This is a genomic window from Alistipes communis, assembly GCF_006542665.1.
GTDB lineage: Bacteria > Bacteroidota > Bacteroidia > Bacteroidales > Rikenellaceae > Alistipes > Alistipes communis.
On the sequence record NZ_AP019735.1, the window covers coordinates 114,652 to 172,322 of the forward strand.

The 57,671-nt window shown below is 51.9% G+C and carries 36 protein-coding genes, 3 rRNA genes and 2 pseudogenes (2 of these 41 only partly in view); 19 read left to right on the forward strand and 22 right to left on the reverse strand.

Annotation, left to right across the window (positions count from 1 at the left end; all coding sequences use genetic code 11):
* The 7 genes and pseudogenes from FMF02_RS00545 to mobC all read right to left on the reverse strand — a co-directional run.
* Positions 1–1,054, reverse strand: the 5' portion of a protein-coding gene (locus FMF02_RS00545; RefSeq protein WP_141411842.1) for a S41 family peptidase. Its footprint begins 371 nt before the window's first position; only the first 1,054 of its 1,425 coding nucleotides appear in the window; its start codon is at positions 1,052–1,054; its stop codon lies beyond the left edge, outside the window.
* Positions 1,055–1,113: 59 nt separating this feature from the next.
* The gene (locus FMF02_RS00550; RefSeq protein ID WP_141411843.1) at positions 1,114–1,299 is read right to left on the reverse strand and encodes a hypothetical protein; all 186 of its coding nucleotides are present in this window, start codon (positions 1,297–1,299) and stop codon (positions 1,114–1,116) included.
* A 139-nt stretch (positions 1,300–1,438) separates the two neighbouring features.
* Complete coding sequence (locus FMF02_RS00555) at positions 1,439–1,813, reverse strand: DUF3244 domain-containing protein (RefSeq protein ID WP_141411844.1); 375 nt, start codon at positions 1,811–1,813, stop codon at positions 1,439–1,441.
* A gap of 258 nt (positions 1,814–2,071) precedes the next feature.
* On the reverse strand, positions 2,072–3,784 hold the full coding sequence (locus FMF02_RS00560) for a tetratricopeptide repeat protein (protein ID WP_162502248.1): 1,713 nt from the start codon (positions 3,782–3,784) through the stop codon (positions 2,072–2,074).
* Positions 3,785–3,957: 173 nt separating this feature from the next.
* Positions 3,958–4,293 (reverse strand): phage integrase SAM-like domain-containing protein, encoded by a 336-nt coding sequence (locus tag FMF02_RS13595; protein WP_162502249.1) that lies wholly within the window; start codon positions 4,291–4,293, stop codon positions 3,958–3,960.
* A 2-nt stretch (positions 4,294–4,295) separates the two neighbouring features.
* Positions 4,296–4,950: pseudogene (locus tag FMF02_RS00565) on the reverse strand (phage integrase SAM-like domain-containing protein); the annotation flags it as partial.
* A gap of 314 nt (positions 4,951–5,264) precedes the next feature.
* Positions 5,265–7,280, reverse strand: coding sequence for a conjugal transfer protein MobC (gene mobC / locus FMF02_RS00570; RefSeq protein WP_141411846.1), 2,016 nt, complete (start codon positions 7,278–7,280; stop codon positions 5,265–5,267).
* A gap of 177 nt (positions 7,281–7,457) precedes the next feature.
* Between mobC and FMF02_RS00575 the strand changes: the two genes are divergently transcribed.
* From FMF02_RS00575 to FMF02_RS00585, 3 genes are all read left to right on the forward strand, one after another.
* Positions 7,458–7,685 (forward strand): hypothetical protein, encoded by a 228-nt coding sequence (locus FMF02_RS00575; RefSeq protein ID WP_141411847.1) that lies wholly within the window; start codon positions 7,458–7,460, stop codon positions 7,683–7,685.
* 29 nt (positions 7,686–7,714) lie between these two features.
* The gene (locus FMF02_RS00580; protein WP_141411848.1) at positions 7,715–7,996 is read left to right on the forward strand and encodes an HU family DNA-binding protein; all 282 of its coding nucleotides are present in this window, start codon (positions 7,715–7,717) and stop codon (positions 7,994–7,996) included.
* Between the two features lie 121 nt (positions 7,997–8,117).
* Positions 8,118–8,690 (forward strand): RNA polymerase sigma-70 factor, encoded by a 573-nt coding sequence (locus FMF02_RS00585; RefSeq protein WP_141411849.1) that lies wholly within the window; start codon positions 8,118–8,120, stop codon positions 8,688–8,690.
* A gap of 101 nt (positions 8,691–8,791) precedes the next feature.
* On the opposite strand, the gene FMF02_RS00590 is transcribed toward FMF02_RS00585, so the two are convergent.
* Positions 8,792–9,871, reverse strand: a complete 1,080-nt coding sequence (locus FMF02_RS00590) for a UvrD-helicase domain-containing protein (RefSeq protein ID WP_141411850.1) — start codon at positions 9,869–9,871, stop codon at positions 8,792–8,794.
* Complete coding sequence (locus FMF02_RS00595) at positions 9,868–11,496, reverse strand: ATP-dependent nuclease (RefSeq protein ID WP_141411851.1); 1,629 nt, start codon at positions 11,494–11,496, stop codon at positions 9,868–9,870. Before FMF02_RS00595 ends, FMF02_RS00590 begins: the two co-directional genes overlap by 4 nt.
* Positions 11,497–11,740: 244 nt before the next feature.
* Between FMF02_RS00595 and FMF02_RS00600 the strand changes: the two genes are divergently transcribed.
* The 7 genes from FMF02_RS00600 (at position 11,741) to FMF02_RS00630 (ending at position 22,664) form a co-directional block, all read left to right on the forward strand.
* A complete protein-coding gene (locus FMF02_RS00600; RefSeq protein WP_141411852.1) occupies positions 11,741–12,694 on the forward strand; it encodes a FecR family protein in 954 nt (317 codons plus the stop codon).
* A gap of 174 nt (positions 12,695–12,868) precedes the next feature.
* Positions 12,869–16,195, forward strand: coding sequence for a SusC/RagA family TonB-linked outer membrane protein (locus FMF02_RS00605; RefSeq protein WP_141411853.1), 3,327 nt, complete (start codon positions 12,869–12,871; stop codon positions 16,193–16,195).
* Positions 16,196–16,200: 5 nt separating this feature from the next.
* Positions 16,201–17,799 carry a SusD/RagB family nutrient-binding outer membrane lipoprotein gene (locus FMF02_RS00610; protein WP_141411854.1) on the forward strand — a complete coding sequence of 533 codons (1,599 nt, stop codon included), beginning with the start codon at positions 16,201–16,203 and terminating at the stop codon, positions 17,797–17,799.
* A gap of 7 nt (positions 17,800–17,806) precedes the next feature.
* Positions 17,807–18,685, forward strand: coding sequence for a glycoside hydrolase family 18 (locus FMF02_RS00615; protein WP_141411855.1), 879 nt, complete (start codon positions 17,807–17,809; stop codon positions 18,683–18,685).
* Between the two features lie 2 nt (positions 18,686–18,687).
* Entirely contained in the window at positions 18,688–19,968 is a 1,281-nt protein-coding gene (locus FMF02_RS00620; RefSeq protein ID WP_141411856.1) for a DUF1735 and LamG domain-containing protein, read from the forward strand.
* A 3-nt stretch (positions 19,969–19,971) separates the two neighbouring features.
* Positions 19,972–21,465 carry a BT_3987 domain-containing protein gene (locus FMF02_RS00625; RefSeq protein ID WP_141411857.1) on the forward strand — a complete coding sequence of 498 codons (1,494 nt, stop codon included), beginning with the start codon at positions 19,972–19,974 and terminating at the stop codon, positions 21,463–21,465.
* A gap of 269 nt (positions 21,466–21,734) precedes the next feature.
* Positions 21,735–22,664 (forward strand): glycoside hydrolase family 18 protein, encoded by a 930-nt coding sequence (locus tag FMF02_RS00630; RefSeq protein WP_244611596.1) that lies wholly within the window; start codon positions 21,735–21,737, stop codon positions 22,662–22,664.
* Positions 22,665–22,734: 70 nt separating this feature from the next.
* Here FMF02_RS00630 and FMF02_RS00635 read toward each other — a convergent pair whose 3' ends face one another.
* Entirely contained in the window at positions 22,735–23,865 is a 1,131-nt protein-coding gene (locus FMF02_RS00635) for an AAA family ATPase (protein ID WP_141411858.1), read from the reverse strand.
* Positions 23,866–24,206: 341 nt separating this feature from the next.
* Here FMF02_RS00635 and FMF02_RS00640 point away from each other — a divergent pair, with 341 nt between their 5' ends.
* Positions 24,207–24,674, forward strand: a complete 468-nt coding sequence (locus tag FMF02_RS00640) for a hypothetical protein (RefSeq protein ID WP_141411859.1) — start codon at positions 24,207–24,209, stop codon at positions 24,672–24,674.
* Between the two features lie 55 nt (positions 24,675–24,729).
* Here FMF02_RS00640 and FMF02_RS13975 read toward each other — a convergent pair whose 3' ends face one another.
* Complete coding sequence (locus tag FMF02_RS13975; RefSeq protein WP_141411860.1) at positions 24,730–26,472, reverse strand: S8 family peptidase; 1,743 nt, start codon at positions 26,470–26,472, stop codon at positions 24,730–24,732.
* A gap of 551 nt (positions 26,473–27,023) precedes the next feature.
* On the opposite strand from FMF02_RS13975, the gene FMF02_RS00650 reads away from it, so the two are divergent.
* The 3 genes from FMF02_RS00650 to FMF02_RS00660 all read left to right on the forward strand — a co-directional run bounded on the left by FMF02_RS00650 (position 27,024) and on the right by FMF02_RS00660 (position 29,098).
* Positions 27,024–27,197 (forward strand): BF3379 family histone-like protein, encoded by a 174-nt coding sequence (locus FMF02_RS00650; protein WP_141411861.1) that lies wholly within the window; start codon positions 27,024–27,026, stop codon positions 27,195–27,197.
* 73 nt (positions 27,198–27,270) lie between these two features.
* Positions 27,271–28,023 (forward strand): YczE/YyaS/YitT family protein, encoded by a 753-nt coding sequence (locus FMF02_RS00655; RefSeq protein WP_141411862.1) that lies wholly within the window; start codon positions 27,271–27,273, stop codon positions 28,021–28,023.
* 208 nt (positions 28,024–28,231) lie between these two features.
* Positions 28,232–29,098 carry a BRO-N domain-containing protein gene (locus FMF02_RS00660; RefSeq protein ID WP_141411863.1) on the forward strand — a complete coding sequence of 289 codons (867 nt, stop codon included), beginning with the start codon at positions 28,232–28,234 and terminating at the stop codon, positions 29,096–29,098.
* Positions 29,099–29,171: 73 nt separating this feature from the next.
* On the opposite strand, the gene FMF02_RS00665 is transcribed toward FMF02_RS00660, so the two are convergent.
* From FMF02_RS00665 to FMF02_RS00690, 5 genes are all read right to left on the reverse strand, one after another.
* A complete protein-coding gene (locus FMF02_RS00665; RefSeq protein ID WP_244611597.1) occupies positions 29,172–36,200 on the reverse strand; it encodes a helicase-like domain-containing protein in 7,029 nt (2,342 codons plus the stop codon).
* The gene (locus FMF02_RS00675) at positions 36,187–36,636 is read right to left on the reverse strand and encodes a DUF1896 family protein (RefSeq protein WP_141411864.1); all 450 of its coding nucleotides are present in this window, start codon (positions 36,634–36,636) and stop codon (positions 36,187–36,189) included. The genes FMF02_RS00665 and FMF02_RS00675 overlap by 14 nt, the downstream gene beginning before the upstream one ends.
* Before the next feature lie 143 nt (positions 36,637–36,779).
* Entirely contained in the window at positions 36,780–38,888 is a 2,109-nt protein-coding gene (locus FMF02_RS00680; RefSeq protein ID WP_141411865.1) for a type IA DNA topoisomerase, read from the reverse strand.
* Positions 38,889–38,917: 29 nt separating this feature from the next.
* Positions 38,918–39,136, reverse strand: coding sequence for a hypothetical protein (locus FMF02_RS00685; protein WP_141411866.1), 219 nt, complete (start codon positions 39,134–39,136; stop codon positions 38,918–38,920).
* A gap of 1 nt (position 39,137) precedes the next feature.
* Positions 39,138–40,589, reverse strand: a complete 1,452-nt coding sequence (locus FMF02_RS00690) for a DUF4099 domain-containing protein (RefSeq protein WP_141411867.1) — start codon at positions 40,587–40,589, stop codon at positions 39,138–39,140.
* Between the two features lie 787 nt (positions 40,590–41,376).
* On the opposite strand from FMF02_RS00690, the gene FMF02_RS00695 reads away from it, so the two are divergent.
* Genes FMF02_RS00695 through FMF02_RS00715 form a run of 5 tightly spaced genes read left to right on the forward strand, consistent with a single transcriptional unit; the run spans position 41,377 to position 48,621 of the window.
* Positions 41,377–41,979 carry a hypothetical protein gene (locus tag FMF02_RS00695; protein WP_141411868.1) on the forward strand — a complete coding sequence of 201 codons (603 nt, stop codon included), beginning with the start codon at positions 41,377–41,379 and terminating at the stop codon, positions 41,977–41,979.
* A 3-nt stretch (positions 41,980–41,982) separates the two neighbouring features.
* Positions 41,983–42,879 (forward strand): DUF5683 domain-containing protein, encoded by an 897-nt coding sequence (locus FMF02_RS00700; RefSeq protein ID WP_141411869.1) that lies wholly within the window; start codon positions 41,983–41,985, stop codon positions 42,877–42,879.
* A gap of 17 nt (positions 42,880–42,896) precedes the next feature.
* Positions 42,897–46,613: a BACON domain-containing protein gene (locus FMF02_RS00705; RefSeq protein ID WP_141411870.1), complete on the forward strand. Its 3,717-nt coding sequence runs from the start codon at positions 42,897–42,899 to the stop codon at positions 46,611–46,613.
* 6 nt (positions 46,614–46,619) lie between these two features.
* Positions 46,620–47,153, forward strand: coding sequence for a hypothetical protein (locus FMF02_RS00710; RefSeq protein ID WP_141411871.1), 534 nt, complete (start codon positions 46,620–46,622; stop codon positions 47,151–47,153).
* Positions 47,146–48,621: a hypothetical protein gene (locus tag FMF02_RS00715; RefSeq protein ID WP_141411872.1), complete on the forward strand. Its 1,476-nt coding sequence runs from the start codon at positions 47,146–47,148 to the stop codon at positions 48,619–48,621. Before FMF02_RS00710 ends, FMF02_RS00715 begins: the two co-directional genes overlap by 8 nt.
* Before the next feature lie 67 nt (positions 48,622–48,688).
* Here the strand turns inward: FMF02_RS00715 and FMF02_RS00720 are convergent.
* The 6 genes and pseudogenes from FMF02_RS00720 to FMF02_RS00745 all read right to left on the reverse strand — a co-directional run.
* Positions 48,689–48,888: pseudogene (locus tag FMF02_RS00720) on the reverse strand (Arm DNA-binding domain-containing protein); the annotation flags it as partial.
* A gap of 689 nt (positions 48,889–49,577) precedes the next feature.
* On the reverse strand, positions 49,578–50,741 hold the full coding sequence (locus FMF02_RS00725) for an FISUMP domain-containing protein (RefSeq protein ID WP_141411873.1): 1,164 nt from the start codon (positions 50,739–50,741) through the stop codon (positions 49,578–49,580).
* 134 nt (positions 50,742–50,875) lie between these two features.
* Positions 50,876–52,303 carry an FISUMP domain-containing protein gene (locus tag FMF02_RS00730; protein ID WP_162502251.1) on the reverse strand — a complete coding sequence of 476 codons (1,428 nt, stop codon included), beginning with the start codon at positions 52,301–52,303 and terminating at the stop codon, positions 50,876–50,878.
* Positions 52,304–53,417: 1,114 nt separating this feature from the next.
* Positions 53,418–53,531: ribosomal RNA gene (rrf, locus tag FMF02_RS00735) — 5S ribosomal RNA — on the reverse strand.
* 103 nt (positions 53,532–53,634) lie between these two features.
* Positions 53,635–56,508: ribosomal RNA gene (locus FMF02_RS00740) — 23S ribosomal RNA — on the reverse strand.
* A 188-nt stretch (positions 56,509–56,696) separates the two neighbouring features.
* Positions 56,697–57,671, reverse strand: a 16S ribosomal RNA gene (locus FMF02_RS00745) (it continues 567 nt past the right edge of the window).
* Together the 16S, 23S and 5S rRNA genes form the textbook arrangement of a ribosomal RNA operon.

Below are 57,671 nucleotides of genomic sequence, written 5' to 3' on the forward strand. Positions count from 1 at the left end.
TTATGTGTTGACTTGGAACCTCGATGACCGAACCGAGCATATCCGAGGTCAGAAAATCGTAATCATTTAAGGTCCATGGAGAGACTTTTAATCGTTCGTTCTTCAAATACGGAATGGTCGACCGATTGATGAATATGGATAGCAGCCTGTCGAATGAATGTCCGTTACCGCCCGGATTGCCTCTTAAATCCAATATGAACGAAGTACATCCCTCTCGCCGAGCCTGAAGTACGGCCGTTCGCAGCTTGCGAATCAGAAGATTGTTATTAGGATAAAACTCTCCGATCGAAAAATATCCTGTTTTGGCATCTTTGAAGATTCGACTTTGAAATTCACGTTGTCGGTTCAATTTGAGATACACGTCTTTCCACGGGAAGCCGGATGTATTGATTTCCAAAATATTGCCTTTGCGAGCCAAACGAATCTTGTAATCAAATGCAGTAATAATCGCATAATGATAATTGGATAAAAGGGTGAACGGGTAGATATGTCTGTCGTCATAGCAATATTGAAGATATTGTGAGGCTGGGACATCATTGATGCGCAGGATTCGATCGCCTTGTTGAAAGAGAGGGTCGATTGAACGATCTACGATAAGCGTATCATTGACGTTGAGCGATAAAAAACCGAATACGGAAATATCATCGGCTTTTTTTACATCCGAGAAATGAACGGGTTGCGGTTCGACCCGAAAATGAGGATCGATATTTTGCAGCCATTGCAGATAGGGGCGAAGTACCCAAATTAAGTCTGCACTGCATAATGAGTCCTTAGATAAACTTTTATTTCGGAGTGTTACCTGATCCAATATATATTCCGGTATGGAATCATTGAAAGGATGGGGCAGGCCCGACAATGAGAGAAACTTGGGTACCTCTGTTGCCGGCGTTGCAATATCCGTTATGTCGATTTTGCCGCTGATTTTTATTTCTCGATTTTCCCGGATTTGTGCGAGGCTGTCTGCATTTTGATAGGCTACGTCTCCATATACAACGGCGTAATTAAACGTGATAATTGATAAAATCAATGCGAAAACAAATATATTCCTTTTCATAATGGAGAAGTTGTTTCGATAGAGGAGAGGAAATTCTCCCTCTCCTCTATCTCGTCTAATTAACGCATCGGGAAAGAAGTCGGAATATTTTCTTGGCGTAATTCTTCCTGTGTTTTCCAGCCGATTCGAATGGCCCGCCCCCGCTTCATGCAGGAAATACAAAATTGCCCACCTTTGGTTTGAGCCATTTCAGTGTACGATAAACGTTCGAACTTCGAACCGTTGATTACCTCAAAACGTTTCATAACATTGTAAAAATTAGTATTAGTGTCTACTCTTTTTAAGGATTTTCGACAACCTCCCTCAGGACTGCGCAATCCGAATTTCAATAATTAAATGCCCTTTATGTCAGCCCACATTCAATCGATTATTATAATGGGCGTTCTATAAGTAATACTCTCCGTAAGCTTCTATCTGGTCTCCGATAATATTGATGGTATAATTATCCTTATCAACGGGGACATTCATGATTACTACCGGCTCGAATGTCGTATCGCAAGGATGCGAACAGACGATTTGTCCATATGAATTTTTCACCGTAATTGTAACCTTGCCGACGGTTTCATAGAAATCAATAAATAATAGGTTGCCGTTCAATTCGGCAGCCACGATATTCCAGCTTTGTTCTGACCGAGGGCGAGGCCTATCTCCTCCTAAAATAACAATTTTGATTTTTACTTCCCGGCTAATTTCATTGGCCGCAACGAGTTCTCCACACGCAAGAAAACTCAGAAACATAAGAAGAATAATCCTTTTCATTTTTCTATGTTTATTATTAGTAATTGTGTATGTCAAATTTAAAAATTTGAAATGGGAAAAATATTAAAAAACCATACATTTCGATATTATACTATGTTCTGCAATTATTTGATTATCAATTATATGTATAATAAAAATCATATACTAATATTATATGCCGGAGTGTTGAGTTCAAGTATTTGATTTTCAGTGTAATAAAATAAAAATCCCCCACAGACGGTTCTGCGTGGGGGGGGTATTCTATTGAAATACAAATAGTTATACAAGATCAGTCGTTTTACCCAGGTATTTTTTCAGTTCTACGATGTATTTTTCGAGGTTCGACGAATCGTTCGTTATTCCCAATTTACTGCGAATTTTGCTTCGCAGCGTATAGATGCTGTAAGTATTCGTATGATTATATAAAATCCGAATACTTTCCGGAGAAAATCCCAAACAAATAAACCCGCAATAGCAAAGTTCGCGTTGTGAAAGTGCCGGATATGACTTTTGTAAATAGTCAATTATTCCATGACAGGATAAGTTCGCGATAGCAATCACATCATTCGCCAATTCTTGATTTTTTCCGGAAGCGACCTTGAGGTGTTCCTTGAATTGTCTGTAAAAATTATCTGGATTCGTTTCACAAATAGATGCCAATTCCAGTAATTTTTGCAGGCTTTTGATTCTATTCTCCAAGATGACAAATAAGGTTTGAGAATGCTCATTGGGAATCGTCAGATTCCTTTTGATTTCATTATACTCATGGGTCAGTTCCGCATAATGCGTTTTACTTTCCCTTATATAATGTTCATATTCGCTGAGTTCCTGATTTTTTCGATATATGGCCCGTTTGTAAGACGCAATTACAACCGCTGCAAGAATTATGATTATTGCAATAACCAAAATCAAAGATACCATCGCATACCGGCTCGTCTTTTTCAATGCGGCATAGGACTTTTGAAAATATTCGGTTCTATATTTCCGTTCGAGATTTTGCACCAGGTTATTGCGCCATTCCATATTGAGAGAATCGGAATAATTGGAGTACAAACGTTCGTAAAATAACGCTTTTTTATAATTGCCATCCGATTCTTCAACCTGAGACAGAATACTCAAAACGCCCACATTCAATGATGTTATATGAGGTTGGAGCGAATAGTATCGATTGCACAATATACGGGCGGAGTCGATCTGTCCCTCCTGCCAATAAATATATCCGATAAGAGGATAATGCTCCACCGGAATTTCTCCATCAGCATATCTGTTATATATATCGAATATATCTTGTTTATAAGTTTGTAAGGATGTTATATCGTCGTTCCTATCTATTTTTATTCCTCCGATGGAAGCTATAATATCCAAGATTGCGGGGCGGTCTCCCAAATCTACCGCGATCGTTTGCGCTTCGGATAAACACTCGATCGCTTGTTGTGGATTATCGGCCAAATTCAGCGATACACCTTTTCGCCATAATACGTATAAAAGGTAAGTTTTATTCTTGATAGTTTCGAAGAAAGGAATTGCAGAAGAATAAGCCGCAATGGCTCCATCAAAGCTATATTGACTATAGTATTGATCTCCAAGATACGAAAATATTAAACCGTTCAAGAGACTGTTTTTTGTTTTCTTGGCATATTCCTCGGCCATAACGAGAGCTTTGATGGCTGCCTCTGTATTTGAAGCGTTACCTTGAACTATCGCGTGATAGTAATATGTTTTAGCCCGATCTTCATAACTGCCATGATTCGCGTAATAGTCAATAGCAATACAGATTAAAGAATCATTGTTTACATCGATATAATTTTTGTCGAGCGCCTGTGACGACAAAAGAGCATGACGGGCTCTTATGCGCCGGGAATCGAGTGCTTGTCGGTCGATGGATTCAAGTATATGCCAAGCACTATCAGGATGCTCCGACATCAATTCTTCCGCATGCTTCAACCGTAATTCAACAATAGTGTTTTTCTGGCAGCTGATGAATATCAGCATGGTAAAAACAGATAGAATTATAGTTCGTCTCATAATGAGAAGGATTGTTTTATCAGGAGCAAAGATATAATTTACGGTTTATTCCTCCAATACCGTATTGCTATGTCATATGATACTTCGCTTGCTAATTTGCTTATCTTCGAGTCTAAAACTTTCCATCTTCGACGGCCCGTTTACGGCACTCTTTGCGAACGCTTCCTGCATAAGCGTTCGATAGAAAGTGCTGAAATTGCCGCCGACGTTCTGTACCACCTTCGGCTGCGGTCTGTCGAGAACCCCATCGGCAGCAATGATACGGCCTCGTCGCCCGGCCACCGCAAAGATTCCGCACATTGCGGAGAAGTACAGCGGTAGAGTGTTAAAGGGTTGCGGGGCATCCAGCCGTTGTTGAAGGCAGTATTGACCAGATATTTCAGGCAGTTGAATCCGGACGAGGCGTTGGAGAATATGCCGAGGTCATGATGCAGATAGGCGTGGAATTTTTCGATGAACGACTGCTCCAGTTCCATGGAAGATAACGACGTTCGGCGTATGTCGGTTTGACATGGAATCCCGCGAAAGAGGCGACGGAAATCCAGCCGTTCTTATACACCGTTATAGGTCATCAGACGCAGTTTTTTGACCCCGGCATGGATCGTTCCGGAGGCAGGACCTTTTACCGTGGAGAGGTAAACGACGAACTCTTCGATAAAGTCGCGTTCCGGCTCTTTGAAAGGAATGGCCTTGACATGATATTCATATTCGAGGAAAGCAGCAAGACGCCTGCGACGCAGACAGTAATCCTCGTAGGTGGAATAAGCACGATCTTTATCGACACGTTTGAAGAAGCCCGCAAGGTATTCGTCGAAGGTCTGCAGCAGCAGGCAGCAGTCATCGCCCATACCGAGGAAGGCGTTGCGGATCTTTTCGACCGTGACATACGAATTCCGATCGCAGAGGCTTGGTCTTGATATTTTTCAGTTTTTCGTTGATGTGCTGGGCTTCGAGGCTTTTGCCTGCCGCTTTGGTTAGCCTTGGCATCCCGGAGTGAGGCGCGAACGGAGAGTTTGCAGCTAAACCGCGACATCGTGCCGTTGATCGTAATACCGAACCATAATGGGGACTTGACCGTATTTTTCCGATAGCCTTTTCACGTAGAAAAAGACTTGGAAAGTGCTGCGTTGCATGATAACTCGAACATTGAAGGTCTGTCAAACGTTAAGCCAAGTTATTTGCTATGCGGAATTTCGATGTAAAATGTTGAAAAATAATATTTAAAAAAAAAAAACAAAGCATTTCGGACAAATAACGGATAAGTAGCCGAACTTACCGTTAAACCTGCCCGATTTTGCTGCTTCTATTACTCCAAGCATATGCAAACAGAGAACTAATATACTGTAAATAAAACACTTGCCCTTTTTCTGCACTCTCGTTATCTTACTAAACCCTGACCGAAATAGGGATGTATCAAAAATCTGCGTTTTGACACAATTCCGTCTCTTTATGCTCCTTGCTCCGGCGGCAGCAGCTTGCACAGCACGGGGTCTTTGCGTAGGCGGTCGAGTTCCTTGTCGACGATCTCCGCGGCTTCGGCCTTGATACGGTCGTAGTTCTCCTTGATCGTTTCCTGCATGCGCTCCACGCCGTTCTCGTCCCTGAAGTCGGTGATTATGGGTATCTTCACATAGCGGGCCGTCTCGGCCTTGACCTTTGCGCTGTCCACGACGATTTCGGCGTGGAATATCTTCTGCTCGATAGGCTGCTCGAAGCTGTCGGCCACAGCCCCGACGAACATCCCCTGCGTGAGCGTCGAGATCTTCGAGGCCGGGATCAGGCTGTCCATCTGCGTCGATATGGAGGTCGATTTGTCGTTGCGGTTGATCGTCATGGACTGTCGCTTTTGCAGCACCTTGCCGAACCGCTCCGAGAGCATCTTGGCCGTTTCGCCCACTACCTGTCCGGAGAAGATGTTGCCGACGGTGTTTATCACCACGGCGGCCTCCTTGTCGCCGTAGTCGCGTTTGAGCTGGCTGAAGTCTTGGAATCCGAGCAACACGGCTACCTTGTTGCTCCGGGCCGTGGCGATCAGGTTGTCGAGGCCCTTGAAGTAGATCGTCGGCAGCTCGTCGATGATGACCGACGATTTGAGCTGCCCCTTCTTGTTGATGAGCTTTACGATACGGCTGTTGTACAGACCGAGGGCTGCGCCGTAGATGTTCTGCCGGTCGGGGTTGTTGCCCACCGCCAGCACCTTCGGATCGTCCGGATTGTTGATGTCGAGCGTGAAGTCGTCGCCCGACATGACCCAGTAGAGCTGCGGGGAGATCATGCGCGAGAGCGGAATTTTGGCCGAGGCGATCTGGCCCTGCAACTGGTCTTGCGCCCCGCCGAGCCACGCATCCATGAACGGACTTAAATAATTTTCCAACTCCGGATAACTCGTCAGAATCGGGAAGATATCCTCGTAGCGTTTGTTCAGAAACTCGATGGCGTGCGGAAAAGTGCAGTACTTTCCCCCGTCGTAGATACGCAGGAACCAGATCACGGCGGCGAAAAGGATAATGGGCGACTCGACGAAGAAATCGCCCTGCTTCTGCACCCATGTCTTGTTCAGGTTCAGCATGATGGTATAGGCGCTCTCGTAGGCGTCCGAGATGTCGTTCATAAAGGCGGGATTGATCGGGTTGCAGCGGTGCGAGCGGCGCGGGTCGTCGAAATTGATGACGTAAAAGGTCGGTACCTTCTTGTAGCCTTCTTGGTGCATCAGCAGGTGGTTGTAGGCGATCTCCGCGAGGTCGGGAAACTTGAAATCGTAAACGTACATCGTGTACCCCTTTTCGATCTGCTGCTTGATGAATTGATTGACAACAGCGTAGCTCTTGCCCGACCCCGGAACGCCGACGCAGATACAGGCTCTCTGCGGCACTACGACGTTGGCGAAGCCATTGTGCCACCGCTTGTTATAATAGAACCGCGTCGGTAGGTTCACCGAGTATTCGTTCTCAACGAGGCGCGTTTCCTGCATGAACGATTCGTTCTCGTTGTTGAAAGGGTCGTCCATCATGTTGTTCTTCAACAGCCGGCTCATCCACACGCCGCCCATCAGCAGGCAGATATATCCGGCCGATAGCGTCAGGATGTAGAACCCCGTGACGGCGGACAGCGGCAGCGGCAGGTCGAGCAGCCACCAGTTGAAAAAGAAGAGCACGAAGCCGGCCGCGAGTGCCGCGAGGATCCGGCGCCATGTGATCTCCTCCTCCTTGACCCCTTTGGTGCCGAGGCACGAGAGGCCGAGAAAGAGCACGGCGAAAAGTTTGGTGTAGAGTATGCTGCCGAACAGTCCCGCCGTGCGGTCGAAGTTGAGCAGAATCCTGTCTATCACGCCTATATTGACGTTCCACGCCAGAATCTGACCGTAGCAGTACCAGTAGATGTGGATTACCACGAATAAAATGCTCAGGGCCCGCATGAAGTCCATGACCTTGGACAGCCCCCTTAGATCGTCCTCCTGTGACATATTCGCATCGTTATTAAATGGTTCTGCTGCAAATTTAAGACGACGCGGACTGCGGACGGCGGTGCGGTGCCGCTGTGGCAGCCGTTGGCGTCGGCATGGCAGCCGTTGGCACGGGGAACGGACATGGCGTTGCGAACTGGCGGGAAAAAGATTATCTTTGCACTACTGATTGGAATTATGGCGAAGTTGACGATCGAAACAAGACAATGCGACCGGATATTGCGGTGGGCGGTCGAGGCAGACCCTTCGGCTTTCTATGTCGGGGCGGATGGCCGTGCCGTAACGGGAGGCCGTCTGACAGCCGAGGCGGCGGAGGGCGTGGTAACGATCCGCAGCAACCGGTTATCGGAAAAGGAACTGCGCAGAATCTTCGCGGCGTTCCTGCCCGAAGCGCAACCGGAATGAATCATAATGAACCTATAAACGATAAGGATATGACAAAGGCGGACATTGTAAGCCGGATCGCGGAGCAGACTGGCGTTGAGAAAGGAATCGTAACGAGTGTAGTGGAAGGATTCATGGAGCAGCTCCGGGACTCCTTGATCGGCGGTGAGAATGTTTACCTACGCGGATTCGGCACGTTCTTGCTGAAACACCGGGCGGCCAAAACGGCGCGTAACATCTCCAAAAATACGACGATGATCGTCCCTGCCCATACGATCCCGGCTTTCAAGCCCTCGAAAGCTTTTCAAAAGTCTATTGCTATCAAAAGTTAGTTAAGAATAAAGGGGCTGCCTAAACTTGTTAGACAGCCTCTTTTTTGTAAGTGCCGAGATCGTTTTGCAGGATTGGGGATAAAATTGTATATTTGGCAAAACAGCCTTAACGATCTTAACGATGTCAGCCTCGAAGCTCCCGATCTCGCAGCGCGATTTCGAACATCTGTATATGACTTACAAGCCACGGTTCCTGCGTATCGCCCAATCCTACGTTCGGGACGCTATGACCGCAGAAGACTTGGTTGCGGAAAGTTTTATTCAATTCTTGGAAAGCCGTGCGACGGTGGACACGGAACATATTCCGGCCTACCTGCTTTCGTCGGTCAAAAACCGATGTTTGAACTATCTGCGGGATTGCAAGCGGCACCATGAGGCGCACGACAAACTGCGCACATCGGCTGTCCGGACATTGGAGCAACACCTCGATATTCTGGAAACGACGCTTCCGGAAACGATGCGCTATGCGGAAGTCAGCGAGATCATCGAACGCACGCTCCGGGGGATGCCCGAGCGCACGCGGCGCGTTTTTCTCGCGCACCGTATAGAGAATATGAGCTACAAAGAGATCGAACGGCTGTACGGCCTTTCGGAACGTCAGATCAACTACCGGCTCCAGACAGCCAAAGAGCAACTTCGCGTAGCACTGAAAGACTATGCCCCTCTGCTGGCATTGTGGACGGTGCTTCATTAAGCCGTCCGCGACAAAATAATAAGATTGCTAACAAGTTTTTACCCCTCTACTAATTACATATTCAAGAAAGAGGTTCAAATAGTAGAGGTGCAATACAATTATCATTTATATTTTGTTATTCCACATATATTTACATTGTCGTTATAATCATATAAAATGGCGACACTATATCGTGCCCGCGTTATAGCGACATATAACTTGCACTTACTTGTCGGTTTCAATTCTATTCCTCTGATAATCCAATCTAAAATAGGCTTTGTTGGATATATGAGAACTCTATCGAATGACAAACCTTTGGATACCCCGAAATTCAATGTCGGGTATGCAGGATGGGTATCGGTACTTTTACTCTGTCGTAACTGAATAGGACTGTATTTCTGTAAATATTCTTCCACATCTGTTTGCCGAAGAAAATATACCCCTTTATGCTCTATTTCAGATGTATTATCAGACGTTGTTGCAATCATATCAGGATATAGTTTATTTGAAAAATCACAGATTTCAGATACACACCGATGGTTTACATTCAAAGATTGTGAATCAATATCGAGGTTAAATTTCATTTTGCGACTTTTGAAATAATCCAATATATTAGACCGTCTGAATTGTTTGTGTTTAGCAGAACTATTTGTTGAGAAAGTTCCTTGACGAGGATCTCCTACTAATAGAATTTCCAGTGGAGAAAGAAATAACTTATCTAAAAATTCCAAATCATATCCGGCAAGATCTTGCACCTCATCAATGAAAATATGAGTATATATTTTGGATAATCGGGATATTACCGCTCCATTGGAGCGTTCGTCGCAGCGGCAGGCGAACTTGGCGATTTTGTCGGAATATATTTTTTTATCCCCAGTAAGATAATGACGTTCGACATTCGTTTCTCGACTACGCAAAGCGGATTGGCTGTTTACTAAAGATAACCCGACGATATTCTTGTCATATAAATATCCTTGATAGGGCCTGACCCCATGTTGTAACAGAAATGAGAACCATGTTTGAATGACGACATTGGATGGTATGCATCCGTTTCTTTCAAAAAAACGGGTTCGTATTTCCTTCTCATTTTCGTCTGTAAATGTAGTGATAAGTATAGTGGCATTCCGCAATAGGAGTGCCGTTTCTATAAGATGCGTCGTTTTGCCGGAACCCGCAGCTGCTATAATGACTTTGTTGTTCACAGAATAGCTCTATTTATGTATTCAGGAAATACCAACTCTTCGGTTGTATTGAAAATAGCCAAAGCACAATCCGTCTTATGTGCTTTCATGTATTTGTGCAAATCATCAATATTTTCATATGCAGTGCCCATTATGATATTCATTTTATCCAATGAGTTCGCCTTTACAATTTTAGGCTCCATCGTATTGTAGTTGAATGGCTTATCGCCAATACGCAAATCCCCGGCATCTATCGTGTCATCGAAACAGATGCAAATATTGGGTAAATCCTTGTATTCCTTGTATTTCTCATTCAAAGCATCAATGTTCCCGTCATTGTCTGTAACTACCGTCACCTGAATCGTAAGGTATTTGGCAATTTCCAAGAATCGTAAAAACGACAGATTGCCGACAGCTATTACGTCCACGCCATCTTCTATTGGTAGTTTTCCGTATTTCTTCAAGTAGGCTTTTTGCACGACCAATTCGTCGGAATCTCCTTCTACCAATATTGCCTTTTGGCAGAGCAAAAGTCGCAGTGTATCGTACCCCGATAATTTCTCGAAATAATCAATCGTGCTTGGCGACAAATCATGCAGCCGCAATGTCTTTCGATCATGCAACAGAATCAAAGATTTCAGACCTAATTTGTTCGCAACGAAGCTGCTGTGTGTCGAAATGATAATCTGTTTCTCTTTGCAATGCTCCTTTATGGCAGCTATCAATTCGTTCAGTTTGGAATAAGACAGATGATTTTCCGGTTCTTCCATTAAAATTATACTCGCCTCTTTCGCTTTTTTATGGGCTAAAGCCAATTTGGTTTTGACGATGCATTGCTCGCCTTTACCGATATAATTAAACGGGATTTTATCCAGATAGGTCATCAGACAATTTTCCCATGCGTTTTTCGAGGACAAATCGACGGATAATTCCACGTCTTTATTCGAGATTCTGCTGGCCCCTTTTAATCGAGTGTTGATATTTCCGATAGATTCTTCCCCCATGAACACCTCCTGCATTTTTCTGTACGCCTGAGTAATATCCACGATCTCTTTCGGTTCCAGACACTCTTTGACGATACGGGATATATAAACGTCCGACCCATTCTGATAGCGAGTATTGGACGAGTCTATCAGAGCCGACTTCAACGGAATATTGCGACTTGTTATCAAGCCGTCCCGTGCAAATGACGTCCAAACGACATCGTAATATTCAATGGGTAACGTTTTGACATCCTGTTTGATGAGTTCTTCGTAAACATCCCTATAACGTTCGTCAAAGGTTATCTTGTATGACAGTCCGCAGTCATCCGCTTTGAGGCTATTTTCATTCCCGCAAAACATGGGACAGTCATCGCCCCCGATATACAACTCTATAAGAATATGCGGCAGAGATGCAGGGCGACCATTTTTAAGATTGTCCAGATACTCATTAACAATATCATTGTTAAACAGATATTGTGATAGCTCATTTTTAAGATACCGGCCATTCAGCATTCCGGTTAAAGCCAAATGTATTGCTTCGATAAGCGTCGATTTTCCGGCCTCATTGTTGCCAACAAGAATATTTATACCGCTGTTCAACGATATATCGAAACAGCCTTTATAACTTTTATAGTTTTCAATGTGTACGGATTTTATGTACATAATACGATAATTATGAAATCCATTAAAATTATATTTGATACAATTAAGATAATTGAAATATTCAATTTCTGCAAATAGAAGTGAGTTTAATATAATTTTCTATAATCAACGGGGCGACAAAACTTATTAAACAGCCTTATTTCATTTATTTTCAGAACAGCACATTTCCTAAAAATATTTATTTTCAAAAATAATTGTCTATCCGTCTTTGTGGGGTGTTATTATAATAGACAACCCCAAGAGAATGGATAAAGAATTATTATACCGGTATATCCAATGCCGCAGCACGCAAGAGGAAGAGGCCCGGATTTTAGCGTGGCTGGAATCCGATCCCGCAAACCGGAAGACGCTCTCGGCGATGTACGGGCAATTAGAAACGCTGACGCTTCTGGACGCCCGCCTCGACGACCTTTATTCCGCGAGCCGTATGCGTGTGCGCCGCCGTCGCCGTCTGCTGCGCTGGAGTGCCGCGGCGGCGGCCGCCGTCGTGCTGTGTGCGGGAGCCGTTCATTTCACGGCCTCGCATTACCTCACGACGTTCGGGCGTCAGGAAACGGTGTTGGCGGCTCAGGACGCTCCGGTGCGTTATACGCTCGGGGACGGCACGACGGTGTGGCTCAATGCGGGCGCTACGCTGGAGTGCCCCGCCGTGTTCACGGGCCGCGAGCGTACGGTCGGCATCACGGGCGAAGCCATGTTCGACGTCCGACACGACGAGGATCACCCGTTCGTGGTTCGCACTGCGGCCTGCGATGTCCGGGTGCTGGGCACGAAGTTCAACGTTCGGGCGGATGCCGCGGGCTCGACATTCGAAGCGGCGCTGCTGCGGGGCCGTATCGAGGTCGTGAACCGTACGACGCGCGAACGGCTCGTGCTCGCAGCGAACGAATCGGCGTCGCTCGAAAACGGGGCTTTGGTGCGCGGTCGCATCGCGGATGCGGACGACTACCTGTGGACGGACGGCTACATCAACCTCAAGGGACACTCGTTCGCGGAACTCCTCTCGACGTTCCGCCGCGCTTTCAACGTGAGAATCGACTCCGAAGCTCTTCCGATGCCCGCAGGCCGTTACAAGTGGGGCAAGATCCGCATCGCGGACGGCATCGACAATGCGCTGGAAGTCCTGCAAAACTCCTATCCTTTCGACTATACGTTCGATTCCGAAAAGCGGCTCGTCGTCATACGGCCGCACAAATAACTATTCGTAAACCTTATAAACAGCCTCTGCCTATGACTTAACCCCCGAACTACCCGAACCGACCATCCGCTGAACTTCCCAAATAAAGGAGGCCCGCCGCAATGTTAGGAGCATTGTGCGGGCCGAAGGTTCAAGCGTAAACACCAGTCTACTTAAACCTTAATCGACAAATGTATGAATAAAAAGCGTATTGCGCAAATCCGTGCGTATCTTACGTTTTCGCTCGCGGCGCTTCTGCTGTGCATCCCCCTTTCGGGCAAGGCTCAGACAGCGCGTCTGGACTTGCACCTGAAACAAGCGCCTTTGAAGCAGGCTATGAGCGAAATAGAACGACAAACCTCTTATCGCTTCGTTCCCAATATCGAGATCGACATCGAATATCCGGTTTCGGTGTATGCCGAAAACGAACCGCTGAAAACCGTCCTCGACCGTCTGTTCGCGGCCACCCCCTACACCTATTCGTTTTTGAATTCCACGACGACGATCCTCCTGTCGAAGCGTCCGCAGGAACAGCCGGCCGCAGTGTCGGGCCTCGTCGTCGATGCGGGCGGGCGTCCCGTCGTCGGCGCCTCGGTGCTCGTCGCGGGCACGACGATCGGCACCTCGACGGACTCCGAGGGCCGTTTCAGCCTCAGCGTACCGTCGCCCTCGACGTCCCGTCTTACGATCAACTTTCTGGGCTATGCTTCTCAGAACCTCGAAATCGGCACCCGCACGGAGTTCCGCGTGGTACTCAAAGAGGCTGCCGAGGAGATAGATTCCGTAGTGGTAACGGCCCTCGGCATCAAACGTTCGGAGAAGGCGCTGGCCTACACCGTGGCACAGGTCGCGGCCGAAGATATCACGATGGTCAAGGATGCCAACTTCATCAACTCCCTGTCCGGCAAGGTCGCGGGAGCGGTCATCAATCAATCCTCGTCGGGCGTGGGCGGTGCCGCGAAGATCACCATGCGCGGCATGAAATCCATCATGCAGTCCTCGAATGCGCTGTATGTGGTGGACGGCATCCCGATGTTCAACAACTCGTCCAAAGGAGGTATGGAGTTCGACTCGCGCGGCGCTACGGAATCCATCGCGGATCTGAACCCCGACGATATCGCTTCGATGTCCGTTATGACGGGCGCCGCGGCTTCGGCCCTCTACGGTTCGGATGCCGCGAACGGTGCAGTGCTCATCACCACGAAGAAAGGCGAAGCGGGCAAACTGAAAGTAACGCTTTCGAGCAACACGGAGTTTCTCTCGCCGCTGCGGATGCCTGAATTCCAGACACGGTACGGCACGGGCCGCAAGGGCAAGTCCACGGGTTCGACGATCCATAGCTGGGGCGAACGCCTCCCGGATGCCGGGCGTTACAACTACTCTCCGGATGATGACTTCTTCGAGACGGGACACGTCTACACCAACTCCTTCACGTTGCAGGGCGGCTCGGACAAGAACCAGACCTATTTCTCGGCCGCGGCGGTCAATTCCGACGGTCTCACGCCGAATAACGAATACAACCGTTACAATTTCACATTCCGCAATACGTCGCATTTTCTGGGCGACCGTCTGACGCTGGACGTGGCGGCCAACTACATCATCCAGCAAGACCGCAACATGACCAATCAGGGAGTCTATTCGAACCCGCTGGTTTCGGCTTATCTGTTTCCGCGGGGAGACGATTTCAACGCGGCGCGTGCTTTCGAGCGCTGGAATCCCGCACGCAACATCTACGAGCAGTATTGGCCGCAGGGCGAGGGCGGCGACCTGCGTATGCAGAACCCTTACTGGATCGCGTACCGTAACCCGCGTGAGAATACGCGCAAGCGCTACATGCTTACGGCGGGTGCCACCTACAAGATCACCGACTGGATGGACGTTTCGGGACGCATCAAGGTAGACAATACCGATTTGTTCTACACGCAGAAACTCTATGCTACGTCGAACGCCACATTGTTGGAGGGCAGCAAGTACGGCCACTACACGCAGCAGGACGAGCAGACGCGCCAGACCTACGGGGACGTGATGCTCAACATCACGAAAACCTTTGCCGAAAGCCTCTCGCTCGCGGCCCACGCGGGTGCGTCGATCAACGACACGCGGCTGCAAGGTCTGATTCTCTCGGGGCCTTTGGCCAAGCCGTCGAACGTCTTTCATCCGGAGGCCATCGAATCCACGAAGCGCAAGGTGCAGCGCACGGGCTGGCACGAGCAGACGCAATCCCTGTTCGCCTCGGTCGAGGTAGGCTGGAAATCGCAGCTTTACCTGACCCTCACGGGCCGCAACGATTGGGCGTCGCAGTTGGCCGGCTCGCCCCAAAAATCGTTTTTCTACCCCTCGGTGGGTCTGTCGTGGCTTCCGAGCGAAACGTTCGATTTTCCGGAGCTGTTTCCCTATCTGAAGCTGCGCGGTTCGTGGGCATCGGTGGGCGTTCCGTTCCCGCGCGAGCTGACCTATCCGACGCATCCCTACGACCATACGACTTCGGGGTGGGACGACAAGACCAACCGCCCGATCGGCGACCTTTACCCCGAGCGGACGAAATCATGGGAACTGGGCTTCGACGCGCGCTTTCTCAACGGCTTCACGCTGACGGCTTCGTGGTACAGGGCCGATACCTATAACCAGACGTTCAACCCCAATATTTCGGCCTCGTCCGGCTGGTCTGACATGTACGTGCAGACGGGCCACGTCCGCAATACGGGTGTCGAGGCCATGCTGGGCTATACGCATACGTGGCGGGGTTTCACGTGGGATTCGGCCGTAACGTTCTCGTGGAACAAGAACAAGATCGTCGAACTGATGCGCAACTGGCGCGATCCCGAGACGGGCAAGGTCTACTCCAAAGACCGTCTGGAAATCAAAGGGCTCGGACGCGCGAAATACATCCTCAAGGAGGGCGGTTCGATGGGCGACCTCTACACCACGTCCGACCTTCGGCGCAACGCCGACGGGGACATCGAGATCGACGACGCGGGCAATGTCGCCATCGAGGACAACCTGCCGGACATGAAGCTGGGGTCGGTATTCCCCAAATACAACCTCTCGTGGCGCAATACGTTCGACTATAAGGGCGTGAAGCTCTCGGCGCTCGTAACGGCCCGCATCGGGGGTATCGTCTACTCCGCGACGCAGGCCAACATGGATCTGTTCGGCGTGTCGGAAGCCTCGGCCGCGGCACGCGACCGGGGCGGCGTGCTGCTCAACGGCCGCTCGATGGTCGATGCCGAAACGTGGTACACCGCCATCGGCGCGCAGTCGGGACTTCCGCAGTACTATACTTATTCTGCGACCAACGTGCGTCTGCAAGAACTTTCGGTCGGGTACACCATTCCGCGGCGCTGGCTCAAGGTGTGCGACATTACCGTGTCGCTCGTCGGCCGCAACCTGTGGATGATGTACTGCAAGGCGCCGTTCGACCCCGAAGCCGTCGCTTCGACCGAGAACTTCTATCAGGGCATCGACTACTTCATGACGCCCTCGCTGCGGAATATCGGCTTTAACGTAAACATCAAATTCTGACCGCTATGAAAAAGACCATTCTATACTTTCTGACGCTCCTTGCGGCCGGAATGCTCGCGGGCTGTCTGGATAATTTCGATGAGTACAACCGCAATCCGAACGAAACGACGGACGATCAGTTGAACAACGACAACTATCTGGTGGGCTCCAAAATCACGGGCATGCAGAACAATGTGGTTCCCACGGAGGAGCATCTGTATCAGTTCTCGGAGATTCTCGTCGGCGACGCGCATGCGCATTACGACGGCTCGACGCCCGAGTGGACGAACCGCTTCGAAACGGGCAACCCGCCGACGAACTGGGTGAAGGCCGTTTTCGTCGATCCCATCACCAACCTCTATACCTACTATCGGGGCATCGTTTCCCGCTCGGACAACGAAGTGATCCTCGCACTGGCGGACGTGCTGCGCGTGGCGTCGATGCATCGCCTGACGGATCAGTTCGGGCCCATTCCCTACACGAAGATCGCCGAAAACGGCGGCGAGGAGCTGACGACGGCCTACGACGACCAGCAGACGGTCTACACGGCGATGTTCGGCGAGTTGGACGCCGCGCTGGCGGTCTTCGAGGCCAATACGGGTCTTTCGTCCGAAGCACTCGCCGACTACGATATGGTCTACTACGGCGATATTTCGAAGTGGATGAAATTCACGAACTCGCTGAAACTGCGTATGGCGATGCGGCTGTCGTATATCGCGCCCGACGTGGCCCGGAGCAAAGCTGCGGAAGCCATCGCTGCGGGCGTCATCACCGCGAATGCGGACAATGCCGAGTTCCATCCCGTGTTGAACCGTCTGGCGATGATCTGGAACGAGTGGCAGGATCATGTCATCGGGGCCGACATTCTCTGCTATATGAACGGTTACGAAGACCCGCGCCGCGAGAAGATGTTCACGACAGTGGACGTTACGGAAACGATTCCCGACCCCGACACGGGACAGCCGGTGGAAATTACGCGCCAAGTGTATCAGGGCATCCGCATCGGCGTGATGCCGGCGAGTGCGCAGGCGGCCAAAACGCAGTGTTCGTTTCCGCTCATCACGGAGCAGTCGCCCGTAAAGTGGATGAATGCCGCAGAAGTGGCGTTCCTCATGTCCGAATACCAGCTCCGCTGGGGCACGATGTCCGAAGCGGGTGCGCTTTACAAGAAAGGCGTGGCGCTCTCGTTCGAAGAGTGGGGTGCCGGCAAAGCCGATGCGTACCTTGCGGATGCGACACTCAAACCTGCGGCCTATGTCGATCCGCTTAACGGAGGACACGGCTTCGCGGCCCAAAGCACCATCACGCCCGTGTGGAACGACGAGGATACGCAGGAGACGGCGCTGGAGCGCATCATCACACAGAAATACATCGCCCTGTTCCCGCTCGGCAACGAAGCGTGGGCCGAATACCGGCGCACGAGCTACCCGCGTCTGATGCCCATTCCGGACGACTGCGACAAGTCGGGCGGCACGATCACGCCCAAATACGGCGCCCGCCGCGTTCCGTATCCCGCCGAGGAGTATGCCGAGAACAGGGCCAACGTCGAAGCGGCCGTGCAGATGCTCGGCGGTGCGGACAATGCCGGAACCCGCCTGTGGTGGGATTGCAAACCATTAAACTAACTGCTTTATGAAACTGAACATGATAACGATCTTCGCGGCCGCAGCCCTCTGCTTGGGGGCGTGCGACAACGATGTGGAATCCATCGACCGCCGCACCGTCGGCCCCGAAGAGCAGAACCCCGAGTTGTATGCCCGCTATCTTGCGGCGCTCAACGATTATAAAGCGACGGATCACTACCTCGTCTATGCCCGCATGGACAATGCCCCGGCGGTTTCGACCTCGCCCAAAGACTTTATGAAGGCCCTGCCCGATTCGCTGGATTTCATCGCGTTGAAAAACCCGCTGTCGCGTTTCGACCGCGAAGACCTGCCGCGCGTGCACCGCAAAGGAACCCGCGTGCTCGCGTGGGCCGACTGCTCGGATGCGGCGACGGCTGCCGGGGCCGTGGATCGTGCCCTCGCCCAAATCGCTGAAAACGGACTCGACGGCCTTGTGATCGCCTTCTACGGCACGCCCGACGCCGCGGCGCAGGCTGCCGAAGCGGACATAGCCTCCAAGCTGGCGGCCCTCGACGGCAAGACGCTCGTATTCGAGGGAAATGCCGCGTATGTGGCAGCCGAACGGCGGGACGATTACGATCTCTATATTCTCGACGCTTCGCAGATGAACAACGTGCTCACGCTCCGCGAAGAGGTGGACTACGCCGTGCAGCGGCTCGGCATCCCGGCCTCGAAGCTCCTGTTGGCGGCCTCGCCCGCCGGGGTGATCGACGACGCCCAGCTGCACGAGCAGCCCGCACTCGCCGAGGTCGCACGGTGCGTCATGGCCTACGGGCCGCTGGCCGGTCTGGGCGTCTTCGAAATATCGGCCGACTATTACAGCCCCACCGTCAATTATCCCCGCACCAAAGCGGCTATCTCGATGTTGAATCCTTCGTACAAATAATCATGAGACAGCAAAAATTATATATAGCTCTCGCAGGCGTGCTTCTGCTCTGTGCGGGCTGCAAGTCGGACGACTACGCCGACGGAACCACGCCGCTGAAGAATGCCGTCTATGTCGATGCGGCTACGACAACGCCCGAAACGAACGTAACGTTCAAGAAAACCGTTTCGGAACTGGATCGTCAGATCAAAGCCGTATTCATCTCACCCGTACAGGCGTCCACCGAGGTGCGGTTCTCGGTCGATGCTGCGGCTGCGGACGACTACAACCGTCGCAAAGGAACGGACTACGCGCTGCTCGACGAAGCCTATTATGAACTTCCGACGCAAAGTGTCGAGGTCGAAGCCGGCAAGAACGAGTCCCAGCCCCTCACGGTGCATTTCAAAGGGCTCGATGCACTGGAGATCGACCGTACGGCTTTACTGCCCGTAACGGTTTCGGCCGCGGGCGTGGGGCCGCTCGAAGGCTCCCAGACAGTTTATTTCCTCGTGAAGCGCTCGTCGGCCATCACCACGGCCGCAAATCTCACGGACGGATATCTGTGGGTGCCGTCCTTCGAAACGGACGAGGGTAAAAAGGCCGTGAACGGACTGACGGCACTCACGTATGAGGCATTGATCTACATCAACGAATTTTCGGCGGATGCCGACATTTCGTCCGTGATGGGTGTGGAACAGTACTGTCTGCTGCGTTTGGGCGACGACGGATTCCCGCGGCAGCAGCTCCAGACGCAGATCGGCGGTACGGCCGGCACGAAATTCCCCGAGGCGGACGCCTCGAAAGAGTTGCAGGCCGGGGAGTGGTATCACGTGGCTATGACGTGGGATCTCACGACGACGGAGCTGAAATTCTACGTCAACGGACAGCTTCAAAGTTCGGGCAACGCCACATGGAAAACCGAGGCCGGCAGCGGCGTGATAGACCTTGCGCTCGGAGGCCCCGAGGCACCCAATGCACGCCGGTTCTTCGTCGGATACTCCTATGACCCGCACCGGCCGCTGAACGGGCTGGTTTCGCAGGTGCGCATCTGGTCGGTGGCCCGCACGCAGGAGGAGATATTCCGCGATATGTACGACGTGGAGAATCCCGAGTCCAAGCCCGAATTGCGCGCCTACTGGAAATGCGACGAGGGACAGGGAAATACCGTTAAAGACTGGTCGCAGTACGGCAACGACTTGGTGTGTCTGGACGGTGCCAACGACTTCGAGAAAGGCGAGCGGAACGAAGGGACGCTCGAATGGGACAACAGTATCGAAATTCCGCAGTTGAACAAACAAGAATAAGCTATGGATAGGAGAAACAACCTGATAAAATGGTGCGGGGGCCTGCTCGCCGCGGGAGCGCTCGCACTGGCAGCCTGCACGGACGAGGAGTTCGTCCGCACGGGCGGCACGCAACCCGACGAAGAAGGCATGAAAGGTATCTCGGCTGACATATACCGCCCCGAAAAAACCGACAATCGCTTCCTCGTAAGCGAAGCGGAAGGCCGCGACATCCTGCGCGTACGGCTGTCGCAGACGGCCCGGCAGGACGCGACGCTGACCCTTGCGGCCGATGCCGAGAAAGTCGAAAGCTACAACACGCAGAACGGAACGGATTTCGTGGCGTTCCCGACGGAGAATGTTTCGTTCGCCTATGAGAAAACCATCGCCGCAGGAGTGAAGGAGTCCGCAGACCTTACGGTCGCCATACAGCGCGGCGCGGCCGAGAAAGGCCGCTACCTGCTGCCCGTTACGGTCGAAGTCGCAGGACTGGGCGACGAGGTGAGTACGCAGACTTACTACTATGTGGTGCTTATCTTGGAACCGGCGCAGGAAGGGGTACTCGACCCGTGGGATTTCAAGGTCGTATCTTACGTCAATACCGAAACGATGCAGCCGATTATCGCCACGAAGTTCAGTATAGATTATATCAACCAATTTACAGGGGATGAAAGGAGGGATATAACGTGTGTCGATATTGTGTGTCTGCGTCCAGCAAAAATCGGGCGTAAATACGGCTCGGCGACACTGGAGCTGGGCGAAGATTTGCAGTATGTGCTCGACAACCGCGAGCAGTATGTCGTGCCCGTGCAGAAGCTCGGACGCAAGGTGCTGATCTGTATCAACGGCGGATTCCGCAACCTCTCGGATGCCGAGATCGGAGAGCTGGTATACCGGATTAAATACACGACGGACAAATACGAACTCGACGGGGTGAATTTCTTGGAAATGGACGCTGCCTACCGGGAAGATGAGCCTGCGCTCGACGCGGCATCCTATTCGAAACTGATTAAGGCGACCAAAGAAGCGCTCGGTACGGAGAAGCTCGTAACGGTCGCCTGCGATGCGGAGAGTACCGCGGACTTGGCCGAGGCGCGCAACGGTATCGAAGCCGGACGGTATATAGACTATGCGTGGTGCGGCATCATAGACCAATTGGAAGACCCTTATAACGATGCCGAATCCGTGCTTAGACCCATAGCCGGATTGGAACAGTCCAAATGGGGATCGCTGACGTTGGACATTCACGATACGGCATGGCATGCCAATGAACGCGACGCATTCTGTGCCGAGATCTCACCGCACTATTGGCAACATCCAGAGTCGTACAATGTGTTTGCCATTTGGGATGCGGTGCCGTCCCGATCCGGTATCGAACAAGGAGTCGGAGATGGTTTTGAAGTTTTGTTTTCTTACATCCTATCGGATATAGAATGTATCTATGATGGACGGTTTTATCTTACGAATATGAGTCCTGATCTTTCTGGTAGCTATGGAAAATTTGCAAAAGATTGGTAACCAATTTAATATCGTGTGTGTTAATCCGGGGCGTAAAGCCCCGGATTTTTTGTTCCACTCGAAACGAAGGCATAATAGCTCCGAATCGTATCATAGGGGCAAGGGTTTATCTCACAGGTCGATCGTTATGGAATACTTCGAATCGAAAGTTCGCTATTTTTACGACGTATTAGGTTGTTTCGGTGAAGTGTCGGCTGATTATCTTTGTTATGGATTTACAACCGTTCTTATCGTTTCTATCAGAATTACAACCTAAAACTTCAACCGTGATGAAACAAAACTACTTGAAAACAGCCTGCTCGCTGATGGCGGCGACTGCACTCGCGTTCGTTTCCTGCAACGACATGGAAGAACCTGCAATGGATCAGAGCGCACCGGAAACCCGTGCCGCGACCATCGACAACTTCGCGCGCGTGGTCTATGTCGAAGTAAACGACGTAAACCCGCTCAATGCCGGGGAATATACGCTCTCGAACGGCGAGCCGTTCTTTACGCACGTGATTCTCTTCGCGTCGAACATCCACGGCGATGCCGTCGGCAACGCTTCGAATTACAACAACCCCAACAACGAAGCGATCCTGTCGAACCCCGCCAAGTACATCGCCCCGCTGCAAGCCAAAGGCATCAAAGTGCTGATGGGTAACCTCGGCGACCACACCGGTCTGGGATTCGCCAATCTGACCGAAGCACAGGCCGACCAGTACATCGACGATCTGATGGCCTACGAAGGTATCGTGGACGGCTACGACTTCGACGACGAGTGGGCCAAGTACGGAGAGAAAGGTTATCCGCAGGCAAACACGACTTCGTACAGCATGATGATTAACAAGCTCCGCAGTCGGACGGACAAGATTATCTCCGTATTCGACTTCGGAAATACTTATACGCTCGATGCTACTGCGATCGCTAATATCGACATGGCATATTATGCTGATCTGGGCAGATATGGTTCTCCTAACTTTAATATTCCGATGTCGAAATACACTCCCTATCTGTGTGATTTGACTAAAAATCCGGCTACGGCATTGGTTAAAACCTATACGACAAGAGCTATGAATGCGAATGCCGCTGGTATTACGTTCTTCAACCTGCGTATGGAGCCGTCGAACGGGCTGTCGCGTTTCAACGCTGCGGCTCAGGCATTCGGTCTGACCTGCTCGCACAGCGGAAAAACCTATGCTAAAGATTACGGCAACTGATAATCGCAGATCATTCATACGATAAGAAAGGTTCCGCGCGCCCCGAAATGGGCGCGCGGTTTTTTATGGATCAATAATTCTCGCGGAGCCAAATGCCGAAGAATAGATCGTATACATGGTAGCTGCCAGCCTCGCTGGTGATGTAGTCTTTTTCCAGCAGACCTTTCATTGCGGCCTGCACCGAACTGGCCGAGCTGAGCCGGTATTTCTTGATGAATGAACCGGAGGTTACGGATGAAGCGCGCCCTTCCTTGCTAATGGCTATGAGTAATTCTTTCTGTCGCTCAGGCATTCGAAAGAGCGTTTCCGTGTAGGTGTATTTCATCGAACCGACGATATTGCGCAGCGCCTCGTCGATCATTGCCTCGGTACAGGTTCCACCACTCGGAGTCATGGAATACAGAGCGTTCAACATTTTCTGTATGTACCACGTAATCCCATCGAAGCGTTCGTAAATCGTTTTCACGACACAACGCTCGATCTCCTTTCCGGCCTGTTCGAAATGATGCCGGGCGAAACGGATGTACTCGTCGAGGTCGATGCTTTCCAGATGCATCATCGAAACGCTCTGATAGAACGGCCGCGAAGGGCTGGTGAACATGTTGCCCATCGTATGACGTTGACTTCCTGCAAAAATGAAATGAGCGTTCGGGCAATGCTGCACATAGGTGCGCAACATCGCTTCAACGTTCTTTTCGGGATAGGAAGCGATCTGTTGAAACTCGTCGATAGCTACGATGCAGGGCTTGTCAGCCGCGGACAGATAGGTGAAAATCTCGTCGAGAGTGGTTTCGGTGTGCTGAATGTCGCCTAACTGTACATTGAACGAGGGAATGCCCGTCACGTCGAACGTGATGCCGGCCTGCAAGGAACGGAGGTTGTGCAGAAACAGCTCCATAGCTTTGCGGCCGCGAGGTTTGAGCGTTTCGAGGATCGTCCGGCTGAGTGAAAAGACGAACTCGCGCAGGGATTTAGTGGCGTATATGTCTATAAAGAAATTATAGAATCCGTCCTTGAGTTCGGGATTTCGGAAACAATGCTGGATCAGCCCCGTCTTACCCATGCGGCGGGTAGAAATCAATGCGACGTTGTTGCCGTTCGACACTTCGCGGATGAGTTGCGCAGTTTCGGCTTTGCGGTCGCAAAAGTATTCCGCAGAAACATAACCGCTGATTACAAAGGGATTGATGCGATGCTTCATATAATTATTATAAAATAATTACGCAAATATAATAATTACTTGCGATTATTTATCATCGACAATGAATATATCCTAATTTTATAGTCGAATATTCTTTCGAATATGGTACACCTGACTCTGATCGGAAATGAAAAAGTACTATTTACCGGATACGGGGCGAAAGAATATGAACAGGCGGAGACCGCTCAATGAAAAATACGAACTAACATAAAGAAACTTATCGGTGTAAAGATGAAGAGAATTTATAATAGAATAAGTTTTATATAGTTAATAATCGACCATATTTTTTTTAATTATAACGATAATTACACATATTTAGAAACAACAAAATCTCTATTACCATGAAAACTTTCTTACATTCGTTTTTCGTATTCGCTCTGTTGTTCGCCGCGGGATGCGACGACCGCTCCGCGCCCGAAGACCGATCCGTCTCTTATCTTTTACAAGACTATACGCTGGGGGATACATGGCAATGGGGCGATACTCCTTATGGCGAACTGCGCATTGTCCGCAGCCAAGAAGAACTGGCGCATTGCATCACTCCGAACGAGACTCTTCCTGCCGATATAGATTTTTCGAAATATTCGCTGCTGTTGTTGAAAGGATTAACCGCAAATTTATATCATGGAATTCATAAAAGTCTATATTCAGAAGGCGAAACGCTCTGTTTCAATATAGATATATATTATGGAGAAATCGTATTTCCCACAGGAGATTATTTCCGGATCGCATGTTTGGCAACACCTCCCATACCCGATGGGACAGAGGTTCAAATCAAATACAATGAAATTTACGATTTACCAGATTGACATTACAGCCCCGAGAATAAATCCCGGGGCTGTCGATTCATCGGTAGCTTCATGACTACTCCTCCGGAGGCGTAATCGGTTTGGTGTACTGGGCCAACAAGGCACGAACGACGGCTCTGTCAGCATCGACCAATCCATATCCGACCTCTTCATGCCACTCGACCTTCCTCTTGTAGTACTTGTCTAAGGGATTTTCAAAGAGCCGAGTTGTGTACGGCAGGTTCGGTCGATGAAACTCTCCCGCATAATCGAAATGATATTCACCCAAACCCGCAGCTGTACTGTTAATCAAATCCCCTACTTGTTTCTGTGTCAATTTCGGATTCACCGTCAACATTAAAGCGGCAACGCCTGCAACTTGAGGTGCTGCATAAGAGGTGCCTTCCGCTTCAGTATATCCGCCGTTCTTGTTTAGAACAGGAACCCAAGATCCGGGAGCAACGACGTCGAGCCCTTCTCCATAGTTACTGCCAGGTGCGGAAGGAAATACTTTTGTCAATTTCTTTCCTGACGAAGTTAGGGCACCGACGACGATGATATCTTCAAGAGCACTGGCCGGATAACAAATTCGTGGCAAATCATCGTTACCGGAGGCGAATACAACCACGCACCCCAAACCGTTTCTGCCTTGTGTCATAACCAAACGAATGATATTCTCAAGCATTTCCGATCTTGTAGATTTTAACTCCCAAGAATTAGAGATTACGGATGCCCCGTATTGAAAAGCATATCTGAACGCATTGGCCAATCTATTAGGGATATCAATTAAATTATCGTCATTAAAACTTATCGGCAAAATTTGACATTTGGGAGCTATGCCAGCCAGTCCAATTCCGTTATCGGTCTGAGCTGCGATAAGCCCGGCACATTGAGTTCCGTGAATTCCGTAAAAGGCACTCGGTATATTGCCCGTTTCCACATCAAATCCATTGGTCGTAATGTTCAGATCCGGATGATCCTTCATTACGCCGCAGTCAATGACAGCAACAACAACACTCCGATCCCCCTGAGTCCTCTTTTTTGCATTCAGATAATTGATGTCGAGGTGTTCATAATTTATGTTCCATTGGCCCGTATTTTCCAGATTCCATTGATCTTGAAACAGCGGATCATTGGGTGCTTCAGCAGAATTCATTACAATTTCTGCCACAAAACTCGGTTCTGCGGCGGCGAAGAGGCCGGTTTCGTAAAACCGATTGGCCATCTCCAATGCATTACCCATCGACTTCGAGGAACAACTGAGCGTATACCACAGCGGCATAAACTCGTTGTAGCCGATTACCTCTACGCCGTTGTCGGCCGCTAATCGGAGCAATACGGATTCATCACCTTTGTCTTTGAGTTTGACATAGAGTAAATGGCTCAGTCCGACTTCATAGCCTTCTTCCGTGCGGAAATAGGGAGCCTCGTATATGACCTCTGCATCGACGGCGGAACGGGTTACGGGTTGTGCAGAGGAGACGGTCGTCCATTTCAGTTTCGGTTCGGTCGCGGCCGCCCGCATCCGGGGAAGTTTCACGATGCTCGGTGAAAGGGAAACATCGGCGAACGCCTGTTCTGAAGAAGCACCGGCACTGAACAACATAGGTTCAGCGGATGCGTCCACGAGAACGAATTTCTTGTCCGTATCGACCGTTAAGGGAATTTTCTGTCCGTCATACCAATAATACGATGTTTCCGTGTTATTCACCGCTCGCGTTTCGATTGGTTCAGTCGTTTCTTCCACTATATCCGTGCAGGCTGAACCCAACGTCAAACTCATTGCTAAAATAAACGAGTAATTGATTAGCTTTTTCATGATTTTTTGGTCTTTAATTCATTCTGGATTGGATGTCGTGTCGGGAGTCTGTTGGCGGATGAGATATACTGCATATGCAGATCATATCCGCAATTCAATATGGCGGTTCATTCATAGCTGTAAAGTTGATTGATTGTGTAATATAAGAAAAGTAAAGAAAATATGCAATACATTATTTTATTTTTATTATGTATGAGCAGTTAGGAGAAAAAGATAAATATTTGAAACTTCATTCCAATTATAGCAATCGCCCCGTCAGTAGCGTTCTGACGGGGCGATTGAGTAAGATTGATCTAAAACTACGAACAAGGAATAGTCGATCTTATTTTATTTTCACCGCAAAGTCCTTCTTATGCAAAGATTTTGATAAGAAAGACTTTGTTGCCAAAGTGAAATAGTTTGCCTCTGTCCACTCCGCCAGTCGGTTGTGTGCAGCGGTTCGGAAAATCGGCGGGGTGTAAAGTTGTATATAGCAGCCTTAACCAATCGACCGGATTTTGTTAAATTTGCACGTTCATTCAACATTTTTATAATTGAAAAGCCCGATAGAAATGGAAACATTACTCAAAGACATCGAAGCCCTGATGGAAACATTCAAAACTGACGCTCAGCTTCAACTCAGCAAGAAGAACAAGGCGGCCGGCGCCCGTGCCCGCAAAGCTGCTCTTGAACTGGGCAAGCGGATGAAAGAGTTCCGCAAGGTTTCGCTCGAAGCCTGCAAATAAGCAAACTGTATCCAGCGGGGGAATGGGTGTTGCCGTCGGCAAGGCCCATTTTTCATTCGACACGATTTTATTTATGATAACGAAGGCAAAGACTCTATCGTTCCTCTGGCAGCATTTACTGCTGCTGGGGTCACTGTATCTTATGACGCTGGGAGTGGTTCTCTGCGTCAAATCCGGTCTGGGCAGCAGCGTGATCTCCTCGCTGCCCTTCGTATTCTCGCTGGCAGGCCCCGTAAGCATCGTCCCGCAGTGGACGATCGGCGAATATACGATTGCGATGAACGCCCTGCTGGTACTTTGCCAGATACTCATTCTGCGGCGAAAGTTCGAGCCCATGCAGCTCTTTCAACTGGTCATAGGGTTTATCTTCGGGTGGCTGATAGACCTCAATATGGCACTGACCTCCGGATTGGCGTGTACGACGTTGCCTTCGCAGCTCTTAACGCAACTGGCAGGTTGTACGGTCATGGGCATCGGCATCGCCTTCGAGGTGCGATGCGGTTCGGTGACTATGCCCGGCGAGGGTATCTCGATCGTCATAAGTCAGGTCGCGCACCGTCCTTTTGCCAAAGTCAAGATTATGGTGGATACGACCCTCGTCCTGCTGGCTGTAGCGGGTTGTTATCTCTTTTTCGGACGCTGGCAGTGGAATGTCGTAGGCGTCGGAACACTATTCGCCATGATCTACGTCGGCCTCGTGGTAAGGTTCACATCCCCACACCTCGCATGGTTCGACCGTCTGCTGGCCTATGTCCCGGGATTCCGCCGCTACCTGTTCGGATTGGCTCGCTGGCTCTATCGGCGCGGCAGCGGATCGGAAAAATAAAAAGGCTTGTTCAAGACTTGTCAGACAGCCCTTTCGATGTAACTTTATCGGGTTATCTGCGTTATCGGATGCCATACCGCAAAACATTCTACTGAAGAATCGGATGCGGTTAGGTTTATCGAAACAGAATTCAATTCATTGAATTAGACTCTCGACTTATTGCACCTGCCGGATTAAAAAACTAACTTTGTGAAAAATAAATTCGTTTATGGCAGATAGTAAGATCGTTGTTTTTCAGGACAAGCAGATCCGCCGTGCATGGATGAATGAGCAATGGTATTTTTCCATTGCCGATGTCGTTGAATTTTTGACAGATAGTGTAGATGTCAAACAGTATATCAAGCGTATGCGGCAACGCGATCCCTTGCTTAATCGCAACTGGGGTACAATTTGTACCCCGGTTGCGATGATCGCCGCCGATGGTCGCCGGAGATCTGTTCAGGCTGCCGATGTTAAAGGGTTATTTCGTATCATCCAGTCGATTCCCTCTCCGAAGGCCGAACCATTCAAACAATGGTTGGCACAGGTCGGATATGAGCGTGTGCAGGAGATCGAGAACCCTGAGCTGGCGCAGGAACGCATGAAGGCCGTTTACGAGGCCAAAGGTTATCCGAAGGATTGGATCGACAAACGGCTGCGGGGCATCGCCATACGGCAGAACCTGACGGATGAGTGGAAAGAACGCGGCATTCGGGAAGAGAGGGATTTCGCTATCCTGACGGCGGAGATCGCGCGTGCGACATTCGGCGTGACGCCTTCGGAACACAGGGCGATCAAGGGGCTGACGAAAAAGGGACAAAACCTGCGTGACCACATGACCGATTTGGAGCTGATCTTCACGATGCTGGGCGAACGGGTGACGACCGAAATTTCACAGCAGGAGAAACCCGATACGTTCGCCGAAAGCAAACGGGTCGCCCGGCGCGGCGGCAACGTCGCCGGAGTGGCCCGCAGGGAGACGGAACGGGAGTTGGGGCACAGTGTCGTGTCGGGCCAGAATTTTCTGGACAAGAATCCCGATGGACTGATCGAGGACATGATCGGACTGCCGCCGTTTGGTTCGGATAAGGAATAAACACTCCGACCGGGACACCGATAACCGATGAAACGGGAAAGCCTTGCAAGGATAAAATGCAAGGCTTTCCCGTTTATAGTTTGATTTTTTTGGATGGAGAATCATCGTCCGTGCGGGACGGCACGCTGCCGATGACGATACGTCCGCCGGAGGCATCGGCGATCTGCCGCAGGCGTGCGGGAATATGCCGTTGCAGGTCATCGGCGACAGGTGTTTCCCGTCGCGCGTCCTTCTCCTGCTGCTGTTCCTGCTGCTCTCCGGCCTCTTCGCCATCACGGTCGCTACCTACGGGTTTGAGCGCGAGTTGTATCTGCCGGTCGAGCTGTTCCATCTCCTTTTTCAAAGCCGCGAGGTCGGCTTCTTTGCGCCATGTGCCCTCGATGATCTGCCGGAGCTGAGGCACGTCCTTTTCCAGCGAGGTGCGCTCCTTGCGGAATTTCTCCAGCGTCGGTTCGATCGTGCCCAGCGCATGCAGGGGGTTGAGCGCCGCCGTGCGAGGGTCTCCGGCCAGATTGCCGTAGTTGTACTGGTAGAGGTATTCTCCCTCTCCCCGCACGTAAAAGCGGTTGCGAATGGCCTCGAAATCCTCCTTCATGCTCTTTTCGCTCTTGACGATGATCTCGAACCCGTAGATGGAGCCGATCCGTTTCTCACCCGTTCCCGTATCAACGGTTTTTGCGATATGGTTCAGTTGTTTGCCGATGAACTGCGGATCGTTGCTCTCCGCCCCGTCCAGCGTGATACGGTTGCGATACGATCCGTCCTCGTTGAGTTCCGCACGGCTCCTGAAAGCTTCGAGGTCTTTTTCGATGCGTCCGATCCTTTCGTCGAGTTCCCCGATTTTTCCGAGCGTATATTCCAGCTGGCTGCGGCTCGACGACTTGCCGCGGACGAACGCCTGACGCTCGCTCTCCAGCCCCGCGATCTTCTTTTCGAGGCGGGCCTTTTCCAGCAAGTCGGTGTTGCCCGACAGCACGGCGACGTATTCCGAGAAGTTCATGCCGCTGCCTTCGTCCATGCCGCCTTCGTCGATGGTACGCACGCCCATACGGTTCTGTTTGAGCTGGCGGATGAACAGCTGCTTGTTGTGCAGCAGCCCGAACTTGTAGGCGTCGAGCGACTTTTCGACGGCGTAGATCAGCACGTCCACCGTGTTGTCGGCGTAGAGTTTGGCTATCTCGTTGCCTTTGCGGATGCCGCGTCCTTCGCGCTGCTCCAAGTCCGAGGGCCGCCACGGACTGTCGAGGTGGTGGATCGCCACGCACCGCCTCTGGGCGTTCACGCCCGTACCCAGCATGTCGGTCGAGCCGAACAATACGCGGATACGTCCGGTGTTCATCTCTTCGATCATCTTCTTGCGTTTGCCCTCGCTGCCGGCTGCCTCTTGTATGAAACGAACCTCGGAAGCCGGAATACCGTGGTCTTCGACCAGCTTGCGCTTGATCTCGGCGTACACGTTCCACTCGTCTCCCGGCTTCCATGTCCCCAGATCGGAGAAGACGAACTGCGTGCCTTTCCGTGCGTCGTACTTGCGGTAATAGTGTGCGATCTGCGCGGCGCAGTGGTTTGCCTTGTTGTCCGCATGATCGCCGTACAGCTCAGGGTCGATCATACGCATATCGAGCGACATTTTACGGGCGTAGTCCGTAGCGATGAGCATTTTGGCCTTCTCCTCGCTTTCCGTGAGGGGTGCCCGTCCCAACACCGTGGCATCGCCCGTCTTGGCGAAATGCACCAGCTTGTCGATAAACGCCTGCTGGTCGGGCGTGGGCGGGATGTTATGCAGTATCTCGTTTTTGTGCGGTCGGTCGATACCGATGTCCTCGGCCGTGCGGAAATCCGTAATTTCCGAATAAAAAGCCGCCAGTTCCGGAACCTTGATGAAATAGCGGAACCGTTCCTTCTGCACGATCTGGTTGGTGACCGAAAATTCGTAATCGACGCTCTTTTTGGCGAATACGGCGGCCCATGCGTCGAAGGTGCGGATGTTCTGTCTTTCGAGCGCCTGCGGACGCAGGTATTTGAACAGCAGATACAACTCCGTGAGGGAGTTGGAAATGGTCGTCCCCGACAGAAATGTCGCCCCCAGATCGCGCCCCGTGCGCTCCTGTATGGTTCTGAGAGCAAAGAGCATGTTAAGCGCCCGCTGGCTCCCGTCGGGGTTGCCGAGGCCCGCCACGCGGTCGTGCCGCGTGTTGAACATCAGATTTTTGAATTTGTGGCTCTCGTCCACGCAGAGGTGGTCGATACCCATACGGCGGAAGTCCACCGCATCGTCCCTGCGATGGTCGAGGGCGTACTGCGCCTTTTGCAGTTTGGCCTCCAGATTGTGCTGGCGCTTGAGGCAGCCGGTCAGCATACGTTTCGACACGTTTTTACCTTGTGCCTTGAGCAGCATGAGGTTCTGCTCCACGCTGTCGAGTTCCGCCCGCAAAATCTCCTGCTGGATTTCTGGCGACTGCGGGATCATACCGAACTGCTCGTGCGAGAGGATCACCGCATCCCAATCGTTGTTCTTGATCTGCCGGAATATCTGCTCGCGCTTCTTCGGCGTGAAATCCTCACGGCCCGGATAGAGCACGCGAGCCATCGGGTACGCTGTGCAGAACGTCTTGGCTATCTCGTGGATATTGGCCTTCAATCCCGTAATCATCGGTTTGTTCACCAGTCCGATGCGTTTTTTCTCGTAGGTTCCGCAGCACATGATCAGGGTCTTGCCGCCGCCGACCTCATGATCCACGATGCCGCCGCCCAGCAGAATATCCATCCAAATAGCGTCTTTCTGGCTCGGATAGAGGTCTTCGATGCCTAAAGCCTTGCGGTCGAGGCCGGGAAAGGTCAGGTGCGAGCCGTCGTACTTCGGGCGCACGAAACAGTTGAACTTGCGGTTATACATGTCGGCCAGACGCTCCTTGAAGTCGGCGGACTGGTCGCACAGCCAGTCCGTGAAACCGCTGCGGATCTCGTCGATCTTGATGTTGGCCTGCTGTATCTTCTCCCCGTCGCGTACCTTCACCTCCCTCCACTCGCCGTCGATCAGTTTGCGGGCTTTTTTGGTGATGTCCGGAATCGTGTTGTGCAGGGCGTGTTTCATCAGATGCAGTCCGGTATAACGGCGGAACTCTCCCCGGACGGCATACTGGTTTTGTATCTTGATATTGTACTCGTCTTTGGCCGTAATGCCGAACTCGTCCAGGTCGGCGATGTAACCGATCTTGACCTCCGTTTCGAAGAGCCACGAGGCGTAACTGTCATAGATGCCCGTAGGTATCCACCGCTCGCCGAAGTTGAAGTCCAGATCCTCGAATGCGATCGGTTTGGGCGTGGCTTCGTGCAGCGCTGCGAGGGTTTCCCGTGCGCCTTCGTGATCCGGATTCTCGTCGAGGAAGCGCTGCACGCGGTCGGCCTTCTCAATGACGTTGCCTGCGATGACACGTTCGGCGATTTCGTACTTCCCGCTGTCGGGGTTGAAATAGATACGTCCTTTGAGCTGTTCCAGCACCTCCGCTTCGCTCGCCCCGGTAAGTTCCGATATATACCCGATATTGATGTCCGCATAACGGTTCATGCTGGCCGCCAATGCCGTATGCACATCGTCCGTCTTTTCGATCTCCGCCGGATTGAAAGCGACGGGATGGTCGAAGATGTCGGCCTTGTTCACGATACCGTCGGTGTAACGTTCCAGCGAGAGTATCTCGTCGGCTCCCGAATCCATCCGTATCTGGTCGATATTCTGCGGTTCGTTCAGCCGGCCGAACCGCTCCACGAAGTTGTCGTAAAGGCTGTTCAGCATTACGCGCAGCGCGGGGTGCGGAGCCTGCGTATCGGCCTCCACGTTGTAGAGGTGATGATAGGTGTCCCGCACCTCGATATAAAGTGACATTTTCACCCGCTGTTCTTCGGGCAGGTCGAGCGGATGGAACATCGGGCGCAGGGTTTTCAGGTCGCTCAGGTATCCTACACGGTTTTCCTTATCCACAATGAGCGTCCCGTCGCGGTAATGTTCCGGCCGTTCTCCTTTGAAAGGCCGGGGCGCGAGCGGGTCTTCGGCCGCCTCGTCGCCGTGTGCCGTATTGCGCGGCGTAGCGGCCTGTGGCGACAATGCGTCCGATAGCTGCGCCCTGTCTCCGGATTTGCCGTCCGCAGCACTGTCGGGAACCTTGCGTGACGGTTCCGGCCGCTCCCTTCCGTATTCCGTTCGGATCGCGGCCTGCGGCTGCCCGGCTACGCCGGATCGCCCTGCCGCAGGCTTCGCCGCAGCCTGCCTGTTTCCGGTTATCGTCCTCAGCTGATTTTCTGCGGACGTACCTGCGGAGCGCTCCGCAGGTACGGCGGTCGACACCTCTGCCGGCTGTCGTTCCTCTTGATGCGGCCGGTTTTGCATCAGCCTCTCCCGCCAGTCCAGAGGACGCTCCTCCTCTTGTACGGGCTTGGACGCCTTCTGAGAAGAAGTCGCCGAGTCCTGTTGTGCAGGCCGGTGTCGTACCTGCGGCATCCCCGCTGCCTGTCGTTTGCCTTTAGGTTTCGGGCCGCGCTTCTTGGGACGGTTCACCTGACTGCGTTCTTCGGCCGAGAACCCGAACAGGTCGTAGAGCGTAAGCACCGGTTCCTGCTGTACGTTCAGCACCGGCTCCGGTTCGGTCTGCGTATCGAAAGCATCGAACAGCGATCCTGCGAACCCATCCTGCGAGGGCTGTCCGGCCGCTCGTGTCTGCGTTGCCGTTGCAGCGGGTTCCGCAACCGTCTCTTCCAGCCCGTCGTCGGCCGGGCGCACCGTGCTGCCGGCAGACCGTTCCGTTTCCTGCATGGACTGAGGCTCTTGCGCCGAGGCAGGAACGTGTGCAGGTGCCCGCCGTGCAGCGGAGTCCATAACCGCGGGTTCGGATATTTCCGGCCGGACACCCTGTACGACGGGTTCCCGACGCATCTCCGATGTATCGGCCTGCTCCTTCTCCGGAGCTGCGGCCGCGGGTTCGGCGTATCCGTACATCTCCGGCGAGGGCGGGTACTCTTCCATAAACCGCCTCTCCCGCTCCTCCTGCCACGCACCGAACTCCGCCCAATCCTGCCCGGCAGGCTGCCATGCTTCCTGCGTAGGCAGAGGAGGCAGGGATTCGTTCGGCATGGCGGCACCCTCGGCCTGCACGGTCGCTTCGTCCCGTATTTCCTCCGCTTCGGCATCCTCTATGGGGATCATCTCTCCCGTTTCGGGGTCGAGCCGGTAGCCGTCGGAGGCAGCCTGCGTAACGGCATACCGTTCTTCCATCCAGCGGTTAAGGTCACGCCATTCCTCCTCGGTCGGGTGCCAGAACGGCCCCGGCTGCTCATCGAAAGGTACGGGTTCCTGCACCCGGACGGACTGATACCGTTCCGCTTTCTGCCGCAGGTCGGAAAGCACTTCTTGCAGTACCTCTCCGGCTCGGCGCGGGCCGCCGCGCCGAGCTGTTTCGGGAAGACGGACGGAAGTCGCCGGCTGCCGGAATTCGGCGGTTTGCCGGGAAGGATGCGGCGAAGCCGGAGCGTCCGGAAAGAGCGTCGTTTGCGCGGATGAAGGTTCCGCCTGCCGCCTTTCGGCGCGGAGGGCCTCTTCCGTCCGGATTCTCGCCTCGGCCTCGTCCGGAAACCAATGGTCTTCTATGGCCTGCCAGAACGGATCGAGATCGGGAGGGTACGGCGGCTCGTCGTCGAATATACCGGCCGTAGTTTCCGGAGCCTGCGCTGCGGACGGTGCTGCCTGCCGCGTCTGCTGCCGGACTGTTTGGCCGGATAATTCTGCTTTTTGCTCCTGCCCGATGCCGTCACGCTCCGTCGCAGGATTTTCCCGTGCGATCTCTCGGTTCCCGTGTTGCTGCAATGCCGTTTGTCCGGACAGCTCCGTATTCCGTGCCTGTCCGATGTCGTCGTGCGCCTGTCGCGGACTTACCGTCTCCGTCTGCCGTTCCCTGTACTGACGCGGAGCGGTCTTCGGGGCATGGCTTTCGTACAGCTCCCGGTTGAAATGCCGCTCCATATCCTCCGCGAGCATATCCGCCAGCGCACGGGCGATGCCTTCCACGCCTCCGGCGTGGGTGAACTCCATCGCCGGTTTCCCGTAGGGGTTCGTGCCCGCTTTGGCCGAGGTCTGCACCACGCGGTCGAGCGATCGGAAGCTGTTATTTACCGTAATGCCGTTCGAGAGCGTGCGTGTTTCGATAAAGTCCCGCTGCCGCTCGGAGAGGGGTCGGGCAACCGAGTTCTTTTGCAGGACGATAAGATCGCTGCCCGCCTCCGTTCCGGCATGGTCGGTAAAGAGGTTGTTCGGCAGCCGCACGGCCGCGACCAGATCGCACCGCTCCATCAGCCATTCCCGCACGGGTCGATTGCGCTCCGCATCGGCCATACCCTGCGAAGTGATGAAGGCGACGAGGCCCCCGTCGCGCACCAGATCGACCGACTTCATAAAGAAGTAGTTGTGTATCGCCCATGCGCCTTGCCGGCGCACCGGATCGCGCGCAGAGGAGAACGCCGGATCGAACAACGAAACGTCCCCGAAGGGGATATTGCTCGTAATCAGGTCGAAGTGCCCCTCGTAGGCGGGTTCTATGGTTTCGAAGCCCTGTACCCGCACCGTATCGTCGGGATGCAGGCGGTGCAGGATAAGTCCTGTCAGCGGGTCTTTCTCGAAGCAGGTGATCTCGGCCTCTTCGTTATAACGGCGCAGGTACTCCGCGAAAGCCCCCGTCCCGGCGCTCGGTTCGAGTGCACGCACCGGAACGACGCCCGCATTATAGAGCATCCGCGCAATGGCATCCGTCACGGGTGCCGGTGTGTAGAAGGCCGTCAGCACCGAGGATTTGATGCCGTCCAGATAGCGTTTGTACTCGCGCTCGCCGTCCGTGTTCTCTTTCAGCACGGCGTGCAGCTCTTCGATCAGGGGCGTGAGCGCCGTTTCCTTTTTGTGCGGCAGCGGCTCCAATACCTCCTTGATCGCTCCGAAGCCGCTGTACGCACGCAGCACATCCCGCTCTTCGGGCGTGGCCGCCCGCTGTTCCCTCTCCAGCGCGAAGGCCGTGCGGATCGCTTCGATATTACGGCGCAGGTGTTCGGTCTTATTGTATGCCATTGTCGAGCAGGATTTGAACGGTTCCCGTAAGTTCGGTGTAGAGCAGAGCGTACTGCGGCGTGGCGGCGAAATCGTCTGCAAGCTCGTAGCTTCGGGCGACCTCGCGGGCCTGCGGCAGAAGGATGAGGGCGGCCTCGCGGGCATCCTCTTCGGGAATGATGTCCGCGAACTCGCTGCGGATAACGTTTGCGAGAGTACCGTATAGCGAGAAATGAAGCCCGCGGTAGAGTACGGTGTCGGCCTCTTCCGCCGCTTCGATACGGGAGCCTCCGCTGCGTATGATACAGCTGTACGCTTCGGCCGCAGCCTGCGCCCGCGTGCGGATGAAGTCGGCATCGTCCGCCAGGTCGGGATGGCTCTCCCGCAGATAAGAGAGCAGCGAAAGGCCGTAATAAGATAACCCCGTCTGCGGGGCGTTATGATGATCGTTCGGCATGATGTGGATTGTTCAGTGGTGTGAAACGCAAAGGTCGAAGGAAGAAAAGGCGCTCCGGGTTCCCACCCGAAGCGCCGCCACTGAACGTCCCTGCCGAACGCCGAAAGCGTCTGTGACAAGTCGTCCAGCGGCAAAGATAAGGATTATTTCCGGACTTTCGCCGCAGCCGGCTTTCGGGCCTTGCCGCCTTGTTCGAAGGCGAACGCGGTGCGGTAATCGCCGTCGAAGACTACGGCGGCCCCGAACGTGCCCCCGTCCTTTTTGGCGAAGCCCTCGATCGTCGGCGTTCGTCCCTTGACGAGCAAGGCTTCCAGCTGGCCGTCCGTCAGCTCCTTTTTCGCTATCGTCCGGAATACGGTCAGTCCGCACTCCGCATTTTCGCACTTGGCGGTCTTCGGGTAGAACGTCACCCGGCCCCCGCAGCGGGGACACGGAGCGCCTGTACGCCCGGCGACCGCCCCGACCTGCGCCTTGAGCAGTTCGGACGTGATCTGCGAGGCGTAAACTTCGATACCTTTACGAAAGGTGAAGGCGTTCATCTCTCCGGTGGCGATCTTCGCAAGGGCCAGTTCCCAGCCGCCCGTCATGGCGGCGTCGGCGATACGCATGTCCTTGACGATGCCGTACACGGCGAGGCCCTTCTCGGTGGGCACGAGCGACTTTTTTTCACGTTTGATATACTCGCGCGAAAAAAGCGTCTCGATCACCGCTGCGCGGGTGGCCGGAGTTCCGAGGCCGGAATCCTTCATGGCCTCGCGCTCGGCTTCGTCTTCCAGCTCCTTGCCGGCAGTCTCCATTGCCGCGAGCAGGCTGCTTTCGGTATGCAGCGGGCGGGGGCGCGTCTGCTTTTCCTGAAGGTCGCATCCGCGCACGGCGAGCATATCCCCCTCGGCGAGCTCGGGCAGAGCCGCCGCATCCTCCTCTGTACGCTCTTCCGGCTCGCCCCATACCTTGCGCCATCCGGCGCTCGTTACGACCGTGCCGCGCACCTCGAACGGGATGCCCGCACACTCCATACGGACGGAGGTGATCTCTTTCAGACACGCGGGCGAGAACGCCTCGACCATGCGGCCGGCGATCATATCGTAGATTTTGGCAGAATCCGCCGCAAGTCCCGTAGGCGTATGGCCGGTGATCAGCAGGGCATGGTGGTCGGTCACTTTCCTGCCGTCCACCGAACGGCGGTTCAGCTCTCCGGCCGACAGGTCGGCGGCCCGATGGCCGAAATCCGTATGGCCGGAGAGCGAGGCCAGCAACGGGGCGATCTCCTCGAACACGTCCTGCGGAATGTAGCGGCTCCCCGTGCGGGGATAGGTGACGAGTTTCTTTTCGTAAAGTTCCTGTGCGATGCCGAGTGTCTTTTCGGCCGAGAAGCCGTGCCGCGTGTTGGCCTCTTTCTGGAGAGCGGTCAGGTCGTACAGCAGCGGCGGTTGCTCGGTTGCATGGCGGCGTTCGACCTTCGTAACCTGCACGCCGTCGCTGCCCCGGACTGCGGCACAGGCTTCGTTCGCCGCCGCTTTCGTATCGTATTTCGGCGTCGAGAGAACGGCGAAGGCCGTAGCGTCTTTGGCCGTGTGGAGCTTGAGCCGGAAATAGGTCTGCGGCGTGAACGAGGTGTTTTCCAGATAGCGCCCGCACACCAGCGCCAGCGTAGGGGTCTGCACCCGGCCCAGCGACCATGCGCCGCGTCCGGCGGCGATGGCGAGAGCTTGGGATGCGTTGATGCCCACGATCCAGTCCGCCTCGCAGCGGGCACGGGCCGAGAGGTAGAGGTTGTCGTACTCGCTGCCGGGCCGTATGTTAGCCAATCCTTCGCGGATGGCCCGCTCGGTGAGGCTGCTGATCCACAGCCGGTCGAAGGGCGTCTTGCAGTAGAGATAGTGATAGATAAAGCGGAAAATCAGCTCGCCTTCGCGCCCGGCGTCGGTAGCCACGACGATTCGTTCGGCGCGGGAGAACAGCTTTTTGAGGACGGCGAGCTGTTTGACGGCTCCCGGATCGGGCTTGTACTCCTTGCCGCTTTTGACGCGGCGCGGTTCGAGGACGAAGGTTTCGGGAAGGATCGGAAGGTTCTCCCTCTTGAACCCTTCGATGCCGTAGGCTTCCGGCATGGCCGGGCCTACGAGGTGCCCGAAGGCCCATGTGACGGCGTAGCCGCCCCCTTCGATATAGCCGTCCTTACGGGCGGTAGCGCCCACGACGGCGGCGATCTGCTGCGCTACCGAGGGCTTTTCTGCTATGATGACTTTCATTCGTTCGGTTTTTCGGATGTTTTCAGTGGCTATTTACTTTGCTGCGCCGCCCGCTCTTTCTCCTTTTCGAGGCGAGCGATCAGCTTGCGGTCGTAGTAGAGGTGGTTGCCGTTCTCGTCGTAATACCGGCTGTCGTCGTCCTGCGTCCGTTCCGCATCGGGGCGTTTGCCGATATAAAAGAGAATCAGCAGAGTTACGACGGAGAACGACACCGAGGCCGCGATGATAATCAGAATGGCCGCGAGCATCTTACAGGCCTCCTACGCTCTTGGACTTCTTCGGCTGAGGCTTCGGCGGGGCGACCTGACGCACTTCGCGTTCGGATTGCCGCCTCTGCGGCTGTCCTTCGGCCTGCTTGGAGGGCTCGTTCGACGGGGTTCGGGCCGGAGCCTGTGACTGCAAGGAGGACTGTTTACGCGAGTAATCCGGGTTCCAACGGTACGATTTGATCTTTCCGGCCTCGTAATCGGGTTTTACCCAGCGATCCGCACGTTCCGGGCTTCCGGGGAATTGCAATCCCTGCAAATAGGTCGCTTTGACATCTTTGCGCTTTTCGGGGAAATTGAGGGCGTCCAGCCATTGATTGTAAACTTCTTGGGGCAGCTCCACACCGAACACCCGCTTGGGAATGAACATGGGACGCGGCCCTTCCGGCAGGGGATTGCCCTGCTCGAAACGTTTGGCGGCATATACCCCTCGGTTATGTTCCTGATAGCGCCTTTTGTCGAGGCCGCCGTGGTCGAACTCGATATTGCCCTCCGAGGCGTCGATCTGGATGTAAGCATCGCGTTTGTAGCCGGAACGGGTGGTATAGCCTTTCAGCAGGATTTTACGTCCGGAGTAGAAGTCGAGCTGTTCGCCTTCGGAGAGGTCGGCGTTCTTGATCGAGGCGCGTTTATCGAAATCCGAGACAGGCATCGCAACGAGTTCGTTCGTCCACTTGTCGCGCGAAACGTAACAGGGCGTCATCCTGCCCGGCTCCAGCTCCAGGTCGATCACCTTGCCTGCATGACGGGTTTCGACGATGTTGCGCTTGGCCTCGTCGTCGAGCAGCACGTTGTGAAAGGGCGCGTCGAGGTCGCACTTCTCCCGATAGTAGTGCGGCACGACTTTCAGCGAGCCGTCGGCCTGCTCTTCGAGCGATACGCGCCCTTTGGTGGTGACGCGCATGCCGCCGGGTTCCATCTCCGGCCGCATTTCGATCAGTCCGTGCGATTTGTGCCCGTAGGACATCGCCTTCAAATGGGGTTCGAGGTCTTCCATACGGATACCCATGCGCTCCATATCCGCCGTGTCGATTTTCGAAATATCCATAGGCTCGAAACGGGGAACCGCGATCTGCGGTTCCATTTTTGCGAGTTCTTCGGCCGGATCGACGCGGTAGTTTTCGAGCAGTTGCGGATCGAGGTCGATTTTGATGAGTTTGTTCAGCACGCTTTCGGCCATGATGAAGATATCCGAGATACCCGTTTTTACAGGGTCTTGCGACTGCTCCATGAATTTGGTGAAAAACGCCTCCAAAACAGGTTGGTTCGTGTTCACGTCGAACAGTTTGGCGACATTCGCCGCAGTGGGATCGAGCGTCTCGATGTTTCCGTCTTCGTCGATACTGCCGACGGCCTCCAGTTTGCCGTCCTGACCTTCTCCGGTCTGCCTGACGAGCATTACCTTCTTCTCGTCGTTCTTTACTTTTTCGTCCATCTTTGCGAAATGTTAGATTAGCACCAATAGCGGTGCAGGGGACGAATTTAACCCGTCTGCGGACGGCCCGGGCAGACCGGCCGCCCCCGTTATCGCGGTTGGAACAGGTGTTGGAAGAGGTTGGCGTCGGTACGGGCAAAATGCGGAAACGACGAACGGTCGGAACGATAGTCGTTCCGACCGCCCCGGGACACTACCTTCCGCCGCGGATATTGTCCGGATATCCGTCCTTGCCAAGCTCCCGAACAGTCGGTATGAGTAGTGGATGTGCTGGAAGAATGACGCTCCCGCATAAGGGAGCGGAACAAGATTGCCCGCCTTTACCAAACAAAGCATGATCTTTTTGCATCGGAAATAACAAAGTTGCATTTCAAGGGTTTCTGTACTTGGAATAAAAAATTGTTTTGCGGAAATTTGCACAGAATTTTACATGAGTGTTGTTCTATGTGAAAATTATTTTCTACTTTTGTTTCGTCGAGCAATCGACAGGCATATTGTTAGAAAGTGTTTTCGCACCGTCCTTAACGGAAAATCTGACAGTTTTCAAAGGGAAAGGGCTACGAACAGCACTCATTTCTTGTATAGCATATGTGAGCGGGCATTTTCTTTGCCCATATATCCCATATCTATTCAAGTGTGGGGTATTCGTTTATTTTCCCTTGGGTTTTGTCAGAACCTTCCGTTAGATAAACGAAATCGACTCCACACTTTCTTTTTGTATCAGCCCACCGTATAGGAGCCGAACGGTAAAATTGAAACTATCGTTTAACTAAACATCTATTTTACCATGAAAAAGTTTTCTGTATTGGCTATTCTTGCCATCGCACTCATGTCTTTTTCTTGCGGAAGTACTAAAAAAGTTATTACATCGGAGTCCGTTAATCCTTATGGAAAAGCTGTTGCATCGGAACCGTGTATTGAACTATACGAGCAAGCTCCCTATAAAAGAGCTTATGGCAACGGGCAACATTTCAAAGAAGCAACGGCGCGGAATATAGCAGAATTACAGGCTCGTGCAATGTTTGCCCGTAAAATAGAAGCTGCAGTCTTAGCTGCTACCGAGGATATCGGCGTTTCATTGGAAAAATACGCAGCAGACGATCAATCGGGGCGGTCTGTAACCGATCAATCGGGAGAAGGAAATGATTTAGCAATGAGTATAGCCCAACAAGTAATTCGGAATACTCATACGATCAAAACGACAAGATATCTTAAATCGAATAATCAGTTCACTGTCTTCGTATGTATGGAATATGCCGGAGACGAGAATACATTGGTCGACCACATAGAGCAAAATGTCAAAGACAGAATATCGCAAGATGATCGGGCAAAAATTGAACAACGACATAATCAATTCCGTCAACGGATTTTAGGAAATTTAAAAGAGTAAAATATGAACTATCGAATTTTCAGAGTACTTACCCTTTTATTTATAGGGAGTGCCATACAATCTTCAGCTCAAAATAGTTCGGCATTGAAACCTCAATGGATCGGAAATGTACCTCGCAATCATTCCGGGTTCTATTTTGTAGAGGTGCATTCCGACATAGCAAGTTCTTTATCTGGAGCCAGAACATCCATCATGCAGGAATTATCTGCCGGAGTCGAACGTACGGACAAGGTTTCGGTAAGAGAGATTTATGAAGATTCTTCGACACAGCAATATTCTTCGGACAGGATGCATGGTTATTCCTCCGATTTTTATCAATTGGAGTTGCAGGTAGACGGAGAATCGCAGCCGATACGATCCCGGCGTATCGACGAATATTGGAAAACTTCATTTCGCGGAGGATCGAAAATATACGATTATTATGCTCTTTACGCTGTTGAGAGACAAGGACATCATGCCGATTTTTCGATTATCTCGACAACGTCATCCTACGGCGCCCGCGGACTGTGGCGGTCGGCGATCATTCCGGGCTGGGGCCAATTCCACAAAGGAGCCAATCTCAAGGGCGGCCTGATCCTCGGGGGTTGTGCGGCATTAGCGGCAGGAATCGTTTTTACCGAAAGCCAGCGTTCGGACTATGCCCGGAAAATAGCCCAAACACACAATATAAATCACATAAAAACTTATTCGACCAAAGCCGACCATTTCGCTACTGCACGCAATATTTGCATCGGAGCCGCCGCCGCACTCTACGTCTATAATTTAATCGATGCGATAGCGGCTCCCGGAGCACGACGTATCGTAGTCCATCGAAGAAATGGAAATGGACAAACATACTCATTCGTGCCGGCTATGATGCCGGACGGTAGTGCCGGAATGATCGCAGCGGTTACTTTTTAACGGATATTCATCATCTTATGAAACGCCTTTCTCTTTTCTTGTTGGTCTTGCTTTGTTTCGGATGTAGCGAGAGCGAAGTGGATACTTTCGGCGGTATCGCCGGTACTGTCGCCGATGAAATAACGAAGGAACCGTTAGCCGGCGTAAAAGTTTCTCTGACACCGGGAGGAACGTCCCAAGTGACCGGTACAGAAGGAAATTTCCTGTTCGATAATATCGACCCACAGGAATATACACTGACTTTCACCAAAGACGATTATGTCAGTCAGACGCAAAAAGTTTCCGTAAAGGCCGGTACGGCATCGAACGTCCAGATTTCGATGGAACCGATCACTCCGATTTTGAATGTAATGCCTGAAGAATTGGATTTCGGGGAGGAAACCGCAACGCTTGCTATCGACATCACCAATGCGGGAAAAGGAACTTTACAATGGAACATCGACGAGGATATCGCATGGCTGTCCTGTTCTCCCGTCAGCGGAACGACCAATAAAGAATCGTCCCCCGTCGTCGTTACGGTTTCGCGTACGGAAATGGATCGCGGTGATTATAACGGAATGATCGTTGTCACCTCGAACGGAGGGAGCCAAAAAATACCCGTTTCTATGTCCGTAGAAAGTGTGAATCTCGAAATCGAACCCGAAGAGTTAAACTTCGGATCGCTTACGAATTCCTTACAACTGACATTGAAAAATACAGGTTCCGGGACTTTGAAATATACGGTCGAATCGTCTAACGAATGGCTGGTATTGAATAAAGAATCCGGGTCGGTAACAAAAACCGATTACTTGGAGGCGATTGTTACACGCGAAGGATTATCCGCTGGAAAGTATAATGCGACGATCTCGTTCTCCGTCTCCGGAGGGAACGTCGTCGTTCCGGTAAAAATGGAGGTCGCCGTAAATGAGAAACCTACGGTATCGGTCGAAAATGCGACCGACGCAACTTACAATAGCGCGGTATTGCACGGGACGATGGTATCGGTCGGAAGTTCGAAAGTGACGAAATACGGATTTTGCTGGAGCGAACAACCTACACCTACACTCGAAGACTCATATTCCAATTTGGGAGATTGCACGGCGCCGACAGCGTTCGAAAGTGTCGCAAACGATCTGAAATCCGATACGAAATATTATTTTCGGGCTTATGCCGAAAACAACGTCGGTATCGTATATAGTGAAAAGGAACTGACATTCACCACTGCCGGATTGCCGACTTTGCCGTCGGTAACGAGCGGAGCCGTTACCGAAATCACGAGTACTACAGCCGTAGCCAAAGGCAATATCACGTCGTTGGGCAATGTCGGTAAGGTAACAGCCTATGGCCATGTCTGGAGCAAAACAGCGGAGCCGACCTTGCAGACAGGGAAATACACGAATCTCGGCGAAGCGACGGAGACAATGGCGTTCACCAGTGAAATAACCGGATTGGAATCTCACACGATTTACTATATACGAGCTTATGCAACCAACGAAAAGGGAACTGCTTATGGCGAAGAGAATGTATTTACGACTGCAAAAAACGATGTTCGGCTGACAACTTCCGATGTCACCGAGATCGTCCATAACGCAGCGACCTGCGGAGGTGTCATCGCCGACAACGGAGGGCATACGATAGAAGAGCGAGGTGTTTGCTGGAGTACGAAATCGGCTCCGACAGTCGAAGACAATTATACGGTTGCCGATAATGACAAACTGTCGGCTTTGGTTTCCCGGTCGACTCCGTCCTCGGTTAAAACGCGCACGGAGTACGTTACGAGAGCGGAAGATCGCTTTTCATGCCGGATTACCGAATTGGCCAAAGAAACGAACTATTATGTTCGGGCTTATGTTCGAACCTCGGAGGGCAATATATTTTACGGTAATGAAAAACAATTTACAACGACCGAAGAAGTCGCACTCCCGTCGTTGACAGAAATAACCGTATCCAATATTCAGACGACGAGTGCGACCGTCGTCAGCAAAATCGAATCGGACGGCAATTCGGCCATTTCCGAGTGTGGATTCTGCTATTCGAAGGGTGCCGCTCCGACCGTCGAAAGCGGGACGAAGATTGCATGCGATCCCTCTTCGGCCGAACTCGGGAAAAATATTACCGGATTGGAAGAAGGTACGACCTATCATATACGCGCCTATGCCAAAAATGCAATGGGAGTCGCCTATAGCAAAGAGGCGGAATTTACGACGTTGGCCGTCACCGTTCCGAAATTGAGTCCGGTTGTCGTCGAGAACGTCGGCCGGACGACCGCCTATGCTTCGGCAACGATTGCGGAAACAGGGAATGCCTCGATAACCGAATGCGGTTTTTGTTGGGCGACCAATCCCTATCCGACCATATACGACAATAAAGTCCCTTGCGAAGTTGGTAATTCATTCAAAACGAAATTACAAGATCTGCCTTTGCTGACAACGGTTTATGTGCGGGCTTATGCAATCAATTCGAAAGGAACGGGATACAGCGACGACGCATCGTTTACGACGACAGATACGGATATCGATATTTGGGACGGTGTATCGGTGGCTACGAAATTCGGTGGCGGCATGGGAACGGAAAGCGATCCCATCATCATCAATTCGGCAGATCAACTAAGATTATTATTGGATCGAGTATCATCGGGAACAACTTATTCAGGAGTTGTTTTTAAGATGACAACCAATATTGGACTGAATAACCATGCATGGTCGCGCTCTGGAACATTTGCGGGTACGTTTGATGGCAATAATATGCTTTTAACTGGAGTGACGTCATCAATTTTTTCTGCAGTAAGTGGAACCGTGATGAATATCCAAATTAGTGGGACTTCGCAAAATGCTGGTATATGTCTTACAAATACTGGTACAATAACAAATTGTGTCAACGATTGTTTTATAACATCAAACAGTAATAATATCGCTGGTATTTGCTTGTCTAATTCTGGAAAAATTGAAAGTTGCACAAATAAAGGCAAAATTCAGTCAACTGGCTATAACGTGATTACTGGGGGCATTGTTGCAACTAATTCGGACAACGGAATTATTGACGGATGTATAAATTATGGTTCAATTAGTGGAAATGGGATAGTTGGGGGAATAGTTGCTGAGAGCTCAAAATCTGCATCTTCCGGAACTTTTGATTGTGGGCGAATCCAAAACTGTTCTAATTTCGGTATAATTTCAGGTGATGATGCAGGAGGAATCATTGGTTGTGTTGAACTTATTTATACAGGAAGCAATATGGCGGCATCATCAATGAGATTAACATCTTCAATTGCTAATTCTTTCAATTGTGGAGATATAACGGGTAATAATAGAGGCGGCATCTGCGGAAGAATTAAATTATATTGCTGCGCGCACAACAATAGATATGGTAATTATTTCTACTTTAAAACAATCGTGAATGTGTTTAATTGCATCAATAATTCAAATTGCACAATATGTGGACATTATTCTCTTGATTACCCCTCTGGTGGTTACAACTTTAAAGATAGCGACAGCGGGATGTTCCTTTCAGGGACGACATATTGGTTATATGATGTGGCCAATAACATTGGACAAGAATATGCGATAGAGAATGATAAATCTTATGACATAGCACATTGGTACACACGTACTACATCTGGATGTTTTTTGCAAGGAAATTCAACAGATATCGTATCATTGTTGAATAACTGGGTTTCGTCTAATTCTGGTACAACGACCTATAAACGCTGGAAATACGACACGGTCGACGGCTATGCTTGTCCGGTTTTAGAGTAAGGCGTTATGAAAAAATTTCTGTTATTCGTCGGTTTCGCGCTTTTTACAGAGCAACTGCATGCACAGGATACGTCTCTTTGGGTCGGAGTTTCAAAGAACTCCGATCCATTGATACGTCGCCAAGAGGCATTTATGGATGCCCTTTGCCGATATATCACATGTAGCGCTGTTCATGTAAGTAAATCTACGGACAGTACACGAGATCGTGAGAAAATTATAACAAATAATAGTATTAAGACCTGCCGTTTCCAAATACTATCCGATACTATGGATGAAGAGAAAGAAACCGTAACTATTTCCATTGGTCGTGGAACTTTAATAAATTATAAATTTATCTCATCATCTCTAAAAACGGACAAAGAGACACAAACGGATATCGTGCTGATTGTTACGTATGAAGAGGATTCGGAAAGGAATAAAACACGATCACAACATGAATATCGGAATCATTATATTGAACAGGAAGATGCATCCGGCCACATACTGAAATCGTCTAATGAGTTTAAATATGAATGCGTAAATGTGGGAACGTATGAGTAGTCGTAATATAAGGATAGGTATTGCTCTATTGGGGTGTCTATTCATCAGTATATATGGAATCTATGCTCAGTCGTTTGAAGAATACAAACGACAGGCGCTGTCCGACTTCGATCGCTACAAGAAACAGCAACAACGAGATTTTAAGGAGTACCGCGACCGCGTGAACGCCGAATTCGCAGCATACATGCGTCGCGCATGGCCGCAGTTCGACGCGCAGCCTGCCGAGCCGGTTCCCGACCGTCCCGAACCGCCGCGACCGGCGGTAAAAGACCCGAAGGCAGGGCCGTCGAACGACCCGATTCCATTCGACAACGTGATCCCGAGTCCCGATCCCGTACGGCCCCCGCAGCCGGTCGTTCCGCTGCCCGTACCGGAACGGCCCGTACAGCCGTCATTCGCATTCGAGTTTTACGGCACACCCTGTACGGTATCGCTCGATGCAGGCCATCATTTCACATTGCGAAATATCGATGAAAATGAGGTGGCCGATGCGTGGACACGATTGTCGTCGGATGCTTATCTCACGATCGTCGCCGAATGCCTTGCATGGCGCGACCGGCTGCGTCTTTGCGACTGGGGTTACATGCGTTTGGTCGAATGTATGGCAACCGCATTTTTTTCAGATTCGGAACGGAACGAAGCTCGTCTGTTGCAAATGTATATTCTGACTCAATCGGGATATAAAGTGCGTATTGCCCGTACCGACGACCGGCTCGTGTTGTTGTTGCCCTCCGAAGACGATATATATGAAATGCCCTTTTTGACCGTCGACGGACACCGCTATTACGTGGCAGACCCAACCGTACGGCAGCAGTCGTTTCACGTTTTCGACCGTGAATTTCCGAAAGAACGGTTTTTCTCATTGCAGATTACTACAGAACCGTTGTTGGCGATTCGTCCTTCAGAACCGCGTCGGTTCGCATCAGAACGTTATCCCGACGTTTCGGCTATCGTTAAAACCAACCGTAATTTGATCGACTTTTACGACGAATACCCCCGTATCGGATGGGATTTATATTCTCGGTGTTCGTTGAGTGCATGGGCAAAGGAGCAGTTGTATCCCGTTCTGCGCCGGTGTATTGCCGGAAAATCGAAATCGGAGGCTGCCAATATGCTGATCGATTTCGTACAAACGGCTTTCGAGTATAAAACAGATGAGGAGCAATTCGGGTACGAACGACCGCTTTTCGCCGACGAAACGCTCTATTACCCTTATTCGGACTGCGAGGATCGCGCGATTCTCTATTCGATTTTGGTGCGCGACCTGCTCGGATTGGACGTCGTGTTGCTCCATTATCCGAACCATCTGGCTACTGCGGTATCTTTCGGTGAAGAGATTGCAGGAGACTATCTTATGCTTGACGATCGTAAATACCTTGTTTGCGATCCTACTTATATCGGAGCGCACATCGGAAACGCCATGCCGCAGTTCAAACAAACGGCAGCTAAGGTTATTCGCATTCATTAAACAATATAAACACAAGGGATGGCAATACTATCCCTTGTGCTTTTAGCTTAAATGTGAGTTGCTTATATTCATTAATACGCTGGGCTGCTACACTCTTGCCGGAGGCTTTTGGGCTTTCGTATCCCAGAGTACGGGAGAAATGGATAACTTGCAACTGAATTGCGAAATCGTGCCGTTGATCGTGATACGCCCTATATTGGGGACTTTGCCATTCTGCGCGGATTGACGTTTCAGATAGAACAGGACTTTGAAAGTGCTTTTTGCCAGAACTCTAATAACTTTAAGGTTAATACGTTGAATAGAGTTATTTATTGTTGGTGAATCCAACGCAATAAGCTGAAAAACAATACTATATTAAAAGCTATTTGGAAATAATGCGGTAATGATTTAGTAACGTAATTCCGGTTTCTGTTGGCTTTTCGATGGCTTTAGTTCGGCTTCGACAGCGAAGTCCGTCCCTCTCTGAATCTATTGTTTTCAACCTTCTTGCCCCAATTCGTTTTAATTTTCAGTTTTTATTCTTATCTTTGTCGTAGAAGAGTTGTTTGAAAGCATGAGAAATACAGTGTTTCTGAACACTTTCCTTTTTCTTATCCGTTAGCTTATCTCAGGCGAGTCCTTCATAATCTGCTTGTAGTCAATTAAACATCCTCAGACTACATCAAAGATACGAAAAAAAACGCGCGTGATAGCAAGCACGGTTCGATTTTCGAAGTACGATACCCGCCGGAGCGAAGTCTAAGATAGCGAAATAGCCTGTATAATCGCCTGCTCACGCAGAAAAAAGTTCACACACGCCGCTGCATCCGAGACAGTGCGCGACGCCCCATCGCCATCTTGTCATTGCACCGCATCGACGGCATTCCGACATGCGCCGCGCTATTTTCCGCCCTGCGCTCACGCATAAAAAGAGCGGGCCGGCATACGCCGACCCGCTGAAAAAGTATAGGGTCAAGTCAATCCTGCAAGCAGCGAACCGTAAGGCCCACGCCCCCGATGAAGTTCGAGTCCGTTGCGAAACGCTGGTTGTCCGACCACATGCGCACCACGGCACAATAACCTTCGCCCATCACTCCCTGGGTCGACGACCACCAGCCGGCGCTGTACGACGCATGATCCCACTGCACGCCGCCGTCAGCCGGATTGAACGAGTAGGAACGGAACCCGATCGGAATCCCGCTGAATTTCGTCGCATTGTTCTTCGACTTATCGATACCGGGCCACGTCGGCTGCGGATCGCCTTCGATCATCGAAGGAAGGTTCCACATCAACTCATCATCCGGATAATCCATGGCCAGCGCTTTGGCTATGGCCGTCTCATCCACCTCGCCGTTGCTGCCGACCGCCGCCATGTCCGCATCGAGCACGTACTGCGCCAACTGCTGCCACTCGGCCTGCGACGGGATGTGCCATCCCTCGGGGCAGACGCCGCGGATAGGAGCTTGATCGGCCGACGTCTGAGGTTCCTCCCCTTGCAGAGCCGCCTTCCAGTTATAGAAGGCACCGTAAACTTTCAGGGCCTCGGCGCCGAGTTGTGTATCCTTATCATAATCGGACCAGATATAGTAGCGCGGCTCCGTATCGGAAACATCGTCGTGCTGTTCGGGCAGATAACGCAGATTCTCCGCCATCCACACCTGATCGGCCAGTTTCACGGTCTTGTAGACATTGCCGTCGCGGGCATCGGTCATGGTTCCCTCTACGGGAGCAGCGGGACCTTCCTTTCGATAGGTCGTCACCGTCACTTCGGTCGATGCCGTCGCTCCGGCGTCGCCCTCTACCGACAGCTCCAACTTCAATTCGCCTTCGACTTGCTCGGCAGGAAACGTGTATTCGATCTCGAAAGGCACGTCGGTCACCTCAGGAACGACTATGCCTCCCACTTTCAAAACGACCTTTTCGATCTCGCCGACCGTAGCGACACCCGTTCCCGCGATCGTCAGTTTCTCCGCAAGATTGACCGAAGCACCCTCTTCGGGCTTCTCGATGCCGCAGACGACCTGCTGCTCCTTATCGGGCGGAGGCGTCGGCCCTTCGTCGTCAGGCTGCGGCGCAGGATCACTGTCGCTGCAAGCGACAGCACAAGCCGTCCAAAGCAGCATGAACAAATACTTTTTCATTCGGATTTTCTTATTTTGTACAGAACCGCACATCGCCGCACGTCACACCGCCCGACAACACCCCGAGGCTCTGTATAATTACACGATAAGGCGTATCCCGGATCAGTCCGGGATACGCCGTTGATAACAAAGTCTCAGTCTTTCAGACAGCGCACGGAATAACCGCGCTGAGGCTGCGTACCGAATTTAGAATATTCGAGACCGTACTGCAAGTTGTTGAGCACGACATATCCGCTACCCTGCGTCTGCATATCCGTCGTCCAGAAAGTCGCCGACGACTCCGAAAGGCTGAACGAACCGGTCTGCCAGCATTGTCCGGCAGGGATGCCGTTGAACCCGAACGTATCGCGAGGCCCGTTCGCCAGATCGGGATTCTCCTGCGAAGCATTCGAGTCGCTCCAACCTTCCTTACCCGCCAGTGCCGACCAGACATTCTTGCAGTCTTCGTCGAACACCCACTCTCCGTCCAAGTCATTATACCAGCCGTTTCCTTTCACCGGCGGCAACTGCGAAGCTACATAATCCTCCAAAACCTGCCATTCGGCCTTGCTGGGAAGGTGCCAGCCGGCGGGGCAGATCCCCTGGACACCGCTCGGAACGGCATCGGCGCTGCCGCCCTGTGCATTCTCCTGATCCATGGCTCCGTACCAGTTGTAGAGAACGCCGTATTTTTTATACTCCTCCGTCGCTTTGGCCGCCGCCACATCCTCGCCGTCGTAATTCAGCACGAAGTAAAGCGGGACGGTAGCCCCCACGGTGGCCGACGGTTTATTCACGGAGGGGAGATAGGCCAGATTTTCGGCCATCCACGTCTGATCGCCGATCTTCACGGTGCGATAAACATGGTTGTCGCGCGTGTCGACCATTTCGCCTTCACCGGGCTGAGGTGCAGGTTTCTTGACCGTTACATTCACCTCCGACGAGGCGCTGCCGCCCTTGTCGCCTTCGACCGCCAGCTCGATTTTCAACGCCCCTTCGGCTTGGTCGGCCGCAACAGCGTATTCATAAGTAAACGGCACGTTCGTCACCTCCGCGATCGTCTTGCCGCCGACCTTCAATACAGCCGCAGAGACCGAGCCGATATCGGCCGTCGCATCGCCTTTGATCGTAATCGTCGCCCCGAGGTCGAAAACCGCCCCCTCGGCCGGCTCCGAAATCGTACAGGTAAGATGCTGTTCGGGCGCTTTGAGCGTAACCGTTACCTCGTCCGAAGCTTTCGCACCCGCGTCGCCTTCGACCGCCAATGCGATCTTGAACTCACCCGCGGCCTGATCCTCCGCAAATTCATAATCATAAGTAAAAGGTACAGACGTAACGTCGCTCACGACCTTGCCGCCTACGGTCAATGTCACTTTCGAGATTTTCCCTGCATCGATCTCCGCATCGCCCTCGATCGTCATCTTTGCAGACATATCGACCTCTGCACCGTCGGCAGGTGCCGAAATTTCGCACGTCACATGCTGATCAGCAGAGGGGGGGGGTACGTCGTCTCCGCCATTGTCGTCGCTGCAAGCGACCGCCGCCAGCAACAAAACAGGAAGCATCCACAGTTTTTTCATCATAATCCGAAAACTATCTAATAAATTAACGAAAAGGGGCGCAATACAGCCCCGTCGGCCACAAAAATAAGAGAATATTTCCATATTCTCAAATCGAAAAGACGGAACACCGCATATTAGCCATAACAATCCGGAAATAAAACAGCGGCGACTGAAAATGTTTATCGGAATTTCCCTGCGTACAGATTCTATTCGACAACAAAACGAAGAAATATCCAACAGATCATTACTTTCTCATCTCTGAATTTTTTTGTATCAAAAAACGATATTTTTCATGCTTTATCGGCAACGGAGCAGCTTTTTCTATGAAATAAGAATAAAACCCCTGAAAAAAATCTCTCCTTTTCGAAAGAGAGCTTCCGAACCAGGCCGCACGCAAAAAACAAAGTACGCCGCTGTTTCGAGAATTCCCTCGGAGGTTGCCGTCGGCCGCAGAGTTCAGGGAAGCGTAAAGAGGAACGTTTTCGTTAAGCCAAATGAGCAGAGCCGAAAAAAGTTCGAACTATGCCGAGGCGAGAAATGGACGAAAGAAATTCAAGGCTTTTTCCGCAGCCAGTCCTCCGCTTACCGACTGCCGATCCGAGCGGCTCTCCGGCCTACCGCTTCTTTCATTCACCGATAGACAAAGCACACCTGCATACCAATTAACAACGGCAGCTATATACAACTTTATACTCCGTCGGATTTCCGAGCCGCTGCACCCGACCGACAGTCGGAACCTTCGCCGCAGAGCCGTGTTTGCAGATTGGCCCCGTCCGGGCGGGAGCTTCGAACAAGCCCCGCTTCGGTAGTCGGACTTTAAAGGAGCGGCGGCATAAAATGGAAGATAGTTGCCTTAACAAAATTGGCGCATCGTGCGGGTTCTCAGGGGCCGTTTCCGTATCGGAGGGAGATTTTATCAAAAAAGCCCGGCGGTAAGGAGGGCTGAGAACCAGACCCGACAGCCTCTCGCCCCTTTCCCTCGCAGTCATCTTCCCTCCGCAGCGGAGCGGACTCCGTGAAGGGAATGGTACTAAATGCGATGCGAGGGAAAGGAACGAGAAGGAAAGGGGCGAAAACGAATGCCGCGGGAAACCGCGGAAAACAAAAAAAGGTCAGACCTTACGGTCTGACCTTGAAGAGGCGGCTACCTACTCTCCCACACGATAAGTGCAGTACCATCGGCGTTAGTGAGCTTAACTTCTCTGTTCGGAATGGGAAGAGGTGGAACCTCACCACTATAACCACCTAAGAACCTTCTCTTCTCTAAGCAGATTTATCTGCCAGAAGACGGGTATTTATAAACCGGACCCCTCCGATAAAACTTGACATAATCCGGAAAATGAGATAACTTTTGAAAAAAGCCTTTCGGGTAATTAGTATTGCTCGACTTTGACATCACTGTCTTTACATCTGCAACCTATCAACGTAGTAGTCTCCTACGCCCCTCAAGGGAAGACTCATCTTGGGGATGGCTTCGCGCTTAGATGCTTTCAGCGCTTATCCAAACCGAACGCGGCTACTCGGCGGTACACTTGGCAGCATAACCGATACACCGGAGGTTCGTCCAACTCGGTCCTCTCGTACTAAAGTCAGGACCCCTCAATCTTCCTACGCCCGCAACAGATAGAGACCGAACTGTCTCACGACGTTCTGAACCCAGCTCGCGTGCCACTTTAATCGGCGAACAGCCGAACCCTTGGGACCTTCTCCAGCCCCAGGATGTGACGAGCCGACATCGAGGTGCCAAACCGCCGCGTCGATATGAGCTCTTGGCGGCGATCAGCCTGTTATCCCCGGAGTACCTTTTATCCTTTGAGCGATGGCCAGTCCACACAGAACCACCGGATCACTATACCCTACTTTCGTACCTGGTCGACTTGTATGTCTCACAGTCAAGCGCCCTTATGCTATTGCACTCTGCGCACGGTTACCATTCGTGCTGAGGGCACCTTGGGAAGCCTCCGTTACGCTTTTGGAGGCGACCACCCCAGTCAAACTACCCACCAAGCGGTGTCTCCCTCGCGGGGTTAGAACTCAGATACACAAAGGGCAGTATTTCAACGTCGACTCCACGAATACTGGCGTACCCGCTTCAGTGTCTCCTGCCTATCCTACACATTGTGTACCCAAATTCAGCGCTAAGCTGCAGTAAAGGTTCACGGGGTCTTTTCGTCCCGTTGCGGGTACCCGGCATCTTCACCGGGACTACAATTTCACCGAGCTCACGGTTGAGACAGTGTCCAGATCGTTACACCATTCGTGCAGGTCGGAACTTACCCGACAAGGAATTTCGCTACCTTAGGACCGTTATAGTTACGGCCGCCGTTTACTGGGGCTTCGATTCAATGCTTCTCTTGCGATGACATCCCCTCTTAACCTTCCAGCACCGGGCAGGTGTCAGGCCCTATACTTCTTCTTTCGAATTTGCAGAGCCCTGTGTTTTTGATAAACAGTCGCCTGGACCTCTTCGCTGCGCCCTACTCGCGTAGGGACCCCTTTTCCCGAAGTTACGGGGTTAATTTGCCTAGTTCCTTAACCGTGATTCACTCGAGCACCTTAGGATACTCTCCTCGACCACCTGTGTCGGTTTACGGTACGGGTGACATATACTATAACTTAGAAGATTTTCTCGGAAACATGCTTGGGTACACTATCAAATTGCCCGTAGGCTCTCTGTACTGTCGGGTTTCAGCAAGGACTGACTCTTAATCTGCCCCTATACATACGCCCTTTAACCTCCTATTCCGTCAGGAGGCGGTACTTACGCGATTTCGTCTCTCCATCGAGGTATATGTCAGTATCGGAATATTAACCGATTATCCATCGAGATCGCCGTTCGGCTTACCCTTAGGACCCGACTAACCCTGATCCGATTAGCGTTGATCAGGAAACCTTGGTCTTGCGGTGTGCGGGTTACTCTCCCGCATTATCGTTACTCATGCCTACATTTGCTTTTCCATACGCTCCACAACATCTCACGACGCTGCTTCGACGCTGAATGGAATGCTCCCCTACCGCGCTTTCGCGCCCAGAACTTCGGTGGTATGCTTGATGCCCGTTTATTATCCACGCTTTGTCGCTCGACTAGTGAGCTGTTACGCACTCTTTGAATGAATAGCTGCTTCCAAGCTAACATCCTAGCTGTCTATGCAACAAAACATCGTTAGTTCAACTTAGCATACGCTTGGGGACCTTAGTTGCTGGTCTGAGTTGTTCCTCTTTTGTCACCGGACATTAGCACCCGGTGGCTCACTGCTGTAAATCATACTACTGGCATTCGGAGTTTGTCGGGATTTGGTAGGCGGTGAAGCCCCCGCATCCAATCAGTAGCTCTACCTCCAGTAGACTCTTTATTACAACGCTGCCCCTAAAGGCATTTCGGGGAGTACGAGCTATTTCCCAGCTTGATTGGCCTTTCACTCCTACCCTCAAGTCATCGAGAAGCTTTTCAACGCTTATTCGTTCGGACCTCCAGTTGGCTTTACCCAACCTTCATCCTGCTCAAGGGTAGATCGCAAGGTTTCGCGTCTACAACCACTGACTAAACGCCCTGTTCAGACTCGCTTTCGCTTCGGCTCCGTGCTTCCTAGCACTTAACCTCGCCAGTGATTAGTAACTCGTAGGCTCATTATTCAATAGGCACGCCGTCACGGCACGAAGCCGCTCCGACAGGTTGTAAGCGTATGGTTTCAGGTTCTTTTTCACTCCCCTGTTCGGGGTTCTTTTCACCTTTCCTTCACAGTACTGGTTCACTATCGGTCTCTTGGGAGTATTTAGCCTTACCGGGTGGTCCCGGCAAATTCTGACTGGATTCCTCGTGTCCCGCCATACTCAGGATACTGCTATCTTTGAACTTAATTACCTGTACGAGACTTTCACTCTCTATGGTCGACTTTTCCAAATCTTTCCAGTTCTTTGTCCTTCGAATCTCGCAGTCCTATAACCCCGGCATTGCCGTAACAATACCGGTTTGGGCTCCTTCCATTTCGCTCGCCGCTACTTTGGAAATCGATGTTTCTTTCTTCTCCTCCTCCTACTTAGATGTTTCAGTTCAGAGGGTTAGCCCCCATTGCTGGGTGACAGGCCTTCTGCCTGCCGGGTTGTCCCATTCGGATATTCGCGGATCAATTCTCGTTTGCAAATCCCCGCGACTTTTCGCAGCTTACCACGTCCTTCTTCGCCTCCAAGAGCCTAGGCATCCCCCATACGCTCTTTATTACTTTCTTCTTTCATACCGACCCCCTATTGTAAGTCGGTACGCTTATCTCATTTCCCTTAATTATGTCAATGAACGTCGCAAATCTTTCGACTTGCCCAAGAACAGCACTCGGTTCGAACCTACGCCTGAAAGCGGTGCTGTTGTAACGAACTTTGAAAATCGAGCAGCTAATACCTTTATAAGGATAAGCTCCAGAAAGGAGGTGTTCCAGCCGCACCTTCCGGTACGGCTACCTTGTTACGACTTAGCCCCAGTCATCGGTTTTGCCCTAGGTCGCTCCTTTCGGTCACGAACTTCAGGCACCCCCAACTCCCATGGCTTGACGGGCGGTGTGTACAAGGCCCGGGAACGTATTCACCGCGCCATGGCTGATGCGCGATTACTAGCGAATCCAACTTCATGGAGGCGAGTTTCAGCCTCCAATCCGAACTGAGATAGGCTTTCGAGATTCGCTCCCCATCACTGGGTGGCTGCCCTCTGTACCTACCATTGTAACACGTGTGTCGCCCCGGACGTAAGGGCCGTGCTGATTTGACGTCATCCCCACCTTCCTCTCGGCTTACACCGGCAGTCCCGATAGAGTGCCCAGCTTGTTTGATCGCTCAAACGCTCTGATGGCAACTATCAGTAGGGGTTGCGCTCGTTATGGGACTTAACCCGACACCTCACGGCACGAGCTGACGACAACCATGCAGCACCTAGTTTCCTGCCCCGAAGGGAAATCCTGTTTCCAGAATCGTCAGTAACTTTCAAGCCCGGGTAAGGTTCCTCGCGTATCATCGAATTAAACCACATGTTCCTCCGCTTGTGCGGGCCCCCGTCAATTCCTTTGAGTTTCATTCTTGCGAACGTACTCCCCAGGTGGATAGCTTATCGATTTCTCTTAGTCACCGACTGTGTATCGCCGACAACGAGCTATCATCGTTTACTGCGTGGACTACCAGGGTATCTAATCCTGTTTGCTCCCCACGCTTTCGTGCCTCAACGTCAGATATAGTTTGGTAAGCTGCCTTCGCAATCGGTGTTCTGTATGATCTCTAAGCATTTCACCGCTACACCATACATTCCGCCTACCGCAACTACTCTCTAGCCCAGCAGTATCAACGGCACGTTTGGTGTTAAGCACCAAAATTTCACCGCTGACTTACTAAACCGCCTACGCACCCTTTA

Excerpts from the sequence above, each read along its gene's own strand:
- FMF02_RS00635 (WP_141411858.1), bottom strand. The coding sequence starts at position 23,865 with ATGAAGCATCGCATCAATCCCTTTGTAATCAGCGGTTATGTTTCTGCG.
- FMF02_RS00680 (WP_141411865.1), bottom strand. The coding sequence starts at position 38,888 with ATGAAAGTCATCATAGCAGAAAAGCCCTCGGTAGCGCAGCAGATCGCC.
- FMF02_RS00615 (WP_141411855.1), top strand. The coding sequence starts at position 17,807 with ATGAAACTGAACATGATAACGATCTTCGCGGCCGCAGCCCTCTGCTTG.
- FMF02_RS00550 (WP_141411843.1), bottom strand. The coding sequence starts at position 1,299 with ATGAAACGTTTTGAGGTAATCAACGGTTCGAAGTTCGAACGTTTATCG.
- FMF02_RS00685 (WP_141411866.1), bottom strand. The coding sequence starts at position 39,136 with ATGCTCGCGGCCATTCTGATTATCATCGCGGCCTCGGTGTCGTTCTCC.
- FMF02_RS00580 (WP_141411848.1), top strand. The coding sequence starts at position 7,715 with ATGACAAAGGCGGACATTGTAAGCCGGATCGCGGAGCAGACTGGCGTT.
- FMF02_RS00725 (WP_141411873.1), bottom strand. The coding sequence starts at position 50,741 with ATGAAAAAGTATTTGTTCATGCTGCTTTGGACGGCTTGTGCTGTCGCT.
- FMF02_RS13975 (WP_141411860.1), bottom strand. The coding sequence starts at position 26,472 with ATGAAAAAGCTAATCAATTACTCGTTTATTTTAGCAATGAGTTTGACG.
- FMF02_RS00660 (WP_141411863.1), top strand. The coding sequence starts at position 28,232 with ATGGCAGATAGTAAGATCGTTGTTTTTCAGGACAAGCAGATCCGCCGT.
- FMF02_RS00675 (WP_141411864.1), bottom strand. The coding sequence starts at position 36,636 with ATGCCGAACGATCATCATAACGCCCCGCAGACGGGGTTATCTTATTAC.
- FMF02_RS00595 (WP_141411851.1), bottom strand. The coding sequence starts at position 11,496 with ATGTACATAAAATCCGTACACATTGAAAACTATAAAAGTTATAAAGGC.
- FMF02_RS00715 (WP_141411872.1), top strand. The coding sequence starts at position 47,146 with ATGAGTAGTCGTAATATAAGGATAGGTATTGCTCTATTGGGGTGTCTA.
- FMF02_RS13595 (WP_162502249.1), bottom strand. The coding sequence starts at position 4,293 with ATGGAACTGGAGCAGTCGTTCATCGAAAAATTCCACGCCTATCTGCAT.
- mobC (WP_141411846.1), bottom strand. The coding sequence starts at position 7,280 with ATGTCACAGGAGGACGATCTAAGGGGGCTGTCCAAGGTCATGGACTTC.
- FMF02_RS00625 (WP_141411857.1), top strand. The coding sequence starts at position 19,972 with ATGGATAGGAGAAACAACCTGATAAAATGGTGCGGGGGCCTGCTCGCC.
- FMF02_RS00555 (WP_141411844.1), bottom strand. The coding sequence starts at position 1,813 with ATGAAAAGGATTATTCTTCTTATGTTTCTGAGTTTTCTTGCGTGTGGA.
- FMF02_RS00605 (WP_141411853.1), top strand. The coding sequence starts at position 12,869 with ATGAATAAAAAGCGTATTGCGCAAATCCGTGCGTATCTTACGTTTTCG.
- FMF02_RS00575 (WP_141411847.1), top strand. The coding sequence starts at position 7,458 with ATGGCGAAGTTGACGATCGAAACAAGACAATGCGACCGGATATTGCGG.
- FMF02_RS00650 (WP_141411861.1), top strand. The coding sequence starts at position 27,024 with ATGGAAACATTACTCAAAGACATCGAAGCCCTGATGGAAACATTCAAA.
- FMF02_RS00695 (WP_141411868.1), top strand. The coding sequence starts at position 41,377 with ATGAAAAAGTTTTCTGTATTGGCTATTCTTGCCATCGCACTCATGTCT.
- FMF02_RS00690 (WP_141411867.1), bottom strand. The coding sequence starts at position 40,589 with ATGGACGAAAAAGTAAAGAACGACGAGAAGAAGGTAATGCTCGTCAGG.
- FMF02_RS00700 (WP_141411869.1), top strand. The coding sequence starts at position 41,983 with ATGAACTATCGAATTTTCAGAGTACTTACCCTTTTATTTATAGGGAGT.
- FMF02_RS00710 (WP_141411871.1), top strand. The coding sequence starts at position 46,620 with ATGAAAAAATTTCTGTTATTCGTCGGTTTCGCGCTTTTTACAGAGCAA.
- FMF02_RS00655 (WP_141411862.1), top strand. The coding sequence starts at position 27,271 with ATGATAACGAAGGCAAAGACTCTATCGTTCCTCTGGCAGCATTTACTG.
- FMF02_RS00630 (WP_244611596.1), top strand. The coding sequence starts at position 21,735 with ATGAAACAAAACTACTTGAAAACAGCCTGCTCGCTGATGGCGGCGACT.
- FMF02_RS00560 (WP_162502248.1), bottom strand. The coding sequence starts at position 3,784 with ATGCTGATATTCATCAGCTGCCAGAAAAACACTATTGTTGAATTACGG.
- FMF02_RS00730 (WP_162502251.1), bottom strand. The coding sequence starts at position 52,303 with ATGATGAAAAAACTGTGGATGCTTCCTGTTTTGTTGCTGGCGGCGGTC.
- FMF02_RS00620 (WP_141411856.1), top strand. The coding sequence starts at position 18,688 with ATGAGACAGCAAAAATTATATATAGCTCTCGCAGGCGTGCTTCTGCTC.
- FMF02_RS00600 (WP_141411852.1), top strand. The coding sequence starts at position 11,741 with ATGGATAAAGAATTATTATACCGGTATATCCAATGCCGCAGCACGCAA.
- FMF02_RS00610 (WP_141411854.1), top strand. The coding sequence starts at position 16,201 with ATGAAAAAGACCATTCTATACTTTCTGACGCTCCTTGCGGCCGGAATG.
- FMF02_RS00585 (WP_141411849.1), top strand. The coding sequence starts at position 8,118 with ATGTCAGCCTCGAAGCTCCCGATCTCGCAGCGCGATTTCGAACATCTG.
- FMF02_RS00665 (WP_244611597.1), bottom strand. The coding sequence starts at position 36,200 with ATGGCATACAATAAGACCGAACACCTGCGCCGTAATATCGAAGCGATC.
- FMF02_RS00705 (WP_141411870.1), top strand. The coding sequence starts at position 42,897 with ATGAAACGCCTTTCTCTTTTCTTGTTGGTCTTGCTTTGTTTCGGATGT.
- FMF02_RS00640 (WP_141411859.1), top strand. The coding sequence starts at position 24,207 with ATGAAAACTTTCTTACATTCGTTTTTCGTATTCGCTCTGTTGTTCGCC.